General features: G+C 59.5%; 51 protein-coding genes and 2 pseudogenes (1 of these 53 running past the window's edge). 25 read left to right on the top strand and 28 right to left on the bottom strand.

Translation table 11 applies throughout. The annotated features are described in order from the left end of the window. Together D8U71_RS18820 and D8U71_RS18815 are read right to left on the bottom strand one after the other, a co-directional pair. On the bottom strand, positions 1-703 hold the beginning of the coding sequence (locus tag D8U71_RS18820; RefSeq protein ID WP_130888400.1) for a molybdopterin oxidoreductase family protein. 1403 nt of this gene lie to the left of the window's left edge; only the first 703 of its 2106 coding nucleotides appear in the window; the start codon lies at positions 701-703; its stop codon lies beyond the left edge, outside the window. 135 nt (positions 704-838) lie between these two features. Further along, entirely contained in the window at positions 839-1129 is a 291-nt protein-coding gene (locus tag D8U71_RS18815; protein WP_016773401.1) for a hypothetical protein, read from the bottom strand. A 405-nt stretch (positions 1130-1534) separates the two neighbouring features. On the opposite strand from D8U71_RS18815, the gene argF reads away from it, so the two are divergent. Continuing rightward, positions 1535-2455, top strand: coding sequence for an ornithine carbamoyltransferase (gene argF, locus D8U71_RS18810; protein WP_024014160.1), 921 nt, complete (start codon positions 1535-1537; stop codon positions 2453-2455). Then, positions 2452-3561: an ABC transporter ATP-binding protein gene (locus tag D8U71_RS18805; protein WP_130888399.1), complete on the top strand. Its 1110-nt coding sequence runs from the start codon at positions 2452-2454 to the stop codon at positions 3559-3561. Before argF ends, D8U71_RS18805 begins: the two co-directional genes overlap by 4 nt. Positions 3562-3578: 17 nt before the next feature. Here the strand turns inward: D8U71_RS18805 and D8U71_RS28635 are convergent. The 3 genes and pseudogenes from D8U71_RS28635 to ybaK all read right to left on the bottom strand — a co-directional run. Continuing rightward, a pseudogene (locus D8U71_RS28635) lies at positions 3579-3677 on the bottom strand (metal ABC transporter ATP-binding protein); the annotation flags it as partial. Between the two features lie 4 nt (positions 3678-3681). Then, on the bottom strand, positions 3682-4464 hold the full coding sequence (locus tag D8U71_RS18795) for a PhzF family phenazine biosynthesis protein (RefSeq protein WP_130888398.1): 783 nt from the start codon (positions 4462-4464) through the stop codon (positions 3682-3684). A gap of 99 nt (positions 4465-4563) precedes the next feature. Then, positions 4564-5034 carry a Cys-tRNA(Pro) deacylase gene (gene ybaK, locus D8U71_RS18790; protein ID WP_024014161.1) on the bottom strand — a complete coding sequence of 157 codons (471 nt, stop codon included), beginning with the start codon at positions 5032-5034 and terminating at the stop codon, positions 4564-4566. 350 nt (positions 5035-5384) lie between these two features. Here ybaK and D8U71_RS18785 point away from each other — a divergent pair, with 350 nt between their 5' ends. The 11 genes from D8U71_RS18785 (at position 5385) to D8U71_RS18735 (ending at position 18070) form a co-directional block, all read left to right on the top strand. Then, the gene (locus tag D8U71_RS18785; RefSeq protein WP_016773396.1) at positions 5385-6236 is read left to right on the top strand and encodes an MIP/aquaporin family protein; all 852 of its coding nucleotides are present in this window, start codon (positions 5385-5387) and stop codon (positions 6234-6236) included. 77 nt (positions 6237-6313) lie between these two features. Then, positions 6314-7816, top strand: a complete 1503-nt coding sequence (gene glpK / locus D8U71_RS18780; RefSeq protein ID WP_024014162.1) for a glycerol kinase GlpK — start codon at positions 6314-6316, stop codon at positions 7814-7816. A 95-nt stretch (positions 7817-7911) separates the two neighbouring features. After that, entirely contained in the window at positions 7912-8667 is a 756-nt protein-coding gene (locus D8U71_RS18775) for a DeoR/GlpR family transcriptional regulator (protein WP_007953179.1), read from the top strand. A 292-nt stretch (positions 8668-8959) separates the two neighbouring features. Continuing rightward, the gene (glpD, locus tag D8U71_RS18770; RefSeq protein WP_130888397.1) at positions 8960-10495 is read left to right on the top strand and encodes a glycerol-3-phosphate dehydrogenase; all 1536 of its coding nucleotides are present in this window, start codon (positions 8960-8962) and stop codon (positions 10493-10495) included. A gap of 521 nt (positions 10496-11016) precedes the next feature. After that, positions 11017-11931 (top strand): glutamate/aspartate ABC transporter substrate-binding protein, encoded by a 915-nt coding sequence (locus D8U71_RS18765; RefSeq protein WP_130888396.1) that lies wholly within the window; start codon positions 11017-11019, stop codon positions 11929-11931. A gap of 200 nt (positions 11932-12131) precedes the next feature. After that, a complete protein-coding gene (locus D8U71_RS18760) occupies positions 12132-12878 on the top strand; it encodes an amino acid ABC transporter permease (protein WP_056790046.1) in 747 nt (248 codons plus the stop codon). Then, entirely contained in the window at positions 12878-13549 is a 672-nt protein-coding gene (locus tag D8U71_RS18755) for an ABC transporter permease subunit (protein WP_016773391.1), read from the top strand. Before D8U71_RS18760 ends, D8U71_RS18755 begins: the two co-directional genes overlap by 1 nt. Then, positions 13546-14280, top strand: coding sequence for an amino acid ABC transporter ATP-binding protein (locus D8U71_RS18750; RefSeq protein ID WP_016773390.1), 735 nt, complete (start codon positions 13546-13548; stop codon positions 14278-14280). Before D8U71_RS18755 ends, D8U71_RS18750 begins: the two co-directional genes overlap by 4 nt. Before the next feature lie 228 nt (positions 14281-14508). Then, positions 14509-16410: an ATP-binding protein gene (locus D8U71_RS18745; RefSeq protein ID WP_073473185.1), complete on the top strand. Its 1902-nt coding sequence runs from the start codon at positions 14509-14511 to the stop codon at positions 16408-16410. Further along, the gene (locus D8U71_RS18740) at positions 16407-17732 is read left to right on the top strand and encodes a sigma-54 dependent transcriptional regulator (RefSeq protein ID WP_016773388.1); all 1326 of its coding nucleotides are present in this window, start codon (positions 16407-16409) and stop codon (positions 17730-17732) included. The genes D8U71_RS18745 and D8U71_RS18740 overlap by 4 nt, the downstream gene beginning before the upstream one ends. Positions 17733-17740: 8 nt before the next feature. Beyond that, a complete protein-coding gene (locus D8U71_RS18735; protein WP_177434923.1) occupies positions 17741-18070 on the top strand; it encodes a GlpM family protein in 330 nt (109 codons plus the stop codon). An 18-nt stretch (positions 18071-18088) separates the two neighbouring features. Here D8U71_RS18735 and D8U71_RS18730 read toward each other — a convergent pair whose 3' ends face one another. The 3 genes from D8U71_RS18730 to D8U71_RS18720 form a co-directional block, all read right to left on the bottom strand. Continuing rightward, positions 18089-18997 carry a hypothetical protein gene (locus D8U71_RS18730; protein WP_130888394.1) on the bottom strand — a complete coding sequence of 303 codons (909 nt, stop codon included), beginning with the start codon at positions 18995-18997 and terminating at the stop codon, positions 18089-18091. Further along, the gene (locus D8U71_RS18725; protein ID WP_024014168.1) at positions 18994-19689 is read right to left on the bottom strand and encodes a hypothetical protein; all 696 of its coding nucleotides are present in this window, start codon (positions 19687-19689) and stop codon (positions 18994-18996) included. Before D8U71_RS18725 ends, D8U71_RS18730 begins: the two co-directional genes overlap by 4 nt. 107 nt (positions 19690-19796) lie before the next feature. Beyond that, on the bottom strand, positions 19797-20831 hold the full coding sequence (locus D8U71_RS18720; RefSeq protein ID WP_130888393.1) for an alpha/beta hydrolase: 1035 nt from the start codon (positions 20829-20831) through the stop codon (positions 19797-19799). Between the two features lie 216 nt (positions 20832-21047). Between D8U71_RS18720 and metR the strand changes: the two genes are divergently transcribed. Further along, positions 21048-21965, top strand: coding sequence for a transcriptional regulator MetR (gene metR, locus D8U71_RS18715; RefSeq protein ID WP_016773382.1), 918 nt, complete (start codon positions 21048-21050; stop codon positions 21963-21965). A gap of 151 nt (positions 21966-22116) precedes the next feature. Here the strand turns inward: metR and D8U71_RS18710 are convergent, their stop codons facing one another. The 5 genes from D8U71_RS18710 to D8U71_RS18690 form a co-directional block, all read right to left on the bottom strand. Beyond that, the gene (locus D8U71_RS18710; protein ID WP_122611878.1) at positions 22117-22614 is read right to left on the bottom strand and encodes a GNAT family N-acetyltransferase; all 498 of its coding nucleotides are present in this window, start codon (positions 22612-22614) and stop codon (positions 22117-22119) included. Between the two features lies 1 nt (position 22615). Next, the gene (locus tag D8U71_RS18705) at positions 22616-23254 is read right to left on the bottom strand and encodes a LysE family translocator (RefSeq protein WP_110603276.1); all 639 of its coding nucleotides are present in this window, start codon (positions 23252-23254) and stop codon (positions 22616-22618) included. 23 nt (positions 23255-23277) lie between these two features. After that, positions 23278-23688 carry an NUDIX domain-containing protein gene (locus D8U71_RS18700; RefSeq protein ID WP_110603277.1) on the bottom strand — a complete coding sequence of 137 codons (411 nt, stop codon included), beginning with the start codon at positions 23686-23688 and terminating at the stop codon, positions 23278-23280. Between the two features lie 68 nt (positions 23689-23756). Continuing rightward, positions 23757-25082 (bottom strand): APC family permease, encoded by a 1326-nt coding sequence (locus D8U71_RS18695; RefSeq protein WP_110603279.1) that lies wholly within the window; start codon positions 25080-25082, stop codon positions 23757-23759. Between the two features lie 267 nt (positions 25083-25349). Continuing rightward, positions 25350-26171, bottom strand: a complete 822-nt coding sequence (locus D8U71_RS18690) for a carbon-nitrogen hydrolase family protein (RefSeq protein ID WP_130888392.1) — start codon at positions 26169-26171, stop codon at positions 25350-25352. Between the two features lie 124 nt (positions 26172-26295). On the opposite strand from D8U71_RS18690, the gene D8U71_RS18685 reads away from it, so the two are divergent. Both D8U71_RS18685 and D8U71_RS18680 read left to right on the top strand, forming a co-directional pair. Further along, positions 26296-27096: a LuxR C-terminal-related transcriptional regulator gene (locus D8U71_RS18685; RefSeq protein WP_016773377.1), complete on the top strand. Its 801-nt coding sequence runs from the start codon at positions 26296-26298 to the stop codon at positions 27094-27096. A gap of 158 nt (positions 27097-27254) precedes the next feature. After that, on the top strand, positions 27255-28874 hold the full coding sequence (locus D8U71_RS18680) for an FMN-binding glutamate synthase family protein (protein ID WP_125925656.1): 1620 nt from the start codon (positions 27255-27257) through the stop codon (positions 28872-28874). A 46-nt stretch (positions 28875-28920) separates the two neighbouring features. On the opposite strand, the gene D8U71_RS18675 is transcribed toward D8U71_RS18680, so the two are convergent. The 7 genes from D8U71_RS18675 to D8U71_RS18645 all read right to left on the bottom strand — a co-directional run bounded on the left by D8U71_RS18675 (position 28921) and on the right by D8U71_RS18645 (position 36857). Continuing rightward, entirely contained in the window at positions 28921-30339 is a 1419-nt protein-coding gene (locus D8U71_RS18675) for a glycosyltransferase family 39 protein (protein WP_177434922.1), read from the bottom strand. A gap of 21 nt (positions 30340-30360) precedes the next feature. Then, a complete protein-coding gene (locus D8U71_RS18670) occupies positions 30361-31308 on the bottom strand; it encodes a lysylphosphatidylglycerol synthase transmembrane domain-containing protein (RefSeq protein ID WP_312023556.1) in 948 nt (315 codons plus the stop codon). A gap of 11 nt (positions 31309-31319) precedes the next feature. After that, positions 31320-32060: an SDR family oxidoreductase gene (locus D8U71_RS18665; RefSeq protein WP_130888391.1), complete on the bottom strand. Its 741-nt coding sequence runs from the start codon at positions 32058-32060 to the stop codon at positions 31320-31322. Further along, positions 32057-33373, bottom strand: a complete 1317-nt coding sequence (locus D8U71_RS18660) for an FAD-binding oxidoreductase (protein ID WP_130888390.1) — start codon at positions 33371-33373, stop codon at positions 32057-32059. The genes D8U71_RS18665 and D8U71_RS18660 overlap by 4 nt, the downstream gene beginning before the upstream one ends. After that, the gene (locus D8U71_RS18655) at positions 33370-34839 is read right to left on the bottom strand and encodes a UbiA family prenyltransferase (RefSeq protein ID WP_241664241.1); all 1470 of its coding nucleotides are present in this window, start codon (positions 34837-34839) and stop codon (positions 33370-33372) included. The genes D8U71_RS18660 and D8U71_RS18655 overlap by 4 nt, the downstream gene beginning before the upstream one ends. Next, positions 34836-35198 carry a GtrA family protein gene (locus tag D8U71_RS18650; RefSeq protein ID WP_110603291.1) on the bottom strand — a complete coding sequence of 121 codons (363 nt, stop codon included), beginning with the start codon at positions 35196-35198 and terminating at the stop codon, positions 34836-34838. Before D8U71_RS18650 ends, D8U71_RS18655 begins: the two co-directional genes overlap by 4 nt. A gap of 237 nt (positions 35199-35435) precedes the next feature. Beyond that, entirely contained in the window at positions 35436-36857 is a 1422-nt protein-coding gene (locus D8U71_RS18645) for an amino acid permease (protein WP_125925657.1), read from the bottom strand. A 601-nt stretch (positions 36858-37458) separates the two neighbouring features. Here D8U71_RS18645 and D8U71_RS18640 point away from each other — a divergent pair. Then, the gene (locus D8U71_RS18640) at positions 37459-37788 is read left to right on the top strand and encodes a transposase (protein WP_241664242.1); all 330 of its coding nucleotides are present in this window, start codon (positions 37459-37461) and stop codon (positions 37786-37788) included. 673 nt (positions 37789-38461) lie between these two features. Continuing rightward, on the top strand, positions 38462-41605 hold the full coding sequence (locus tag D8U71_RS18635; RefSeq protein WP_130888389.1) for a transglycosylase domain-containing protein: 3144 nt from the start codon (positions 38462-38464) through the stop codon (positions 41603-41605). A 144-nt stretch (positions 41606-41749) separates the two neighbouring features. Here D8U71_RS18635 and D8U71_RS18630 read toward each other — a convergent pair whose 3' ends face one another. From D8U71_RS18630 to D8U71_RS18610, 5 genes are all read right to left on the bottom strand, one after another. Beyond that, entirely contained in the window at positions 41750-42994 is a 1245-nt protein-coding gene (locus tag D8U71_RS18630; RefSeq protein WP_130888388.1) for a hypothetical protein, read from the bottom strand. Positions 42995-43041: 47 nt separating this feature from the next. Next, entirely contained in the window at positions 43042-43542 is a 501-nt protein-coding gene (locus D8U71_RS18625) for a CS1 type fimbrial major subunit (RefSeq protein ID WP_073473236.1), read from the bottom strand. Between the two features lie 33 nt (positions 43543-43575). Continuing rightward, on the bottom strand, positions 43576-44319 hold the full coding sequence (locus tag D8U71_RS18620) for a molecular chaperone (RefSeq protein WP_122611907.1): 744 nt from the start codon (positions 44317-44319) through the stop codon (positions 43576-43578). Positions 44320-44437: 118 nt separating this feature from the next. Then, the gene (locus D8U71_RS18615) at positions 44438-46960 is read right to left on the bottom strand and encodes a CS1-pili formation C-terminal domain-containing protein (protein ID WP_024014182.1); all 2523 of its coding nucleotides are present in this window, start codon (positions 46958-46960) and stop codon (positions 44438-44440) included. Positions 46961-47071: 111 nt separating this feature from the next. Further along, positions 47072-47563, bottom strand: coding sequence for a CS1 type fimbrial major subunit (locus D8U71_RS18610; RefSeq protein WP_125925662.1), 492 nt, complete (start codon positions 47561-47563; stop codon positions 47072-47074). Positions 47564-48058: 495 nt separating this feature from the next. On the opposite strand from D8U71_RS18610, the gene D8U71_RS18605 reads away from it, so the two are divergent. The 3 genes and pseudogenes from D8U71_RS18605 to D8U71_RS28630 form a co-directional block, all read left to right on the top strand. Next, a complete protein-coding gene (locus D8U71_RS18605; protein WP_016773362.1) occupies positions 48059-48634 on the top strand; it encodes a PadR family transcriptional regulator in 576 nt (191 codons plus the stop codon). Next, a complete protein-coding gene (locus D8U71_RS18600) occupies positions 48631-49416 on the top strand; it encodes a siderophore-interacting protein (protein WP_125925663.1) in 786 nt (261 codons plus the stop codon). The genes D8U71_RS18605 and D8U71_RS18600 overlap by 4 nt, the downstream gene beginning before the upstream one ends. A gap of 24 nt (positions 49417-49440) precedes the next feature. Further along, positions 49441-49527: pseudogene (locus D8U71_RS28630) on the top strand (metal ABC transporter ATP-binding protein); the annotation flags it as partial. Positions 49528-49536: 9 nt separating this feature from the next. Here the strand turns inward: D8U71_RS28630 and D8U71_RS18590 are convergent. Next, positions 49537-50175: a Pr6Pr family membrane protein gene (locus D8U71_RS18590; protein ID WP_130888387.1), complete on the bottom strand. Its 639-nt coding sequence runs from the start codon at positions 50173-50175 to the stop codon at positions 49537-49539. A gap of 1 nt (position 50176) precedes the next feature. Further along, positions 50177-50407, bottom strand: a complete 231-nt coding sequence (locus D8U71_RS18585) for a VF530 family protein (RefSeq protein WP_016773359.1) — start codon at positions 50405-50407, stop codon at positions 50177-50179. Between the two features lie 299 nt (positions 50408-50706). Between D8U71_RS18585 and D8U71_RS18580 the strand changes: the two genes are divergently transcribed. The 4 genes from D8U71_RS18580 (at position 50707) to D8U71_RS18565 (ending at position 55819) form a co-directional block, all read left to right on the top strand. Further along, the gene (locus D8U71_RS18580; RefSeq protein WP_122507783.1) at positions 50707-52068 is read left to right on the top strand and encodes a carbohydrate porin; all 1362 of its coding nucleotides are present in this window, start codon (positions 50707-50709) and stop codon (positions 52066-52068) included. A gap of 217 nt (positions 52069-52285) precedes the next feature. Continuing rightward, positions 52286-54697, top strand: coding sequence for a glucose/quinate/shikimate family membrane-bound PQQ-dependent dehydrogenase (locus D8U71_RS18575; protein ID WP_073473247.1), 2412 nt, complete (start codon positions 52286-52288; stop codon positions 54695-54697). 301 nt (positions 54698-54998) lie between these two features. Next, entirely contained in the window at positions 54999-55454 is a 456-nt protein-coding gene (locus tag D8U71_RS18570) for a hypothetical protein (RefSeq protein WP_071173469.1), read from the top strand. Continuing rightward, the gene (locus D8U71_RS18565) at positions 55442-55819 is read left to right on the top strand and encodes a hypothetical protein (RefSeq protein WP_130888386.1); all 378 of its coding nucleotides are present in this window, start codon (positions 55442-55444) and stop codon (positions 55817-55819) included. Before D8U71_RS18570 ends, D8U71_RS18565 begins: the two co-directional genes overlap by 13 nt. A 475-nt stretch (positions 55820-56294) precedes the next feature. Here the strand turns inward: D8U71_RS18565 and D8U71_RS18560 are convergent, their stop codons facing one another. Beyond that, positions 56295-57464, bottom strand: coding sequence for an ATP-binding protein (locus tag D8U71_RS18560; protein WP_130888385.1), 1170 nt, complete (start codon positions 57462-57464; stop codon positions 56295-56297). Between the last annotated feature and the right edge of the window lie 207 nt (positions 57465-57671).

The following is a 57671-nucleotide window of genomic DNA, read 5'->3' as shown; positions in this document are numbered from 1 at the left end:
CGAACAACAGCGCCGCATCGCCGCCCGGGCGGACGAAAACGTGTTGATCGGCCATCGCTGCGGTTTCGCTGCGGCGCGGATCGACTACCACCACTTTGCCGCCGCGCGCCTGAATCGCCCTCAGGCGCTTCTCGACGTCCGGCACGGTCATGATGCTGCCGTTGGACGCCAGCGGATTGCCGCCGAGGATCAGCATGAAGTCGGTGTGATCGATATCGGGAATCGGTAACAGCAAACCGTGGCCGTACATCAGGTAGCTGCTGAGGTGGTGCGGCAGTTGATCGACCGACGTTGCCGAGTAGCGATTGCGGGTTTTCAGCAACCCCAGGAAGTAATTGCTGTGAGTCATCAGGCCGTAGTTGTGCACGCTCGGATTGCCCTGATACACCGCAACGGCGTTCTGCCCGTGACGTTCCTGAATCGCCGCGAGTTTCTCGGCCACCAGCGCAAACGCCTCGTCCCACTCGATCGGCAGCCATTCGCTGCCGACGCGGCGCATCGGCTGACGCAGGCGATCGGGATCGTTTTGAATGTCTTGCAGAGCCACGGCTTTCGGGCAGATATGGCCGCGGCTGAAGGTGTCGAGGGCATCACCCTTGATCGAGGTGATCGCGACGTTGCCATCGGTTTCCGTGGTTTCGATGGTCAGCCCGCAAATGGCTTCGCACAGGTGGCATGCACGGTGGTGAAGAGTCTTGGTCATGGCCAGTCTCTGTCTTGTTCGGGAGCAGGCAATCACGCCCGCGGGAACAAAACTATGGCCCGTGCGCAGAGACGGCGCCAGCGACGTTCGTCTTGTGAATCGACGGTTATCAGGACAGCCGATAAATCGCCGCGATCAGTTCGGCGGCAACTGCGGCGGTGCCGCCAGCTGGATTTCCTGGATGGTTTCGATCTGCTCATGGGCGACGTGCACGCCGGTGAGCTCGCCGATCAATCGCCAGTGCTCATCGAGCCCGGCGCTGATGGTGGCCATGCGATCGATCATGTGCCGACCGGCGGATTTGACCACTTCGTCGTCACTGCGCAGCAACTCGAAAGACATCGAGGTGACGGACGCGGTGAGATGGGTCAGGGAGCGAGCCGTGTGGCCCAGCAGCTCCATTAACAGTTGTTCTTTCGATTCCATGCGGAGGCTTCCTGCGTCGCTCGAAACTTATTTATAACCCAGCACTTTGCTTTAGCAAATGTTTCAGTCTGAACATCCGACCAAGCGAATCGGTGGCGCCGCGTTCGTAAACCGACCAGGACCGCTGCGTTGCCGTCGCGGCGCATTGCCAAGCCCGGCGGCGCCAGTGTACAAAGAGGCTCACCGCTGTACTGAATCCGGCTTCAACATGCGTGATCGAAATGCTCGGTCCGCGCTCCGAATCCCGCTGAAAAAGTACCCTATTGGAAAAACGCGACATTTAGTGTCAATATCGCGCCTCCCCCTATTTCGTCGCCCCGTGCGGCTTACGCCGCAGGTCTCGCCCGTTGTTCCGTTAAACAAGGCTTTGAGCATCTGCGGTCTGTAGCAAAAAGGTAGTCAATGATGAGCGCAAGGCACTTTCTCTCCCTGATGGATTGCACGCCCGAAGAGCTGGTCAGCGTGATCCGTCGAGGCGTTGAGCTCAAGGACCTGCGTAACCGCGGCGTACTGTTCGAGCCTCTGAAAAACCGCGTGCTGGGGATGATCTTCGAAAAATCCTCGACCCGTACCCGGATCTCCTTCGAGGCCGGCATGATCCAGCTCGGCGGCCAGGCGATTTTCCTGTCCCCGCGCGATACCCAACTGGGCCGTGGCGAGCCGATCAGCGATTGCGCCATCGTCATGTCGAGCATGCTCGATGCGGTGATGATCCGCACCTTCGCCCATAGCACCCTCACCGAATTCGCCGCCAACTCGCGGGTGCCGGTGATCAACGGCCTGTCCGATGATCTGCACCCGTGCCAGTTGCTCGCCGACATGCAGACCTTCCTCGAACACCGTGGCTCGATCCAGGGCAAGACCGTGGCCTGGATCGGTGACGGCAACAACATGTGCAACAGCTATATAGAAGCGGCGATCCAGTTCGACTTCCAATTGCGCGTTGCCTGCCCGGAAGGCTACGAGCCGAACCCGGAGTTCGTCGCCCAGGCTGGTGATCGCGTGACCATCGTCCGCGATCCGCAAGACGCCGTGCGTGGCGCGCATCTGGTCAGCACCGACGTCTGGACTTCCATGGGTCAGGAAGAGGAAACTGCCAAGCGCCTCAAGCTGTTCGCGCCGTTTCAGGTCAACCGTGCCCTGCTCGACCTCGCTGCCGAGGACGTGCTGTTCATGCACTGCCTGCCGGCGCACCGTGGCGAAGAAATCAGTCTCGACCTGCTCGATGACCCGCGCTCAGTCGCCTGGGATCAGGCAGAAAACCGTCTCCACGCACAGAAGGCCCTGCTCGAGTTCCTCGTCGAACCGGCATATCACCACGCATGAGCCATGAATTACTGCTGAACCTGCGCAACCTCGCTTGCGGCTACCAAGATCAACGCGTGGTGCAGAACCTCAATCTGCACCTCAACGCCGGCGACATCGGCTGCCTGCTCGGCTCGTCCGGCTGCGGCAAGACCACCACCCTGCGCGCCATCGCCGGTTTCGAACCGGTGCACGAAGGCGAAATCACCCTCGGTGGCGAAACCCTCTCCAGTGCCGGTTTCACCCTGGCGCCGGAGAAACGCCGGATCGGCATGGTGTTTCAGGACTACGCGCTGTTCCCGCACCTGAGCGTGGCCGACAACATCGCCTTCGGCATCCGCAAGCACCCGAACAAGGCGCGCGTGGTCGAAGAGCTGCTGGAACTGGTCAACCTGAAAATCCTCGGCAAGCGCTTTCCGCACGAGCTGTCCGGCGGCCAACAACAGCGGGTCGCCCTCGCCCGCGCCCTGGCGCCGGAGCCGCAGTTGCTGCTGCTCGACGAGCCGTTCTCCAACCTCGATGGCGAACTGCGCCGCAAGCTCAGCCATGAGGTGCGCGACATCCTCAAGGCCCGTGGCACCAGTGCGATTCTGGTCACCCACGATCAGGAAGAAGCCTTTGCCGTCAGCGATCACGTTGGCGTATTCAAGGAAGGTCGGCTGGAACAGTGGGACACGCCCTACAACCTCTACCACGAACCGGCGACGCCTTATGTCGCCAGTTTCATCGGTCAGGGTTATTTCATTCGCGGCCAACTCGTCAGTCCGGAGTCGGTGCAGACCGAACTCGGTGAACTGCGCGGCAACCGTGCTTACACCTGGCCGATTGGCGGCGCGGTGGATGTGCTGTTGCGTCCGGATGACATTGTTTACGCGCCGGACAGCGCGTTGCAGGCGCAGATTGTCGGCAAGACATTCCTCGGCGCGGCGACCTTGTATCGCCTGCAACTGCCGACCGGCGCGCAGCTGGAATCGATCTTCCCCAGCCATGCCGATCATCTGGTTGGCGCGCAGGTCGGGATTCGCGTAGCGGCGGATCACCTGGTGCTGTTCCAGGCTTCGGGGAGCACTGCGGCACAGATTCCGGCGGTGGAAAACGGCGTCCGTCGATTCAGCACCAGCCTCTGATCTGCACTGGATAAAAATTGTGGGAGCGAGCCTGCTCGCGAATGCGGTGTTTCAGTCGCCGAAGATGTTGACTGAAAGAGCGCTTTCGCGAGCAGGCTCGCTCCCACAGTTGGTATTGCCTCAGCCTAAAAACAGGGTACCGCTGGCCACCAGCGTCGCATTGCCGCCAATCTTCACTCGCTCACCTTCCAGCCGACAGAACAACTCCCCGCCCCGCGCCGAGCGCTGGCACGCGGTCAGGTTCGATTTGCCCAGACGTTTGGCCCAGTACGGAATCAGGCTGCAATGGGTCGAGCCGGTCACCGGGTCTTCATTGATACCGATGGCCGGGGCGAAATAGCGCGAGACGAAGTCATGCTGGTTGCCACGCGCAGTGACAATCGCCCCCAGCCACGGCAGTTTCGCCAGCGCTGCCATGTCCGGTTTACAGTCGAGCACCGCCTGTTCCGAGTCCAGCACGACGAACAGTTCGTTGGAGCCGAGAACGTCGACAGCCTCAACGCCCAGCGCCCGCTCGACATCCAGCGTCACGCCGATTTCCGATGGCACGATGGTCGGAAAATCCAGCCACAAGCGGTCGCCTTCGCGGCTGACACTCAACGGCCCGGACTTGCAGGTGAAGTCGATGCGCTCGGCACTTTCCTTATAGATTTCGAACAGTACAAACGCGCTGGCCAGGGTCGCATGCCCGCACAGCGGCACTTCGGTGGTCGGGGTGAACCAGCGGATATGCCAGGCCTGGCCTTCGCGCACCAGAAACGCAGTCTCCGCCAGGTTGTGTTCGGCGGCGATCTTCTGCATCAAGTCATCGGCCAGCCAGCTGTCGAGCCGATAGACCATCGCCGGGTTGCCACTGAACGGCCGATCACTGAACGCGTCGACCTGATGAAACGCAAGCTGCATGATTTTCTCCCTGAATTGGTCGACCGAGCATGCAACGGCGGGCCGGATCACTGCCAGTGACAGAAGCGCAATTTTTTCTTCATACAGCCGGCGCGACTATTACGCGCGGCCGATATCGGCGAACTGCGCCTGGGTGTGCTCAGCCAATACTGCTGGCGCCAGCTCCACTTCAAGTCCTCGCCGCCCGGCACTCACATAGATAGTCGCAAACTCCTGAGCGGAATTGTCGATGAAGGTGCGCAGGCGTTTCTTCTGCCCGAGCGGGCTGATGCCGCCCAACAGGTAGCCGGTGGAGCGTTGCGCGGCGGCGGGATCAGCCATTTCGGCTTTTTTCACTCCGGCGGCGTGTGCCAGTCCCTTGAGGTCGAGCGTTCCGACGACCGGCACTACGGCCACCAGCAGTTCGCCTTTTTCACTGGCGGCCAGCAGGGTTTTGAACACTTGCGCCGGTGCGAGCCCGAGCTTCTCCGCTGCCTCCAGCCCGTAGGACGCGGCCTTCGGATCATGTTCGTAACTGTGCACGCGATGTTCGGCACGAACTTTTTTCAACAAGTCCAACGCTGGTGTCATGGCAGCTCCGGGTTCGGCAGTCTTTGAAAAACCTGCGGCGGATTCTAGGTCATCGTTGGGCAAAAGGCTCTATTCCAAGCCGCGAATCCCGTGGCTTCGCGCTGCATTCAAGCCGTTCGCGGCGCTGATCATTCACACGGCGAATAGTTTTATTGTGACCGGCGGTTCACTTTCGACCTTTGACAGGTTTGTTTCTTGTCTATATTTTTTCGAATCTGAATAATGTAAGAATCGTGCTTCGCGCAGTACCCAGCAGTAACCCGGGAACCGAATGGGGATTCCGACCCGGTGAAGATCGCGCCCTGCTCCGTTGGCAAGGCGCCACACAAGAAAAAGAACCGAGGTTTTCAATGACAGCTGCTTTACCGCAACCATCGCTTTCCGGCCAATGCATGGCCGAATTCCTGGGCACCGCCCTTCTGATCTTCTTCGGCACCGGTTGTGTCGCCGCGCTCAAAGTCGCGGGCGCCAGCTTCGGCCTGTGGGAGATCAGCATCATCTGGGGCGTCGGCGTGAGCATGGCGATCTACCTCACCGCCGGGGTTTCCGGCGCGCACCTGAACCCGGCCGTGAGCATCGCTCTGGCAATCTTCGCTGACTTCGAAAAGCGCAAATTGCCGTTCTACATCCTTTCGCAGATTGCCGGCGCCTTCTGCGGCGCATTGCTGGTCTACACGCTCTACAGCAATCTGTTCTTCGATTACGAACAAACCCACCAGATGGTTCGTGGCTCGGCTGCCAGCCTGGAATTGGCCTCGGTGTTCTCTACCTACCCGAACCCGGTGCTGTCGACGGCCCAGGCGTTTCTGGTCGAGATGATCATCACCGCGATCCTGATGGGCGTGATCATGGCCCTGACCGATGACAACAACGGCCTGCCACGCGGCCCGATGGCGCCGCTGCTGATCGGTTTGCTGATTGCCGTGATCGGCAGTGCGATGGGTCCGCTGACCGGTTTCGCGATGAACCCTGCGCGTGACTTCGGTCCGAAACTGATGACTTTCTTTACCGGTTGGGGTGAAATTTCCTTCACCGGTGGTCGTGATATTCCGTACTTCCTGATTCCGATTTTTGCACCGATTGTCGGTGCCTGCCTCGGCGCTGCCGGGTATCGCGGGCTGATTGCCCGTCACCTGACCGGCGCCACACCTGCTACAAAGGATGCAGAACCGGCCATTGACGGCAAACCAAGAACTTCTTGAAACAGTCGGCGCCGGCTCCTGCCCATCCGAGCCTGCGCCACGGCCCACTCTCGTTTTTTTCGTCCAAGGCAATCGACATGACCGACATTCAGAACAAGAACTACATCATTGCCCTTGATCAGGGTACGACCAGCTCGCGCGCGATCATCTTCGACCGCGACGCGAACGTGGTCTGCACCGCGCAGCGCGAATTCGTTCAGCATTACCCGCAAGCCGGTTGGGTCGAGCATGACCCGATGGAAATTTTCGCCACCCAGAGCGCTGTGATGGTTGAGGCGCTGGCCCAGGCCGGCCTGCATCACGACCAGGTCGCCGCCATCGGTATCACCAACCAGCGTGAAACCACCGTGGTCTGGGACAAGACCACCGGCCGTCCGGTCTATAACGCGATCGTCTGGCAGTGCCGCCGCAGCACCGAGATCTGCCAGCAGCTCAAGCGCGATGGTCACGAAGACTACATCCGCGACACCACCGGCCTGGTCACCGACCCGTACTTCTCCGGCACCAAACTGAAGTGGATCCTCGACAACGTCGAAGGCAGCCGCGAGCGTGCGCGCAACGGCGAGCTGCTGTTCGGCACCGTCGATAGCTGGCTGATCTGGAAATTCACCGGCGGCAAGGTGCACGTCACCGACTACACCAACGCCTCGCGCACCATGCTCTTCAACATTCACTCGCTGGAGTGGGATTCGAAGATGCTGGAGATCCTCGACATCCCGCGCGAGATGCTCCCGGAAGTCAAAGCCTCCTCGGAAATCTACGGTCGCACCAAGAGCGGCATCGCCATCGGCGGTATCGCCGGCGACCAGCAGGCAGCACTGTTCGGCCAGATGTGTGTGGAGCCGGGCCAAGCGAAAAACACCTACGGCACCGGTTGCTTCCTGCTGATGAACACCGGCGACAAAGCAGTGAAATCCCAGCACGGCATGCTCACCACCATCGCCTGCGGCCCACGCGGCGAAGTGGCTTATGCTCTGGAAGGCGCCGTGTTCAACGGCGGTTCGACCGTGCAATGGCTGCGCGATGAACTGAAAATCGTCAACGACGCCCACGACACCGAATACTTTGCCAACAAGGTCAAGGACAGCAACGGCGTGTATCTGGTGCCGGCGTTTACCGGTCTCGGCGCACCGTACTGGGACCCGTATGCCCGTGGCGCGCTGTTCGGCCTGACGCGCGGCGTACGCGTGGATCACATCATCCGCGCCGCGCTGGAATCGATCGCCTACCAGACCCGCGACGTACTCGACGCCATGCAACAGGACTCCGGCGAACGCCTCAAGGCCCTGCGTGTGGACGGCGGCGCGGTGGCGAACAACTTCCTCATGCAGTTCCAGGCCGACATCCTCGGCACTCAGGTGGAGCGCCCGCAAATGCGCGAAACCACCGCACTCGGCGCTGCCTATCTGGCCGGTCTGGCCTGCGGTTTCTGGGGCAGCCTGGAAGAACTGCGCGGCAAAGCAGTGATCGAGCGCGAGTTCGAACCGAGCCTTGACGAAACCGAGAAAGAGAAACTCTACAAAGGCTGGAAGAAAGCCGTCAGCCGCACCCGTGACTGGGCGCGTGAGGACGCCGAATAAGCCAACGTGCAGTTCCAGAAGGGTATCTAACTGGTAGGGAGCAGATTCCTGCGGCATCATGGGCAAATTTTGCACGGCAGCCCAAAGGAAGCCCCATGAATCTGCCTCCCCGTCAGCAACAAATCCTCGAGCTGGTCCGCGAACGCGGCTATGTGAGCATCGAGGAAATGGCCACGCTGTTCGTTGTCACCCCGCAAACCATCCGCCGCGACATCAATCAGCTCGCGGAAGCCAATCTGCTGCGTCGCTACCACGGTGGCGCCGCGTACGATTCCAGTGTCGAAAACACCGCGTATGCGATGCGCGCCGATCAGATGCGCGACGAAAAACAACGCATCGGCGAAGCCATCGCCGCACAGATCCCCGATCACGCCTCGCTGTTCATCAATATCGGTACCACCACCGAATCGATCGCCCGCGCCCTGCTCAATCACAGTCACCTGAAAATCATCACCAACAACCTGCACGTCGCCTCGATGCTCAGCGCCAAGGATGATTTCGATGTGCTGCTGACCGGCGGCAATGTAAGGCGGGACGGCGGTGTGGTCGGTCAGGCGAGTGTGGATTTCATCAATCAGTTCAAGGTCGATTTCGCCTTGGTCGGGATCAGCGGCATCGATGAGGACGGCAGCCTGCTCGACTTCGATTATCAGGAAGTTCGCGTTTCCCAAGCGATCATTGCCAATGCGCGGCAGGTGATTCTGGCGGCGGACTCGAGCAAGTTCGGGCGTAACGCGATGATTCGACTGGGGCCGATCAGCCTGATCGATTGCCTGGTTACCGATCAGCAACCGGTGCCGGCGCTGGCGCAGTTGCTGAGTCAGCACAAGATTCGGCTGGAAGTCGTCTGATTCCTCTCCCTCGCTGACCGAACCGACGCTTTCGCGAGCAGGCTCGCTCCCACTCTTGGAATGCATTGCAAAATGTGGGAGCGAGCCTGCTCGCGAAAACAATCGATCAAACAACACATCTTCTGCGCCCTTGCGCGCGTTCATGTTCGAAAATTTTCTTTTAATCGCCCTTCGATGAGTTTTTTCAATCGAACGCGACTGGCTGTGCGCGTGTTTATGGGCTACCATTTTCGCAAATGAACATTAATGTTCGATTTCCAAGACATAAAACCAAAAGAACCGAGGCCAGCCGATGTCCACCTCTACCTTGCGTACGCCCCCTCTCTCCGAGATCTATGACGTTGCCGTGATTGGCGGCGGGATCAACGGCGTAGGGATCGCAGCGGATGCCGCCGGTCGCGGTCTTTCGGTGTTCCTTTGCGAAAAAGACGACCTGGCCAGCCACACCTCGTCGGCCAGCAGCAAGCTGATCCACGGTGGCCTGCGCTATCTGGAGCATTACGAATTCCGTCTGGTGCGTGAAGCGCTGGCTGAGCGCGAAGTGCTGCTGGCCAAGGCGCCGCACATCGTCAAACCGATGCGTTTCGTCCTGCCACACCGCCCGCACCTGCGGCCGGCGTGGATGATTCGTGCCGGCCTGTTCCTTTACGACAACCTCGGCAAGCGCGAAAAATTGCCGAGTTCGAAAAGCCTGAAGTTTGGCGCCGACAGCGCGCTGAAAAGCGAAATCAAGAAAGGCTTCGAATACTCCGACTGCTGGGTCGATGACGCCCGCCTCGTGGTCCTGAACGCTATGGCCGCCCGCGAAAAAGGCGCCCACGTTCATACCCAGACCCGCTGTGTCAGTGCCCGCCGCAGCAAAGGTTTGTGGCATCTGCATCTGGAGCGCGCCGACGGCAGCCTGTTTTCGATCACCGCCAAAGCCCTGGTCAACGCCGCCGGTCCGTGGGTGGCGAAGTTCATTCGTGACGACCTGAAGATGGAATCGCCGTACGGCATTCGCCTGATCCAGGGCAGCCACATCATCGTGCCGAAACTGTACGAAGGCGAGCACGCGCACATTCTGCAAAACGAAGACCAGCGCATCGTTTTCACCATTCCGTACCTGAACCACTTCACCCTGATCGGCACCACCGACCGCGAGTACACCGGCGACCCGGCGAAAGTGGCGATCACCGAAGGCGAAACCGATTACGTGCTGAAAGTGGTCAACGCCCACTTCAAGAAGCAGCTCAGCCGCGAAGACATTGTGCACAGCTACTCGGGCGTCCGTCCTTTGTGCAACGACGAATCCGACAATCCGTCGGCAGTGACCCGCGATTACACCTTGGCGCTGTCGGGCAGTACCGAAGAAGCGCCGTTGCTGTCGGTGTTCGGTGGCAAGCTGACCACCTACCGCAAACTCGCCGAGTCGGCGATGGCGCAATTGATGCCGTTCTTCACCCAAATGCGCCCGAGCTGGACTGCCACCGCCACCCTGCCCGGCGGCGAAGACATGACCACGCCAGAGGCGCTGAGCGCGCGAATTCGCGACAAGTTGGATTTCGTCCCGACCGAAATCGCCCGGCGCTGGGCCGTCACCTACGGCAGCCGCACCTGGCGCATGCTCGAAGGCGTGGAAAGCCTGGCCGACATGGGTGAGCACATCGGCGGCGGGCTCTACACCCGCGAAGTCGATTATTTGTGCAGCGAAGAGTGGGCGACCACGGCGCACGACATCCTGTGGCGCCGTACCAAGCTAGGCTTGTTCACCACAGCGGAGGAGCAGCAGAAGCTCGCGACGTATCTGGGCAAGGTTGAGCAGAATCGGAAGATCGAAGCGGCTTGATCTCACCGTTCAAATGAAAGCCCCTGAATCGAGAGATTCAGGGGCTTTTTGTTATGTGGACTTTGTTGAACCTGATTGGGGCAGTTAGATCTTTTCCCCCTCACCCCAGCCCTCTCCCCCAAAGGGTAGAGGGGGAAAGGGAGCCGATCTCCGTGGGTTCCAAAGTCCGAGGTCGACTCGGTATCTCACGTCGCCGTAACTCGACCATCCACCGCAGTCAGTCCCCTCTCCCTCCGGGAGAGGGTTAGGGTGAGGGGCTTTTGATCGTTCGGTTTTCCGAACGCGACTCCACAGTCGATTCGGTTAACCGGATCTCACCCTCAAAAAATTACCGCCACAAAACTTTAATAACGTTATAAAACAACTGGTTAACCGACTGTGGCTGGTCTGGCACGAGTCATGCTCTACACTCTCTCGACGAATGCCTGCTGTGCCGACACTTCAGGAGCCGTCAGGCATTCGAAGCACAAAAAGGGCCGACAAACTGGCTCCATAAAAAAAACAATGTCGAGGAAAATTTGATGCGCATCGTTCCCCATATCCTGGGCGCAGCCATTGCTGCCGCTCTGATCAGCACGCCAGTTTTCGCCGCCGAGCTCACCGGCACCCTGAAGAAGATCAAAGAGTCCGGTGTCATCACCCTGGGCCACCGTGACGCCTCCATTCCGTTCTCCTACATCGCTGATGCGTCCGGCAAGCCGGTTGGCTACTCGCACGACATCCAGCTGGCAATCGTCGACGCGATCAAGAAAGACCTCGATTTGCCGAACCTGCAAGTCAAATACAATCTCGTCACCTCGCAGACCCGTATCCCGCTGGTGCAGAACGGCACCGTGGACGTCGAGTGCGGTTCGACCACCAACAACGTCGAGCGTCAGCAGCAGGTCGACTTCTCCGTCGGCATCTTCGAAATCGGTACCCGTCTGCTGTCCAAGAAAGACTCCAAGTACAAGGATTTCGACGATCTGAAAGGCAAGAACGTCGTGACCACCGCCGGTACCACTTCCGAGCGCATCCTCAAGGCGATGAACGCCGACAAGCAGATGGGCATGAACGTCATCTCCGCCAAAGACCACGGCGAGTCCTTCCAGATGCTGGAATCGGGCCGGGCCGTTGCCTTCATGATGGATGACGCGCTGCTGGCCGGCGAAGCCGCCAAGGCCAAGAAAGCTGCCGATTGGGAAGTGACCGGCACGCCACAGTCGTATGAAATCTACGGCTGCATGATGCGCAAAGGCGACGAGCCGTTCAAAAAGGCTGTGGATGACGCGATCAAGGCCACTTACGCTTCGGGCGACATCAACAAGATCTACGACAAGTGGTTCATGCAGCCGATTCCGCCAAAAGGCCTGAACCTGAACTTCCCGATGAGCGACGAGCTCAAGACCCTGATCGCCAATCCGACCGACAAAGCGGCTGACGACAAGAAGTCCTGATTTTCTGACTAACCTTATCCCCTGAGGAGGCGCCTGCCTTTTCAGGGGATGGTCATTCCCTGCTGGCATTTTTCTGGAAACACTCGAACCGGTGGCTGTCGAGCCGATCGCGTGTGCCCGGTCTTTGAAAAAAGACTGGGGAGGGAACGGAGTTCCCCAGGCGGGCACTTGTACATCGATCGAATCGAGGGGAGACCCTAATGAATTACAACTGGGACTGGGGCGTGTTCTTCAAGTCCACCGGCGTGGGCAGCGAGACCTATCTCGACTGGTTCATCTCCGGTCTGGGCTGGACCATCGCCATCGCCGTCGTGGCGTGGATCATCGCCCTGCTGCTCGGCTCGCTGCTGGGCATCATGCGCACCGTGCCGAACCGCATCGTATCGGGCATCGCGACCTGCTACGTCGAGCTGTTCCGTAACGTGCCGCTGCTGGTGCAGCTGTTCATCTGGTACTTCCTGGTGCCCGATCTGCTGCCGCCGGATCTGCAGGAGTGGTACAAGCAGGACCTCAACCCGACTACTTCGGCCTATCTGAGCGTTGTCGTCTGCCTCGGTCTGTTCACCGCCGCCCGTGTCTGCGAGCAAGTGCGTACCGGTATCCAGGCGTTGCCTCGTGGCCAGGAATCCGCCGCCCGCGCGATGGGTTTCAAACTGCCGCAGATCTACTGGAACGTGCTGCTGCCCCAGGCCTACCGGATCATCATTCCGCCGCTCACCTCGGAATTCCTCAACGTGTTCAAGAACTCCTCCGTGGCGTCCCTGATCGGTTTGATGGAATTGCTGGCGCAGACCAAACAGACCGCCGAGTTCTCGGCCAACCTGTTCGAAGCGTTCACCCTGGCAACCCTGATCTATTTCACCCTCAACATGAGCCTGATGCTGCTGATGCGCCTGGTCGAGAAGAAAGTCGCGGTGCCCGGCCTGATCTCCGTGGGGGGTAAATAATGGAATTCGATTTCAGTGGCATCGTCCCGGCCATTCCCGGTTTGTGGAACGGCATGGTGATGACCCTCAAGCTGATGGCCATGGGCGTGATCGGCGGGATGATTCTCGGCACGATCCTCGCGCTGTGCCGTCTGTCGCACAACAAGCTGCTGTCGAGCATCGCTGGCGCCTACGTCAACTATTTCCGCTCGATTCCGCTGCTGCTGGTGATCACCTGGTTCTACCTGGCAGTGCCGTTCGTGCTGCGCTGGATCACCGGCGAAGACACGCCGATCGGTGCGTTCACCTCGTGCGTCGTGGCGTTCATGATGTTCGAAGCGGCGTACTTCTGCGAAATCGTCCGGGCCGGTGTGCAGTCGATTTCCAAGGGCCAGATGGGTGCCGCACAAGCGCTGGGCATGAACTACGGGCAGATGATGCGCCTGATCATCCTGCCGCAGGCGTTCCGCAAGATGACCCCGCTGTTGCTGCAGCAGAGCATCATCCTGTTCCAGGACACCTCGCTGGTCTACACCGTGGGCCTGGTGGACTTCCTCAACGCCTCGCGCGCCAGCGGCGACATCATCGGCCGCTCCAATGAGTTCCTGATTTTCGCCGGTCTCGTGTACTTCATCATCAGCTTCGCCGCCTCGCGGTTGGTCAAGCGTCTGCAAAAAAGGTTCGCCGTATGATCTCTATCAAAAACATCAACAAGTGGTATGGGGACTTCCAGGTGCTGACTGATTGCAGCACCGAGGTCAAAAAAGGCGAAGTGATTGTGGTCTGCGGCCCGTCGGGTTCCGGCAAGTCGACGCTGATCAAGTGCGTCAACGCCCTGGAGCCGTTCCAGAAAGGCGACGTGGTGGTTGACGGTACGTCGATCGCTGACCCGAAAACCAACCTGCCGAAACTGCGTTCGCGGGTGGGCATGGTGTTCCAGCATTTCGAGCTGTTCCCGCACCTGACCATCACCGAAAACCTGACCATCGCGCAGATCAAGGTGCTCGGTCGCAGCAAGGAAGAGGCGACCAAAAAAGGTCTGCAACTGCTCGAGCGCGTAGGTTTGTCGGCGCACGCCCACAAGCATCCGGGGCAACTGTCCGGTGGTCAGCAACAGCGTGTGGCGATTGCCCGTGCGCTGGCGATGGACCCGATCGTCATGCTGTTCGACGAACCGACCTCGGCGCTCGACCCGGAAATGGTCAACGAAGTGCTCGACGTCATGGTGCAACTGGCTCACGAAGGCATGACCATGATGTGCGTGACCCACGAAATGGGCTTCGCCCGTAAAGTGGCCGACCGGGTGATCTTCATGGACCAGGGCAAGATCATCGAAGACTGCCCGAAAGAGGAATTCTTCGGCGACATCAGCGCCCGCTCCGAACGCGCGCAGCACTTCCTCGAGAAAATTCTGCAGCACTAAAAGCAACACACCCGCACCCTGTCTGTGGGGTGCGGGCAGCCTGACAATGAGATCCCCTGTGGCGAGGGGATTTATCCCCGTCCGGCTGCGCAGCAGTCGTAAAACCTGTGCATGCGGTCTTTCAGTTAAACCGCAGTGATGGTTTTGGGGCCGCTTCGCGGCCCAACGGGGATAAATCCCCTCGCCACAGGCACAAACAAGTGTTGTGGTTGACCCAAGGCATCTGTGATGAAATGCGACCCCACTCTTTATCGCGCTGCAGAGCCATCACTTGCCGTGAAGCCCCGTCTGATCCGTCATCTGTTCCTGCCGCCACTGATCATCGCCCTGATGGTCGGGCTGGGTTTTATCGGCTTCTGGACCAGTGAACACTTCGGCATCCGCAGCCTCGGCGAGAACGGCCAGCGTCAGCTGGAACTGCACGCCCGCGCGGTCGAAAGCGAGATCAGCAAATACACCTACCTGCCCAGTCTGCTGGAACTCGAAACGAGTGTGCCGCAGTTGCTGGCCGACCCGACCCCGGAGCACCGGCAGACGGTCAACGATTACCTCGAAGGCCTGAACCGCCGCAGCCGCAGCCGGGCCATCTACGTGATGGACACCACCGGCCGGGTCATGGCCACCAGCAACTGGCGCGATGTCGACAGTTATCTCGGTGAAGACTTGTCCTTCCGCGCCTATTTCAAAGACGCCGTGCGCGGCCAGCCCGGGCGCTTCTATGGCATCGGCAGCACCAATGGTGAACCCGGTTACTACCTTGCCCACGGCCTCGAAGAGCACGGCAAGATCATCGGTGTCGCGGTGGTCAAGGTGCGTCTGGAAGCCATGGAAGAGCGCTGGCAACGGGCGCGTCTGGAAGCGTTCGTCAGCGATGAGAACGGCATCATCATTCTCTCCAGCGATCCCGCCAGGCGGCTGAAATCGGTGATCCCGCTCAGCGATGAGGTCAAGGAAAAACTCGCCCGCAGCCTGCAGTACTACTGGTTCCCGCTCAACGAACTGCAACCGCTGGCCCGCGAGACACTGGCCGAGGGCGTGGAGAAACTGACTTTCCCGGCCAACAGCGAATTACAGCCCGACGAAGACGACATCAGTTATCTGGCGCAAACCCGACTGCTGAGCGACACGCCGTGGAATTTCACCCTGCTCACGCCGTTGCAGGACCTGCGCCGCGAAGCGATCAACCAAGGCATCCTGGTGGCGGTGGCGTTTGCCCTGTTCGCCTTCCTGCTGATTGCCTGGAACGAGCGACGCAAAGTCCTCGCCACCCGTCTCGCCGCCCGCGAAGCGTTGCAGGAAGCCAACAGCCAACTCGAACGTCGGATTACCGAACGCACCGCCGATCTGCGCGCCAGCAACGAACGCCTGAAGAGTCAGATCCGCGAGCGCCGCCAGGCCGAAGAGACGTTGCGCCGCGCCCAGGATGAACTTGTGCAGGCCGGCAAACTCGCGGCTATCGGCCAGATGTCGACCAGTATTGCCCATGAACTGAACCAGCCGCTGGCGGCGATGCGCACGCTGTCGGGCAACACCGTGCGCTTTCTCGAGCGCGGCCAGCTCGACGTCGCCAGCACCAACCTCAAGACCATCAATGACCTGATCGACCGCATGGGCCGGATCACCGCCAGCCTGCGTTCGTTTGCCCGGCGCGGCGACAACAAGGGTCAGGCCAGTCTCGGCAAAGCCGTCGACGCCGCCTTGCAAGTGCTCGGCGCGCGTGTGGAAAACACCGCGCTGCAAATTCACCGGCAGTTTGCCGATGTGCAGCTGCTGATCGATCAGACCCGCCTCGAACAGATCCTCGTCAACCTGATCGGCAACGCCCTCGACGCCATGCACGCGCAACCACAGCCGCAACTGTGGCTGGAGGGGGAAGAATTCAACGGCAAGTACCGCTTGCGGGTGCGCGACAACGGCCACGGTATCGACGCCGAAGCGCGCAAGCATCTGTTCGAACCGTTCTTCACCACCAAACCCGGCGAGCAAGGCCTGGGACTGGGCCTGACCCTGTCCGCCAGCCTCGCCGCCGCTACCGGCGGGCACCTGGGTGTCGAACACCCGGCCGGCGGTGGCACCACTTTCGTCCTCAGTTTACCGTTGGTAAGCCCTACTCCTGCCGAGCCAATATGAACCACGAACTCAGTGTGTTGATTGTCGAAGACGACCCCCATGTGCTGCTCGGCTGCCAACAGGCGCTGACCCTCGAAGACATTCCGTGCATCGGCGTCGGCAGTGCCGAAGAAGCACTGGCGCAGGTCGGCGACAACTTTGCCGGCATCGTCATCAGCGACATCCGCCTGCCGGGCATCGATGGCCTGGAATTGCTCACCCGTCTCAAGCAACGTGACCGCAGCCTGCCGGTGGTGCTGATCACCGGCCACGGCGACATTTCCATGGCCGTCGGCGCGATGCAGAAAGGCGCCTACGATTTCATGGAAAAACCGTTCTCGCCGGAGCGCCTGGTCGATGTCGCGCGACGGGCGCTGGAGCAACGCAGCCTCGCCCGCGAGGTTTCCTCGTTGCGTCGGCAACTGGCTGAACGCGACTCCCTTGAAGGGCGGATCATCGGCCGTTCACCAGCGATGCAGAATCTGCGCGAACTGATCGCCAACGTCGCCGACACTTCGGCCAACGTCTTGATCGAAGGCGAGACCGGCACCGGCAAGGAGCTGGTCGCCCGTTGCCTGCACGATTTCAGTCGGCGCCACAGCAAACAGTTCGTCGCGCTGAACTGCGGCGGCCTGCCGGAAAACCTTTTTGAAAGCGAGATCTTCGGCCACGAAGCCAACGCCTTCACCGGCGCCGGCAAACGCCGCATCGGCAAGATCGAGCATGCCGACGGCGGTACGCTGTTCCTCGACGAAGTGGAAAGCATGCCGCTGCCATTGCAGATCAAGTTGCTGCGCGTATTGCAGGAACGCACCCTCGAACGGCTCGGCTCGAACCAGAGTGTGGCGGTGGATTGCCGGGTGATTGCGGCGACCAAATCCGACCTCGATGAGTCAAGCAAGGCCGGCGAGTTTCGCAGCGACTTGTACTACCGCCTCAACGTCGTGACCCTGGAATTGCCACCGCTGCGCGAACGCCGCGAAGACATCCTGCAACTGTTCGAACACTTCACCCAGCAATCGGCGCTGCGCTTCGACCGCGCGCTGCCGGAGCTGGACAACCAGACCCTGTCGAACCTGATGAGCCACGACTGGCCGGGCAACGTGCGCGAACTGCGCAACGTCGCCGAACGCTTCGCCCTCGGCCTGCCGGCCTTCAAGAAGTCCGGGGCCAGCGCCGGCCAGGGCCTGGCGTTTGCCGAAGCGGTGGAAGCGTTCGAGCGCAATCTGCTGGTCGACGCCTTGCAACGCAGCGGCGGCAACCTGACCCAGGCCAGCCAGGAACTGGGCATGGCCAAGACCACGCTGTTCGACAAAGTCAAAAAGTACGGGCTGAGCCACTGATGGATCTGATTCTCAAAGCCGCTATCGGCGCCGCAGTGGTGCTGATCCTCGCGGCACTGTCCAAGACCAGAAACTATTACATCGCCGGCCTGGTGCCGCTGTTTCCGACCTTTGCCCTGATTGCGCACTACATCGTTGGCAAGGGGCGTTCGGTCGACGACCTGAAGACCACGATCGTGTTTGGGATGTGGTCGATCATTCCCTACTTCGTGTATCTGGCGACGTTGTATGTGATGGTCGACCGCTTGCGCCTGGAAGCGTCACTGGCGGTGGCGGCGGTAGCCTGGTTGATAGCGGCGACGGTGCTGGTGAGCGTGTGGGTCAGGCTGCATGCCTGAACCCACGCGCATCTGCCTCTAGCGACCGTAGACTCGGGCCAGTTGCGCGGACGACAAGGCATCCTCGAACGGCACCGGCACTGACTTCACCGCACCGTAGAGATTGCGGTAGCGCCAGTAGTTGCCGTTCTGCGCCAGTTGATAACCGCGCTCGACCACGCGCTGGCCGTCGAGCACGTAACGCAGGGTTTCCTGCGCGGCGGGCGGTGGCGTCGGTTGCATCAGGTCGGCGCTCAACACGCGCATGGATTCATCAATGCATTCATCCAGCACGGCGGTGACCTTGGCCAGGTCAAGGGCGCCATCATCAATGCATTGCTTGCCGCAACGACGAATCGGCTGACTGGCCACTTCGATGCGCATGCGGTACAGCGGCGAGCCGGCGATATCCTGCAATTGCACCTGATTGACCAGCACGAAACTGCCGCGATCGGGCGTCAGCATCAGCTTCGGTTCGATCAGCAAGCGTGCCGTCACCGCACCTGCCCCCTGCTTGAATCCGGACACCTGCGACGCCGCCTGAAAACGCTGTTGCAAGCGCTCCTGCAACGGCACGCCAGCAAGCAGGTCGGCCAGCGGCCGCGATTCGTTCAGCGCGGCTTTTTCGGCATCGCGCTGTAACGTACCGGAACCCATTTGCGTGTTGATCAGGCTGGCCACCAGAATCCCCGCCAGCCCAGCGCCCGCGCCGGAGCTCGACACCAGCGTGTAGCTGGAATTGGCCGCGTTCACTGCCGCCTTGCTGTCGATCACCGTGCTGGCGCCGACGAATTCCGCCGGCAGTTGCACGTCGACCTTCAGCCCGTGTGCCTGCACATAGCTCATCGCCGCCTGATCCTTGAAACCGGCCTCAGGTGCCGGTTTCTGCGCACAGCCAGGCAACGCCAGCAGCGAGATCGCCGCGAAGGTCAGCGCCAGACGTTTCATTGCGCGAACGGGGCGATCATTTGCTGCCGGCTGTTATCCATCGCCTGATAAAACGCGTTGGACAGGTTGGTGTAGGACGGCTCGTCCCACTCGCCTTGCGCGGCTTGCACAGCGGCGAATGGCTGGTACCACAAGAGTTTGTTGTCCGACAGATCAATCACCATGCCCTGGCCGCCGACCTGGGCCATCGGCACGCTGGTGGGCACGATGCTGTAGTAGCTGCGGGTGGCACCGGTGGCATAAATCGACACCAGCAGCAGACGGTCGATGCCGTGGGCGGCTTTCATCGGCGACAGGTCCTTGGTCATGTAGCCCTCGCGGAAATCGACTTCCTTGAAGGTCTTCAGATCGACCTTTTCATCAATGCGCTTGGCCTTGTAGCCCTTGGCCTGCAGCTTGGCGACGATGGCGTCGGGCAGGGTTTCCAGATCGCGCACTTGCCAGGTTTCGACGTTGGCGCTGAGCTTGCTGTTGACGCCGGCATTAATGGCGTAATCGAGGATGCCCTGATTGCCGGTCAGCGCCAGCACTGGCGACGGTACGACGGTAATGGCCACACCGATGGTCGGCTCTTTGGCATCCCAGAACTGTTTGTCCAGGGCCACGGGCGGTTGCACATGGGCGCAGCCGGTGAGAGTCAGTACGGCGAGCAGAGCCAGCGCGGCCCATTGACGTGTAGCGCGAAAAATCATGGATCAAGTCCCTATGTCTGAAAACGTTCCTGCGCCTTATCGGCAACAACGCGGCAAACAATAGTGGCACATTGATATTTTTTTGGCGACAGGATGCTGGCGCACTCTTACAGCAGATTGTTCGGCGCCGCCGGATCGACCTGCGCCCAATGCGAAGTATCCTCGCGATGCGCCTGCAGATACGGCAGCACCGCCGCCAGCAACGGTTCCTTGAACGCCTCCTGAAAGCGATGCGCCAGCCCCGGAATCAGTTTCAACTGACTGCCCTGAATGTGCGCCGCCAGATGCACGCCGTGCATCACCGGCAGCAGCGGATCGGCAGTGCCATGCACCACCAGGGTCGGCACGCGCAGTTGATTGAGCAGTGCCACCCGGCTCGGCTCGGCAAGTATCGCCATGATCTGCCGTTTGACGCCTTCGGGGTTGAACGCGCGGTCGTAGGACGCCGCCGCCTGTTGCAGCAAGGCCTGACGATCATCCGTCACCGCCGGGCTACCGAGTGCCGCGAGCAGATCGGCCTGTTGCTCCAGCGCCACTTCGCGGTTCGGCGCGCCCCGCCGCGAGAGCAACTGCACCAGCGCCGCACTCGGCGCCGGCAGGCCTTCAGCGCCGGAAGTGGTCATGATCAGCGTCAGGCTTTCCACCCGCTGCGGCGCCATCGCCGCCATGTGCTGGGCGATCATTCCGCCCATGCTCGCGCCGAGCACGTGGAATTGCTCAACCTTCAGCGCGGTCATCAAGCCCAGCGCATCGTCGGCCATGTCAGTCAGGCTGTAAGGGGCCGAGACCGGCAGACCGAGTTTGTAACGCAGCACTTCGAAGGTCAGATTGGCCTCGACCGGCGCCTGCCGCCAGGTCGACAATCCGACGTCGCGGTTGTCATAGCGGATCACCCGGAAACCCTGCTGGCACAAAGCGACAACCACTTCATCCGGCCAGTGAATCAACTGCCCACCCAGGCCCATGACCAGCAACAGCGCCGGGTCCGATGCGCGGCCGATACTTTGATAGGCAAGACTGACCTGCGCCAGCTCGGCGTGCTCGGTCGGCACGTTGACGTCACAGCGTCCGGCTGCAAACGAGCCGGCCCCGAACAAAAGCGCGGCCAACGCGGCCGCGACTGAAAACAATCTCTTGAACATGAAAAACACCAAAACGCAGCACCCCAGTAGAGCGCGAGTCTGATGAAGTTCGTGCGAGCGCGCTGCCACACTTGCATGACAGTTTGATGAAGAGTGCCGAGCGGTCGTCTGTCGAGTGCTCCGCCGGATCCTGGCCTGCAGATCGACAAAGCGTGCTCCATGAGACAAACTCACCTTCTACGCATTCGTCACAAGTTTTCTTCATGGAGCCCGCCGGTGCTTGAAATCCGACATCTGAAAACCCTGCACGCCCTGCGCGAAGCCGACAGCCTGGTCGATGCCGCTGACCGCCTGCATCTGACGCAGTCAGCCTTGTCGCACCAGTTCAAAGAGCTGGAAGAGCGCATGGGCATGCAGTTGTTCGTGCGCAAGACCAAACCGGTGCGCTTCACCAGCGCCGGTTTGCGCCTGCTGCAACTGGCCGACGCCACCCTGCCGCTGTTGCGCGCCGCTGAACGGGACATTGGTCGGCTGGCCGGTGGCACCGCCGGGCGTCTGCACATGGCGATCGAATGCCACAGCTGCTTCCAGTGGCTGATGCCGACCATCGACCAGTTCCGCGATGCCTGGCCGGAAGTCGAGCTGGACCTGGCTTCGGGTTTTGCTTTCGCCCCGCTGCCAGCACTGGCCCGTGGCGATCTGGATCTGGTGGTGACCTCCGATCCGCTGGAAATCGCCGGCATCACTTACGTGCCGCTGTTCACCTACGAAGCCATGCTCGCCGTGGCCAACCAGCATGCGCTGGCGAGCAAGCCGTACATCGTTCCTGAAGACTTGTTGACGGAAACGCTGATCACCTACCCGGTGGAACGCGATCGCCTGGACATCTTCACCCGCTTCCTCGAACCGGCCGACATCGAACCTGCGCAGGTGCGCACTTCGGAACTGACGGTGATGATGATGCAACTGGTCGCCAGCGGCCGTGGCGTCTGCGGGATGCCGCACTGGGCGCTGCATGAATACAGCTCGCGCGGTTATGTGAAGGGCAAGCGCTTGGGTGAAAAGGGCTTGTTTGCGACACTGTACGCGGCGATTCGCACCGACATGCTCGACGCGCCGTACATGCGCGATTTCCTGCTGACCGCCAAGGACACCTCGTTTTCGACCCTCGATGGGGTCAGCGCCGTACGCTGATCTGCTGTGCAGGAGATGATCGTTCCCACGCTCTGCGTGGGAATGCCTCAACGGACGCTCTGCGTTCGGCTTTGGATGGGACGCAGAGCGTCCCGGGCTGCATTCCCACGCAGAGCGTGGGAACGATCAGTAGGCGGAAATTATCGCTGGGTCAGAGCTGGCGCCACATGTGGATCTTGTCGAAATACTCTTCGCCCACCCGCACCGCCAGCGGTTCGAGGCCGTACTGAATGAAGCCGCAACGCTGATACAACTGAAAAGCCGCGTCGTTGCCGGCGGTGACGGTGAGCTGCAGCAGTTTCAGCGCCGGATGCTTTTGCGCTTCGGCCAATGCCGCCTGCACCAGATCAAAGCCCAGACCCCGGCGACGAAAATCTGCCGAAACATACATGCCGAACAGCGTGGCCTTGTGGCGCGCCTTCTCGCGGGGTTCGAAGGCCAGGCCGACAATTCCGGCCAACGTCCCGGCATCGAATGCCCCCAGCACCACATCGAGCTTGCTGGTCAGGCGCCCTTCCCACCAACTCAACGGCATCACCGCGCGTTCGCGCACGCTGGAAGTGAACGCCTGCGGATGCCGGTCATAGGCTTCAAGCATCAGTTCGCGGTAAGCCAGGGCATGGCTGGCGTCCAGCCGCTCGATCCACATGTCAGGCGGCCCGGCGTTGTTCGAGCATCAGTTTTACGGCGAGGCCGCCGAGCACCAGGCCCATGAAATAACGCTGCATCGCCAACCACGTCGGATTGCGCACAAACCACGAGGCAATGCCTGCGGCGAACAGCGCGATCAACAGATTGACGCTGAAGCTGACGCTGATCTGCGTCAGGCCGAGGATGATGCTTTGGGTGAACACCGAGCCGTGCTCAGGGCTGATGAATTGCGGAAACACCGACAGATAGAACACGGCGATTTTCGGGTTCAGCGCGCTGGTGAGAAAACCCATGGTGATCAGCTTGCGCGTCGAGTCCGGCGGCAATTGCTGCGCTTGGAAGGGCGAACGCGCGCCGGGTTTCAGCGCTTGCCAGGCCAGCCACAGCAGGTACAGCGCACCGGCCCATTTCAACACTTCATAAGCCATCGGCACGGCGAGAAATACCGCCGTCAAACCGGCCGCCGCGGCGAACATATGCACAAAAAAACCTCCGACCACACCAAGCAGCGAGGTCACCCCCGCGCGGCGTCCCTGACAGATCGAACGCGAGATCAGGTAGATCATGTTCGGCCCCGGCGTCAGCACCATCAGCAGCGCGGCGGCGGCGAAGATCAGCAGGTCTTGCAACGGGATCATGGCAACGTCCTTTGCGGGAATGATCAGGCGAGTGCCGTCAGTGAACGGCGATAAAACGGCAGGATGTGCTCGCGTGTCAATGGCGCCAGCTCGAGCGCCGGATCAGTGGCCGGATCGACCCAGATGACCTCTTCGATTTCCGCCGCCGGGCAGACGTCAGTATCGATCGTCAGTTGATAAATTTCCGCATGGACGATGAAGCCCGGCTCGTTGGCGGCGGGGGCGGAAAAGCTGTTGAGGAAAATCGCCTGCGCCGGGTCGATCTGCAGCCCGAGTTCTTCTTCCAGCTCACGGGCCAATGCGTGTACTGGCAACTCGTGGGCTTCAATCTTGCCACCCGGTTGCATGAAGGCCGTGGTGCCGCGCTTGCGCACCAGCAGAGTCTGGCCTTGCGGGTTGAGCAGCAGCGCAGCGGCGATATGAATGGTCGACATAAAGGACTCCCTTGGCGCAAAAGCGCCAAGGATCCCATGCCCGTCAGAGGGAAGCCAAGCCACGAAGCTCAGGTCGCTTCCTGAAAATCCAGTTCCGGCGGCTGACGGCGGAAACCACCGGTCAGCACGGCGAGATACACCACACCAATCGCCAGCCAGCTCAGCCCCAGCCACACCGCCAGATGATCGAGGCTGACCATCAGCCAGAGGTCGGCGACCAGACCGATCAGCGGGCAGAGCAAAAACAGCAGCAACTCGCGCGGGCCTTTTTTCTCGCCGCCGATCCAGTAGTGGAAGATCACCGACAGGTTGACCAGGCTGAACGCCAGGAACGCGCCGAAGTTGATGAACGAGGTCGAGGTGGTAACGTCGAGTCTCAGCGCCAGCAACGCCACCGCCGCGCACAACAGAATGCTGTTGACCGGGGTGCCGAAACGCGCGTGCAAGGTGCCGAAAAACGACTTCGGCAAGACGCCGTCGCGGCCCATGGCGAACAACAGTCGCGAACCACTTGCCTGGGCCGACAGCCCCGAGGCGAACTGGCCGACGATCAGGCCGATCAGGAAGATCGACACGAACAGGTCGCCACCGATATTGCGCGCAATTTCATAGGCTGCCGAGTCGACGCTGTCGAACTGGAACGATGGATGAGCGATCTGCACGAAGTACGAAACGCCGACGAAGATCAGGCCGCCAATCAGGGTGATCAGCATGATCGCCCGGGGAATGGTGCGGCGTGGATCGCGGGTCTCTTCGGTCAGGGTGCTCACAGCGTCAAAGCCAAGGAATGAATAGCAGGCAATCGCCGCGCCGCTCATGATCAGCGGCATCTGCATGTCGCCGTTGAAGAACGGTTTGATCGACCACAGCGGCGTGCTCGCATCGCCGCCGATGTAGTGCACGCACAGCGCAACGAAGGCAATCAATACGAGGAACTGCACCAGCATCAGCAAGGCGTTGATGCCGTTAGCCAGTTTCAGCCCGACGATGTTGATCGCACTGGTGATGCCGATGAACGCCAGCACCCAGATCCATTGCGGGATCGACGGAAATGCCGAAGCCAGATAAGCGGCGCCGATCAGCCAGATCGCCATCGGTAGAAACAGATAATCGAGCAACACCGCCCAGCCGGCAATGAAACCGAGTTTCGGACTGATCGCCTTGCGCACATAGCTGTAAGCCGAACCGGCGACCGGGAAAGCGGCGGCCATGCGTCCGTAACTCATGGCGGTGAAGAACATCGCCACCAGCGCCGCCAGATAGGCGGCCGGCACCATGCCGGCGGTGGACTGGGCGAGGATGCCGAAAGTGCCGAGGACAATGATCGGCGTCATGTAGGCGATGCCGAACAGCACCACCGACCCTAGCGAAAGGGTGCGTTGCAAACGAGCCATGGGCGACTTACTCCGAATGTTATTGGATTTATGGCAGAGCCGGGTTCGGCAAAAATTTCGGGTGTGGCTGATTATTTTTGTTCGACTGAAGATCGTTACCCCCCTCACCCCAGCCCTCTCCCCCAAAGGGGGCGAGGGGGAAAGGGAGCCGATCTATGTGGACTTCAATATCTGAGTTCGACTCGGTATCTCAGGTCGATGTATTTCGAAACTACACCTCGGTCAGTCCCCTCTCCCTCCGGGAGAGGGCTAGGGTGAGGGCAGCGGTTATGGGTGTGGAATCAATAGCTCGCGAACACCGCAAGCCTGCTCCACCACCTCCCCCGGCAACTTCAAACGCTGATCATCCAGATAGCGATAATCCTTGCGCGCAATCTCCAGTTGCGTGAAATCCAGCTCGACACTGAACCGCCCTTCTTCGCGCCCAGCCTCGAACAGCAGCGCACCCAGCGGATCGACCAGCGCGCTGCCGCCGGCAAACACCAGGCCGTCATCCCCCGCCTCGACGCGATTGACCATCAGCGCAAACGCCTGGTTTTCCTGGGCACGGGCCATGATCGCGGTGCGGTGGGTCGGGCCGTACGGGTCCATGTTGCCGTTGGTGACGATGAGCAATTCCGCACCCAGTTGCGCCAGGGCGCGGGCGGTTTCGGGGAACTCGATGTCGTAGCAGACCAACAGGCCCACGCGCACACCGTTCCACATACAGGTGGCGTAACGATCGCCGGCTTCGAACACGCCGCGATCCGAAGCCCACAGATGGGTCTTGCGGTATTTCAGGGCGATGCCTTCGGGGGTGATCAGCAGCGTGGTGTTGTAGAAGCGGCCGTTGTCGTTTTCGGCCATGCCGATCACCATAGCGATGTCACGCTCACGCGCTGCTGCGAGCACGGCGCTGACGGTCGGGCCGTCGAGCGGTTCGGCGATCTGCGCCACGGTTTCGGCGTTGGGGAAGCCCATCAGGTGGGTTTCCGGGAACACGATCATCTGCGTGTCGGCCGCGCAGGCAGCAATCGCCGCCAGTGCGCGTTGCAGGTTGTAAGCCGTGTCGTTGTCACGGCCCGCCAGTTGGGCGAGTTCGACTTTCATGGTTATCCCTTGTTATGTGGCCCGGCCCGGAAAGATTGCCCGGTGCCTGTCTGTGGGCCAGTATGCGCAGCAAGCAACCGGCCAGGGAATCACGCGGCCGGGGTAACCCGATAGGGGTAGATCGATGACACTTTCGTTGAATGACATCACTTGGCACCGCGCTGTCGGGCAACTGATCGACGCGCTCGACAAGCCGAATTTCTGGGCGCAACTGGTGCGTCTGCTTGAGCAGTACGTGGCGTTCGATAGCTGGGTGGTGCTGCTGTTCAGCGCCGATCAGCATCCGCAAGTCTTCGCCGAATGCCCCGGCGAGGACGGCAGCCCGGACCCGCTGTTCCAGGATTACCTGCGCGGGCTGTATCTGCTCGATCCGTTCTACATCGCCTGCCGCGAGCAGTCGCGCACCGGCCTGTATCGCCTTTCGGAAGTCGCGCCGGAGCATTTCGAGCTGACCGAGTATTACCAGCGATACTTTCGTCTGAATGTGGTGGCCGACGAAATCCAGTTCAATTGCCAGCTCGAAGGCGAGCGCACGCTGTGCCTGTCGCTGGGCAGTGAAAAACGTTTCACTGGCGAACAGATCGCTTTGCTGTCTTTGATTCAACCGTGGGTGCTGGGCCTGCTACGCCAGCGCCTGCCCTACGAAATCAACGAAACCGTGGCCCTCGCCGTCGCACCTGCGCAGGCAGACTGGCGGGTGCAACTGGAAGCCTCGGTGCAACAGCTCAAGGGCGCCCAATTGACCGCGCGGGAACTGGACGTCGGGCGTTTGATGCTCAGCGGTTGTTCCAGCAAAGAAATCGCCCGTAAGCTGGAAATCTCCGTGGAAACCGTGAAAGTCCATAAGAAACACATGTACAGCAAGCTGGGGATCAAATCCCAGTCCGAGCTGTTTTCGATTTTTCTGCAGGCGCAGAACGCCTGAAACAATGTGACTAACGCTTTTTGTGGGAGCGAGCCTGCTCGCGAAGAGGCCCTCATGGCCGACATCAAGGTTGGCTGGTCCGCCGTCTTCGCGAGCAGGCTCGCTCCCACAGAAATGCGTGCCGTTGCACAAAATTGAGTCCGAACCAAGGAACCCGTATGAGCCTGTCTTTGCTGAGCCGCTACGCCTTCTTTGCCGTCTGCGTGATTTTCACCCTCGCCAGCCTGCCCTTTCTCGAACATGACTGGCTGTGGCCGATCACTGCCGTCACTGGGGTGCTGAGCCTGCTCGGCGTGTTCGACCTGTTGCAGACGCGCCATGCAGTGCGCCGCAATTATCCGATTCTGGGCAACATCCGTTATCTGGTCGAAGGTATCCGCCCGGAGATTCGCCAGTATCTGCTCGAGTCCGACAGCGACGCCCTGCCCTTCTCCCGCGCCCAGCGTTCGCTAGTGTACTCGCGAGCGAAAAACGAAACCGCCGACAAACCGTTCGGCACGCTGATCGACGTCTACCAGTCCGGCTTCGAATTCATCGGCCACTCGATGCGCCCGGCGCCGTTGAGTGACCCGAACGGTTTCCGCGTCACTGTCGGTGGTCCGCAGTGCACGCAGCCGTACTCGGCGTCGATCTTCAATATTTCGGCGATGAGCTTCGGCTCGCTCAGCGCGAACGCGATCAGGGCGCTGAATCAGGGGGCGAAACTCGGCAACTTCGCCCACGACACCGGTGAAGGCAGCATCAGCCCGTATCACCGCGAACATGGTGGTGATCTGACCTGGGAGCTGGGCAGCGGCTACTTCGGCTGCCGCACCAGCGACGGCCGTTTCGACCCGGAGCGCTTCGCCGTACAGGCACAGAATCCGCAAGTGCGCATGATTGAAATCAAGATGAGCCAGGGCGCCAAACCCGGCCACGGCGGGATCCTGCCCAAGCACAAGGTCACCAAAGAGATTGCTGAAACCCGCGGCATCCTGATGGGCGAAGACTGCGTTTCGCCGTCGCGCCACAGTGCGTTTTCCACGCCGATCGAGATGATGCAGTTCATCCAGCAACTGCGCGAACTGTCCGGTGGCAAGCCGGTGGGCTTCAAGTTCTGCCTCGGCCATCCGTGGGAATTCATGGGCATTGCCAAGGCCATGCTGGAAACCGGCATTCTTCCCGACTTCATCGTCGTCGATGGCAAGGAAGGCGGCACTGGCGCAGCGCCTGTCGAGTTCACCGACCACATCGGCGTGCCGATGCGCGAAGGCTTGCTGTTCGTGCACAACACCCTGGTCGGCCTCAACCTGCGCGACAAGATCAAACTCGGTGCCAGCGGCAAGATCGTCAGCGCCTTCGACATCGCCAGCGTGCTGGCCATCGGCGCCGACTGGGCCAACTCGGCGCGCGGCTTCATGTTCGCCATCGGCTGCATCCAGTCGCAGTCGTGCCACACCAACAAATGCCCGACCGGCGTCGCCACCCAGGACGCCCTGCGCCAACGCGCTCTGGTGGTGCCGGACAAGGCCCAGCGCGTCTACAACTTCCATCGCAGCACGCTCAAAGCGCTGGCGGAGATGCTCGCTGCTGCCGGGCTTGATCATCCTTCGCAACTGTCGGCCAAGCATCTGGTGCGTCGCATGTCGGCAACCGAGATCAAACTGTTTTCGCAGCTGCACGTGTTTCTGAAACCGGGGGAATTGCTTACTGGCGAAGTGAATGGCGAGTTCTATTCGCGGATGTGGCAGATGGCACGGGCGGACAGTTTTGAGCCGGCAGAAGTCGTCGCTGCGTAACGGCTGAAAGGTGTGCATTTCCATTCGGAATGCACACCCTTACCGATCATGGTGCAAACGTACGTATCTTGAATAAACGCACATGACCTATTTCTTCCTTATCGATAATTTTTGCTTCGTATCTTTGCAAAAGTTCGACTTCCTGAGCAAAGCCAGCACCATAGTTCGTTTCCAGAACATAAAAATCTTTTGGGCGACCGGGCAACGACAAATCAGCTTTCAGCTTCTCTAAATTATTCACAAGCAGCGGAGACTCCAGCAATTTGAAATAGACGCCAAACTGAACCGCATCAAGCGAATAAATTGGCAACACCTTTGACTTACCCATTACAGAGATGACGATATCTCTCATGTGCGTTTCGCGGGAGTAGGGATTTTCAGGATCCCTTAGATAACTGACATCCTTGAATAAAGGCGTAGCAGAAAATGTCATCAAAACCACCAGCATTAACATTTTTACTGTCACATCTCTTATATTGCCAACCGCGTGCGCAGCTACCAGCAATACCGCAGGCAGAAGAAAAATAAAATTGCGTATAGTCGCCACCGGCCGTAGATAAACAGAACAGACATAGGGCACCACAATTCCTACTACCCCCCAGAACATAATTAGCCTGTAAGTACTTGCGCCTGCAGGATTTCCAGCTATCGAAACCAGCCCTGTAATCAAGATTACTGCGCACAAAGCAGCTAAAAACGAATCTCCAAAATACGACAGGAAAACCTTGAAAAAAAACACATCCTCAGGCGGTTGAATCCAGAACTCCCGCGAAAAGCTACTCTCAGCGTACGATAAAGCAGGAACCACGGTTAACGCGGCGAAAAATCCAGCGCAAGCGAACTTGTATATAACTTGGCTCTGGACTTCACTGCGCAAGATCATGCGAAGCAACACAAGCACCTGAGCAAAGACCGGCAGATAGCCGAAGTAATGAGTATTTATCAGTGCAGCGGAAATCAGCCAGTAGCAAAAAAAATCCTGCCCCCTGCCTCGACTCAAGCAACGCAAAAAGACCACAAAAGACAAAACGGTAAGCAACGTCAAAAGCGCATAAGAGCGAGTCTCTTGCGAATACTGAACCAAAAAACTGTTGACCGATGCCAACCACGCAACGATGAGCCCTATTTGCTCATCAAACAATTCGCGCCCGAGGAGGAATATAGCGGGAATCAACAGCACGCCGATTACCGCAGAGAGATACCGCCCTGTGTGCTCTCCAAATCCGACAGCATGATAATAAGCCCACAGTAAAATCTGATAAAAGGGAGGATGAACATCATTCAATGTAGTTCGATAAACGTCAAAGAATCCATTTTGCGGATCGCTTACCGATACACTGAAGGCCTCATCCAGCCACAGGCCAGTAGCATCGATGTTGCGCAACCTTACATACAGGCCAAATCCAATCGCGCCAATCAGACACAGGTGCATTGCCAACTTGTACTTTCGCGACTCAATGTCCATTTTCATCTCCTCAGTAGTTACTCAGCCATGAGCAAAACCGGCTACCGACCTCTTCCATAAAAGTGCGAGCATCCCCACCCCGACCGCCAACCACAACGTCACCAGCCGCAACAAAACCGTCGCCGCGATCGCATCTGCCAACCCGACTCCGCCTGAAACCAGCAGCGCTAGCATCACTGCTTCGGCACTGCCCAAGCCGCCCGGCATGAAACTCAACGCCCCCGCCAACATGGCCACCGCATAAATAAAGATCGCTAACGTCAGCCTCACGTCCGCGCCCATCGCCTGCAAAATCCAGTAAAACGCCAATGCTTCAAGCCCCCAGGCCAGCAGGCTCAATAGCGTTGCGCCCATGACGCGACGAGGAGAATGACAGCGGCGCGACTGACGCAATACCTGAACGGCATGCCCCAGCAACCGCGAGAATCTGTCGTGCCGTTGCTCAGTGCGACGATCAATCGCGCTGGCAAGGCTTGGGGAAAACATCATCGATGCACCGCATGCCAGGAGGACGAAACTGGCGACGATCATCGACAACCATTCCGGATGCGCGCTCAAGCCGAACAATGCCAGGCCCACCATCGCCAGCAGGTCCGCAAGCCGCTCACTGAACAGCGCGGCAAAGCTCTGTGCGTAAGGCACCTCCAAACGTTTGAGCAAAACACCGCGCAACGCCTCCCCGGCCTTGCCGGGAGTAGTCGTCAGGGCGAATCCGGCCAGGTAGATGTTCAAGCTCGGCCGCCAGGGCAACCGGTGGCCCAGGGCAGACAGATAACCCTGCCAACGCAAGAAACGCAGACCGTATCCAAGCAAAACCACGCTGACGATTTGCCCGCACTGCCACCAGCCCACTCGACTGACCGCCACGCTCACAGCCGACCACCCACCCCACAGGGAAACAGCGAGATAAGCGAGGGCGGAGCAGATTACCGAGCCAATCAAAACGCGATAGCGCCACCCGGATAACATCAGTCTCTGATTCACAGGTTCAGCCTCTTGAACAACGGCTGCGGCATCACCCGAATCAGCCACATGATCAGCCCCCAAAACCCGGGCACATACAGCACCGCCACCTGTCGATTGATCCCTCTGACTATTCGCCGGGCAACCGTATCCGGTTGCGCTACAAGCAAGGAGGGCAGCGCCAGCCCTTGCGTCATGGGCGTGTCGACTAACCCGGGCTTTATCGTGATCACATGCACACCCGCCTTGAACAAGCGTACCCGCAGGCCTTCGCAGAACGTGGACACCGCCGCCTTTGCCGCGCCGTACAGGTAATTGGAAGGTCGTCCTCGATCCCCGGCAACCGAGGAAATGACCGCCAGCGTGCCGTACTGCTGGACAGCCATGCGGTTTGCCAACAGCGTCAACAGCGCGATCATTGAACTGCCGTTATTGGCGAACTGCTCCATGGCCTGTTCAACGTGTTGTTCGCACGCCTGCTGATCTGGCAGCGAGCCATAGGCAATCAGACAGATATCCACCGTCTGCAACGTCGCGAGGCACTTCTCGTACATGACCGGATGTGCGGCGATATCACTGGCGTCCATGACGTACGTGGTCACGGCTCTGGCACCTCGAGCCTGCAGATCGACACTGGTTTGCTGGAGCTTTTGCGCATCCCTGGCGACCAGGAACAATTCGCTGCGATCAGCCGCCCACAATCGTGCGCAAGCGCAGGCAATCGCCGAGGTGGCGCCCACAATCAGTATTTTTTTCATCGAGTGACTCGCTGCCAGAAACGGGAGATCAGGGCCGGGTCGCGCATCGCTTCCAGTTGCTCCCAGGCGGGATAGGCCTGGCGAAAATCGCTGCCGCTCATGTGAGCGTCCTTGGCTGGATACAAACGACCGCCTGCTTCCCGCACGATGGCGTCGAGCCGTGGCAGAAGTTTTTTCGGCAGATCTATGTCGTGTGGAAAGTCCAGCGCCAATGAAGTACCGGGCATAGGAAAGGAAAGCCATCCCGGCGAAGAAATGTCGCCACAACGCTTGAGCACCGCGAGGAAAGAGCCACTGCCGCTACGCGCAATCGACTTGAGTAATTCGGCCAGTGCCACGGCTGCAACCGAGGCCGGCAATACGCACTGAAATTGCTGGAAACCTCTGCGTCCGTAGATGCGATTCCAGTTTTCGATACGGTCCAGCGGATAGAAGAACGAGCTGTAGCCAACCTTTTGATGTTGTCCGTTCGTTGGCTGCCGTTTCCAGTAGTGATCGTTGAACAGTTTCAAGGTGAGCGAATTGATCAGCGATACCGGAGGGCGGATCGGGACAGACAGACAACGTGGTGCAGCGACCTCAAGGGGCCCCGCCACGCAATGATCACCAGCCGTGAAGCATCCGCGCCCTAGCGCATTGCCCTTGGCCAGACAATCGATCCACGCGACGCTGTATTCATGCTGCGCATCCATGTCGGCCGACAGGGCAAAAAAATCATCCAGACAGTCAAAACGCACCCGTGTGCTGTCGATCAGGCTCGACTGGATCTTGCGCAGACGAATGCGCACCCAGGTAATCACGCCCGTCAGGCCGAGCCCGCCGATCGTTGCAGCAAACCACTGAGGATTTTCCCGCAGCGAACAGACCATCGGCGATTGCACGGATCGGTGCAGTTCAAAACACACCAGCGAATGAGCAAACGTGCCGCAGCGATGGTGATTTTTCCCGTGGACGTCATTGGCCACCGCCCCACCCAGCGTTACATGCCGCGTACCGGGCGTGACGCGTAAAAACCAGCCGCGGGGAATGGCCAATTGCAGAATCTCGCCCAGTGTCACACCCGCTTCTGCGCAGATCTCACCGTTTTCCCAATCGGCTTCGATGAAGCGGTTCAGGGGGCGTAATTGCAGCACATGATCGCTTGCGGCCATGCAGCTATCGCCATAGCTGCGGCCATTGCCAAACGGTAACGTTGTCCCGTGAGATTCGATCAAATGCTGCCACTGCGGTCTGATATCCGCTTGCCAGTGGCAGGGACGACCACTCTGCGGGGCATGGGGATAGTTTCCCCAGGAAGCCAGCGAGGCCATCATGCCGCCATCCAGAAAATCAGACAGAACGCCGTTCCCATCACCAGACTCAAGCGATCACGCAGTGCGAAAACCACCGGATCCTCATTCATGCGGCCGCGATGCGTCAGGAGCCAGATACGGGTGATCCAGAGCAGCATCAATGGGCAGGCAAACCAGAGCCATCGGGGAGATGCGTACAGCTGGGTAGTCACGCTGTCATGGATGTAAAGCGCTAACACCAGGACGGCGAGATAACCGGATGCGGCCCCCAAAGAGGAGAGCATTGCCAGGTCCGCAGGAAAGTAGTCGCGGCCGCCGGTCTTACCGGTGATGCCGCTGTGCAGCGCCAGCAACAGCTCGGCATAGCGCTTGACCAGCGCGAGGCTCAAAAACATGAACATGGAAAAAGCCAGCATCCACCCCGTCAGGTCGAGGCCAAACGCGGCGCCACCGGCAATGATGCGCAAGGTATAAAGCAGCGCCAAGGCGATCACATCCAGTGCCATCAACCGCTTCAGCGCCAGCGAATACACCAGCGTCAAGATGTAATAACAGGCGAGCACGGCAACGAATGGATGAGGCAGCCACAACAAGGCACCGATGAACGAAGCTGACAACAGCAGGGGAAAAACCACCAGACCGGACTGGATAGATAACGATCCACTGGCGAAAGGTCGGTGGCGTTTGGTCGGGTGCTTGCGGTCATCGTTCAGGTCGAGCAAGTCATTCAGGAGATAGACGCTCGATGCACACAAGCCGAAAAGTATGAAGGCCAGCATGCCGCGCCCCAACAGCAGCGGATTGGCCATTAGATGCGCCGCAAGAAGGGGAACGAAAATCAGCACATTCTTCATCCATTGATGAATGCGCAAGGCCTTGTACAAACTTCTGAAGTACGTAACCCGAGATTGAACCACCTGAACTACGTTATCCATGTGCCGGGTGGCGCGTTCGACGCCTGCTAAAGGGTTGACGATATATGCACGTCTGGCCGAGCGCCAAATCGGCAAGTCGTCCAGCGAGTTACCGATGTAATCGAACCCTTTTTCCCCATATAACGTCACCAGCACATCACGCTTGTTCGTTCCGGAAAGGTTCTGCTCAAGGGTCGTACCCAAAACGTCATCAAAGAGCTTCAGGTGCTCGGCGATACGTACCGCCAATGTGTGATGACTGGCCGTGGCCAGAACAACTTTCCGACCGGCATTGCGCTGTTCCTCAATCATCCGGAGCGCGTCGGGATCATAGGGCAAAGTCGCGACATCGATGTCCGTCGCCATTGCCAGTCGATCTTTCAGATACGCCTTGCCATGCCAGAGCCAGGGTAAAAGTTTCAGGCAGTGCAATGGTTTGCTGCGGACAAAGGACATCACACATTCGAACAGCAGATCAGATTTGACGAGGGTCCCGTCCAGATCAACCACGAAGGGCATTGAAGTAGCGCAGGACGCTGACATCGGCAGTACGTCAGGCAGCGAGACGTTCATGCCCGTCGCCCTCTAAAAAGGACAAAGCGGAAAACGCAGTACCCTGAAACAATATTCACCAGCGAAAACGAAGCGACCGTCACCAGCCCGGACAAGCGCCAGACGTCCCCGATGACACCCACGCCAAAACTGACGCCGCCCATCAGGCCGATGAACATCAGATAGGGAAATACCGGCGTTTCCCTTTCAAAGATATAAAGCATGTTCAGATAGAAAGAGAGCGCAGCAGCTACGCAGAACGCCGCAAAGTTGCTGGCTGCCTGACTCAGGGCGGCCGCCTGACAGAGCACGAAAAATATTTGCCAATGGATGAGCGCATCGGCCAGTCCGATAACGGTAGTTGCAGAGAATCCTTTCATGGTGGTTGCCAGCCGCTTCCAGAGGACGGACCTCCAAGCTAGGCCGGAGCTTGAAAACGGTCTACTGTCAGAAATTACAGGTAGAGGGCTTTATCCGACCAGCGGTCATCTTGTCGTACTCACGTGTCAATTGCTCATCGCGTGCGATTTCAATGCGTTCACCGTTAATCGCCGTGCCCATCAAACCGAAAAGCCCCGATCTCTCGATCAGGGCTTCGTTGTTTACGCACTTACGGTTCAAGAAACCGAACGCACCGAACCTTGCGACACTTGCGTCGGCTGCAACTTGAACAAGTAAAACAACACCGTCAGCAACACCAGAAACGCCGGCCCGACATACAGCGCCACGCGGGTATCCGGGAAGTACGCCATCAGGCCGACCACCAGTACCAGAAACGCCAGGGCGAAGTACGAGCTGACCGGGTACAGCCACATCTTGTACTTGAGGCCGGCACGTTCGCTGGCGCTCAGGCCTTTGCGGAATTTCAGCTGGGCGAGAAGGATCATCACCCAGGTCCAGATCGCACCGAAGGTGGCAATCGAGGTGACCCAGACGAAGACTTTTTCCGGCACCAGATAGTTGAGCACTACGCCCAGCAGCAACACCGCGATCGATAGCAGCAGCGCCCGGCGTGGCACACCGTTGTTCGAGGTCTTGGCGAAACCGGCCGGGGCCTGGCCGTTCTGCGCCAGGCTGTAGAGCATGCGCCCGGTGCTGAAGATGCCGCCGTTGCACGACGACAGCGCCGCAGTAATCACCACGAAGTTGATAATACCGGCTGCGGTCTTGATGCCCAGCCGCTCGAAGGTCATCACAAACGGGCTGCCTTGGGTGCCGATTTCGTTCCACGGGTAGATCGACAGAATCACGAACAGCGCGCCGACGTAGAACAGCAGAATCCGCCAGAACACCGAGCCGATCGCGTCGGGAATGGTCTTTTGCGGATTCTTCGCTTCACCGGCGGTCAGGCCGATCATCTCGACACCGAGGTAGGCGAACATGACCATTTGCAGCGACATCAGCACACCGGTCACGCCGTTGGGCATGAAACCGCCGTGGGCCCACAGGTTGGAAATGCCCAGCGCCACGCCGTCATTGCCGAAACCGAAGGCGATGATGCCGACGCCGCCGATGACCATGGCAATGATGGTGACAATCTTGATCAGGGCGAACCAGAATTCGAATTCGCCGAAGGCTTTCACCGCGATCAGGTTGATCGAGCCCATGCTGATCAACGCCGCCAGGGCCCAGATCCAGCGCGGCACATCCGGGAACCAGATACCCATGTACACCGCCACCGCAGTGATTTCTGCGACGCAGGTCACCAGCCACAGAAACCAGTAATTCCAACCGGTGAGAAAGCCTGCCAGCGGACCGAGATAGTCCTGCGCGTAGCGGCTGAACGAACCGGCCACCGGGTTATGCACGGCCATTTCGCCGAGTGCGCGCATGATCACCAGGATCGCCAGACCACCAAGGATGTAGGAAAGCATGATCGCCGGGCCGGCCATCTGGATGGCTTTGGCCGAACCGAGAAACAGACCGACGCCGATACAGGCACCGAGTGCCATCAGGCGGATATGCCGTTCGCCGAGTTCACGTTTGAGCGGACCGCCCGAAGCGGTGTCGCCGTGCGGCAGAGGATTGCCAACTGGCATAGGGGTACAACCTCGTCTTGTTATTGGATAGGACCACCGGGTTTCGAAGCGTCGGCCGATAGGCCTTGGCTGGGCAGGAAACCGCGTCGGCTTCGTGGGCAGACGCGTCTTGCAGGGCGGGCCTGAAAGATCAGCGGGGCGTGCAGTATAAAAAGCTCAGGGCAGGATTTTTCACTCTAAAAGTCACAACATTCAGCGACAACTCTCGGCAATAGTGGGTTCTACGGAGAGGCATTACCTGCATTACGTAGGAAAAGTCGCCACTGAAAAAGCCGCGAAGTATTGCACAGCGATGGTGCAGCGTCATGTTTCAGCCCTAGGGCATTTGATCCACTGTGTGATGTCTCGCCTCGCTTGATCACGGATAAATCGCCCTACGGATTCAGAAATTTCGCTCAACAGTTGCAGCGCCGACCGGGGCGGCCAACCACTAACCTTTGAAAAAGCCAGGAGCACAAGCAAGGAAGCTCGCACGCCAGTCCGTCCCAACTCCCACCGTCTGCGCCAAGGTCGTTTCTCGGAAAACGGTCGTGCCTATTTCATCACCTAGGTCACCCACGAACGCCAGCCCGTATTTGCAGATTGGCAGACCGGCCGATTACTGGTTGCCGAACTGCGCCGGGCTCATCAGCAAGGAGTCGCGCAGTCCATCGCCTGGGTTGTCATGCCTGACCACTTTCATTGGCTGATGCAATTGCAACGCGGCTCCCTTGGCGAAGTCATTGGCGGTGTAAAGGCTCGCTGTACGCATGCGGTTAACAGAAAAACCGGACGTCACGGACCGCTGTGGCAAACCGGCTACCACGACCGTGCGATCCGTGACGGCGAGGACCTGGAGCCCATCGCCCGCTATATCATCAATAATCCCTTGCGAGCCGGGCTGGTCGATAACCTCGGTGATTACCCGCTTTGGGATGCCTGGTGGCTCTGAGCGCAATAGTTCTATGGAATAGGTGGATTTCTTCCTCACACAGACAAACTCCCGGGATGTGAACAGCCTCTTTGTGGTGAGGGGATTTATCCCCGCTCGGCTGCGCAGCAGTCGCAACTTCCTCACATGCGGTGTGCCTGTAGAAACTGTGGTGGCAGGTTTTGGGGCTGCTACGCAGCCCAACGGGGATGAATCCCCTCGCCACAGGGAATCCCCGCTCGGCTGCGCAGCAGGCGCAACTTGCTGACACGCGGTGGGCATGTAGAAACTGTGGTGGCAGGTTTTGGGGCTGCTTCGCAGCCCAACGGGGATAAATCCCCTCACCACAGGGAATCCCTGCATGACTGATAAATCTGCCAGCCACAGGGAGTCCTTTCCTCACACAGACAACATCCCGGGATGTGAACAGTATCTTTATGGTGAGGGGATTTATCCCCGCTCGGCTGCGCAGCAGTCGCAATTTCCTCACACGCGGTGTGCCTGTAGAAACCGTGTTGGCAGGTTTTGGGGCTGCTTTGCAGCCCAACGGGGATGAATCCCCTCGCCACAGTGTTTGTTCCAGTTTTATTCAGATAAAGCGCCGGCTCCGCTCTTCACATTTTTTTCACCGGCTTCAACCACCGTCTAAGCTTCAGACAAGTCCGATCAATCTGCGTGAATGGATCAGTCGACTATGGGCGCTTTGTGGCAAACCGATTCGAGTAAAACCGTGGTTCAGACTGAACGTGTGAATGAAGCGCCTGTCCCTGAAAAACCCCGTCGCAACCGGCACGGGTGGAAGGCTTTCTGGTTGCTGTTTTTGATCATTGCGGTGGTGGTGGGACTCGCTGCGTCCAAGGAAATGCGCACCTCGCGTTTCCAGGCGCGGGAGCTGAGCCAGTACGCCGCTTCGCTGACCTACAAACTTGAACCCGGCCCCAGCGAAGCGATTCGTTATCCGGGCAACGGGCCGTTCGATCTGCGCCTGGGTTACAGCTCTCTGGACGAATTCCTGCCGCGCCTGCTCAAGCGCAATTACGTGATCACCGAGCAGACACGCTTTTCCCCTGCCCTGCTCGGTTACACCGACAAAGGCCTGTTCGTGCCGTATTCGGAAAAGATCCAGGCCGGATTGTCGATCACCGATTGCCGAGGCGCGCCGCTGTATCGATACAACTATCCGCAGCAACTGTATGCCGACTTCGCGGCGATTCCGCCGGTGGTGGTCAGCAGTTTGCTGTTCATCGAAAACCGCTTTCTCCTCGACCCGAAACAACCGCTGGCCAACCCGGCGGTCGACTGGCCGCGCTTCGGCATGGCCGCGTGGTCGCAAGTGGCGAAACTGCTGCGCCTGCCCGGGCAATCGGCCGGCGGCAGCACTCTGGCGACGCAACTGGAAAAGTATCGCCACTCGCCCGATGGCCTGACCGTGTCCGGCGCGGAGAAGATCCGCCAGATGATTTCCGCCAGCGTGCGCGCCTACCAGGATGGCCCAGAGACTCTAGGTTCGCGGCAGAACATCGTGCGTGACTATCTCAACAGCGTGCCGCTCTCGGCGGTACCTGGCCACGGTGAAGTGCACGGCATGGCCGAAGGTTTGCGGGTCTGGTACGGCAGTGATTTCAACAAGGCCAACGAGCAACTGAACAGCCCGAAGACCGATCCGCAGACCATGGCCGCCAAAGGCCTGGCATTGCGTGAAATGCTCTCGCTGATGATCGCCCAGCGCCGTCCTTCGCATTACCTGACCAAGGGCCGCGAGGAATTGGCCAGCCTCACCGACAGCCACCTGCGCCTGCTCAAGCAGAACGGTGTGATCGACAGCGCTCTGGCCGACGCCGCGCTGGCAAGCACCGTGTCCTACCGCGACTGGCAGACCCAGCCAACGATGCAGCCGATTGAAACCAACAAGGGCATCAGTGTTGCCCGCAGCCGCCTGGCGAGCATGCTCAACCGGCCGCTTTACGACCTCGATCGTCTCGACCTGTCGGCCACCAGCACCCTGCAGGGCGACCTGCAAACGCAGGCCACGGCTTATCTGAAAAAACTCGCCGATCCGGTCTACGCTGCAGAAATCGGCCTGCTCGGTGAACGCCTGCTGACGCCGACCAGCACCACGCAAGTGCGCTACAGCTTCACCCTCTTCGAACTGACCCCGGACGGCTCGCGCGTGCGCGTGCAGACCGACAGCACCGATCAGCCGTTCGACATCAACGAAGGCAGCAAGCTCGAACTCGGCTCCACGGCGAAAATGCGTGTGCTGACCACGTACCTGCAAATCGTCGCCGAGCTGCACGACAAATACGGCGCGATGAGCGGGCCGGAATTGAAAAAAGTCGAAGTGCCGGATCAGGACCGCCTCAGCCGCTGGGTCATCGACTACCTGATCCAGAACAAGGATCACGATCTGTCGAAGCTGCTCGGCGCCGCGCTGGATCGCAAATACTCGGCCAGCCCGGGCGAGTCGTTTTTCACCGGCGGCGGCCTGCACAGATTCAACAATTTCCGCAAAGAGGACAACGGTCGCCTGCCGACTCTGCGCGATTCGCTGCGCGAGTCGATCAACCTGCCGTTCATTCGGCTGATGCGCGACATCGTCCGTTACACCACCTACTCAGGCCCCAACGGCGAATTGCTCAAGGATGACCGCGACCCCCGCCGCCAGGAATACCTGGCCAGTTTCGCCGACCGCGAAGGCACCTCATTCCTGCTCAAGTTCTGGAAGAAGTACAAGAACAAGGACACCCAGGCGCGCCTGGAAACTTTCCTCGACAGCATCCGCCCGACGCCGATTCGCATGGCGGCGGTGCACCGTTATCTGTTGCCGGATGCCAGCCAGGAAGACTTCAACAGCTTTGTTCGCGCCCACCTCAAAGGCGCCAAGCTCAAGGAGAAACTCACCGATGACCGCCTGATCCGCCTCTACGATGCCTATGGGCCCGGCAGTTACGATTTGCCTGATCAGGGCTTCATCGCCAAGGTGCATCCACTGGATCTGTGGATGATGGGTTATCTGTTGCATCACCCGGAAGCGACCTTCAGCGAGATCGTCAAGGCCAGCCATTTCGAGCGCCAGGAAGTCTACAGCTGGCTGTTCAAGAGCCGGCACAAAGGCGCGCGCGACAGCCGCATTCGCACCATGCTCGAGATCGAAGCGTTCCTCGACATTCATCAGCGCTGGCAAAAAGTCGGCTACCCGTTCGATCACTTGGTGCCGTCACTGGCCACCGCCATCGGCAGTTCCGGCGACCGTCCCGCCGCGCTCGCCGAGCTGATCGGCACCATTCTCAATGACGGCGTGCGCATGCCGACGTTGCGCATCGACAGCCTGCATTTCGCCGCCGACACGCCGTACGAAACCAGACTGGTCAACGACCCGCACGTGGGTAAACGCGTGATGCCGGTGGAAGTGGCCAGAGCCATGCGCGAGGCGTTGTCGCAAGTGGTCGATGCCGGCACCGCCAAACGGTTGTCGGGCAGTTTCAAATTGCCCGACGGCACGCCGCTGGCCATGGGCGGCAAGACCGGCACCGGTGACAACCGCATTGCGGCGATCGGCTCCGGCGGGCGGATCATCAGTTCGAAGTCGATCAACCGCACGGCGACCTTCGTGTTCTACATTGGCGATCACCATTTCGGCACGCTTACCGCATTCGTCCCGGGGCGCTCGGCGGAGAACTTCAAGTTCACCTCGGCCCTGCCCACGCAGGTGCTCAAGGGCATGGCGCCGATTCTCACGCCGTATCTGCAACCGGGCAGTGACTCGCAATGTCGTCCGGCGGAAAATCCACCCGTGGTTACCACCGGGCCGGCGCAGTTGGCAATCCTGTCCGGATGACAGCGCATTACTGCTCTTGCTTCTGTCGCAAAGACCGCGAGGAGTTCTGCCAGGCTGGCCCCGTGCAGCCGCGCAAGACGCTGGGGCCCGATCAAGCGTCTGAACGCAGCCAGACTCGCATGGGCTGCTTGACCGGAATCGCGCTTAACCTACCTCTGAATCCCAGATCACCGTGACATTGCCCGAATAGGTGCGCGCTTCCCCTTCCCTGATCATTCTTTCCACCGCATCGCGGGCCACTTCGAAATGCAGCGTGCCCACCTTGCGGTCCAGATAAAAGCTCGGCTGAAACAACTCGGTGCCCGTGCCATCGCGCAGCAATCGCCGGCGATTGACCGCTTGTCCGGCGCCATCGGTCAGCCCGTTGGGCAGGCTGACGCTGACTTCCAGTGGTACCGCAAGGCCGGTGCCCGATTCCCGTATCAAGCAGTCGTTGACGAAGAAGTACTGGCACTCGATGTTCATCTTGAAGCGGCTCGAGGCCGAGATATTGAACGTCTGGTCACGCATCAGCCGGGTCGGCTTGCGGCCCTCGTTCAGCCACGACTGCCAACCGCCCACCGGTTGCAGCGCCACGCGGTTGCCGCCGGGAGGAATATCGACCTTCATGGTGTGCGTAACCCTCAGATTGAAATTGAGGGTCAGAATCGAGTCGTTCGGGATCATCACATCGCCCATGTCGAAATCCATGTTCGGACCGACGGTGTAGGTAATGGCACCGGTGTAGTCGCCAGCGTCCATTTTCAGCGGATCCGGCGTGCGCAGTTCGTAGGCAAAGACGAAATATTGATAGCTCATGCCAAGCGGTATATCGAACTGAGCTTTCTTGGCGCAGGCCCCCGCCCCTTCCGGAACTCTCCAGAAGCTGTTGTAACCATGATATCCCGCTGTATGGGTACCGACACTCAGACACGGTGGCGGAGCGTAGACCCAGCCGCCGCCCTCCCACAAGTCATCCCACCAGCCGCCTCCGGTCAGCTCGACGACCGACAACGGGAAGCCCGCCTCGTGACCAACACCGGCGATTCTCACCTCGACAACGTGGCTATCACCGGCAGCGTTGGTCACCGAAACAGTCCTCCAGTCGGACGGCACTTTGGCCATGCCACCCTGGCGCGGATCGGCGTGGTTGGCCTGAATCGGTGCATTGGCGGCGAACGGAATTTGCGCGATCAGGCTGAACAGCCCCAAAGACTCGCACGTTGCCGGTACCTGACGGCAGAAACCCTGGGATGGGGTCTGATTCTTGAACTGATTTTTTTGCGGATTGGCAAAGTCCGGCTCGAAGGTGGCATCAATGTTGTGCACTTCGGCCACTGCCGCAGCGCTGAACAACGTCAACAGCAATCCGATCCATGGGCGGATGCCCGGGGCGCTAGAAAAAATCATGGGTGGTCTCCAGAAAATACTTCGATACCAGCATTGCGCGAGCCATCTCACTCGCCAGGCGCTCGGGCACTGAACAGCAACAGCACGTTGCCGGCGTAATCCCCGGGGCGGTAGCCGCCCTCCGGGCTGATCGGGTCGATCTGCAACAGCACCCGTGTCCCCGCAGCGGCCTCGGCCTGCGACACCACCTCGCGCGGCGCCATCTCGGCGCTCAGCTCCACCTTGTTAAAGGTCACGCGCAGACTGATATCGTCTGCCGGCCGACCGTTCGAAAGGTAGGGTGCGGATTCCAGCCGCGCTTCAATCGCACTGGTGTCATGACGCACATCAAAGTACTTGCGCACACTGCTCAGGCTTGAGGTCGAGTGATTCCAGTCGAGCCGCTGCGGTCGGTGAATCCAGTCCGGCACCGCGGGAATGATGTAGAACGAACGGTTTGGCACTTCCACTGTCACTTCGAACGTGTGTGCTTCCCGAGCCGCCCAGGCCGCATCGCTGGCCAGGGCCGCCGCGGCTATCAGCGCGACGACGGAGCATTGCTTGATCATGTTGGTTACCCGTTGCGTCAATGAAAAGCAGACCTAGCGGCTGCTGACCGTCAGGTTCTTCTTCTCGCTGCCTTCGATCAGGAAGAAGCGGTACCCACGGCCCTTCTCCTTGTCGAAAGCGAACGTCTTGCCCGCCAGCACATGGTGTTTGGTGGTCACACCGCAGTCGGTTTCGTCGCTCAACGAGCAGTCTCTGAACTCGTCGACAATCACCACGGTGTTGCCGTCGTTGCGCAGTTCGTAGCGGCTGTCGGTTTCATTGATCGTCGTGGCAAACCGTGTTTCCCTGGGCCGCACGAAGAACACCGTGCCGAAACCGGTCATCACGTTGACCCCGGCCGTCAGTGCCTTTTTGTAGTCTTCCCGTTCTTCCTGGCTGACAGCGAACTCGTCTTCCTTTTCCGGCACCACCGGCACGAAGCGCACGCGGAAGTAACGCTCGCGATCGCGTTCACCCATGTACAGCAAGCGGGTGCCCTGCATGCCCTCGGCCGGGACGATCAGCCGCGCCGGGCTGGCCATCAGGCCGTTGCGCGAAGCGCCGTCGGCAGCGTTCTCAACCGGGATTTCCTTCGGCGTGCCGTCGGCATCGTAGACAATCTCCAGAACGTTTACCTTGACGAACGCGGTGGCATCGCCGCTGTTGAACACCCGTTTCAGATAGGTGCTCTTGTCGCCATCCATATAGTCGTACACCGTACCGACATTGATCTGCGGCCCGGCCTGCGCCGTCAGGCAAAACACGCTGAGCACGCCCAGCAAAAAACCACGGTTCATCACTTCAACTCCATGAAAAAGGAACAAGGCACCGGCGCGCACGTTCATACGTCGGCTTCCCGGATAACGCTGATATTTCCGCTGCGCGTGTCGCCCGAATGTGGACTTGATCATCGGTTCAGCCCGCCTTCTGCGCGGTGACACCGACGTCGGCCACGGTGTCTGGCGTGCAGCGCAGATCGCCTATCATCAGGACGTTGTTTTCACTGCGGTACTGGTTGGCATCGAGGCGGAACTGACACAGCAAGCGATTATCGCGACGGATTTCGAGGGTCGGCGAACCGGCGTTCATCTCCATTGAAAAGAACCCGTCGACCTCGGTGACGCCACGGCTGGCATGGTTGATCACATGATGGCCCTTGAGCGGCCGCCCTGCTTCATCGATCAGGCGACCGAGCACTGTCAGGGTTTTCATCACACGGATCTTGCGATACTCCACCCCGCCCTTGTTCAGGTGATAGCGAGTGCGCGCCGGCTCGATGGTCGCTGCGGGCACGTTGTTGCCCTCGAAGTCGAAGCTCACGGAGCTGTTCTGATAGGCCGTTATCGGGATGAAATTGCGCCCCGGCTTCAAGGCAGCGCTGCTCCCGCTATAGTCGTCCGCGCGCAGGACGATGTCGTCGATGTCCGATTCGACATCGACGATCATCCCGGCGCCGCGCACTTCGCTGTGATTGGTCATGAGCATCTGCTCGCCACCGACCACCAGCGTGCTGTCGAGGTTGAGGCCGCCGGTGAAATTGCCGTTGTAGGACGAGCGTTGAATAAAGCCATCGCCGTTGACCGCATCGGTGCGGAAATTGGCCAGGCTCGACATGCCCAGGCCGTAGGTATCGGTGAGCGCCGTGACCGAGACGCTTTGCAGCACGTGATCCTTGAAATCCTTGCGCCAGCCGAGCGAGGCGTTGTTGTCACGTTCGCCATCACGGGCGGTGCGTGAGCCGATGCTGCCGGTGAGCTGTTGACCGGGCGCGCCGAGCGCCAGATTGATGCTCAGATCGATCCCGCGGTTGCGCGCATCGCCGCTGCTGAAACTGCCCGGACGATCAAAGACCGACAGGCGCCAACTGGCATCACTGCCCAGCAGCACCGTGCGCTGGGTCCAACCCAGATCCAGGCCCATGCCTTCGACATTGCCTTCGCTGTGCGAAACCCGGGCATTGACCGAACTCTTGCTGCTCACCCGATGATTGAGCGCCAGCGATGAATTGCTGGTCTGGCCGACGAACACGTTACGCGGACGAACGCGTGTGCCGTCGGGCAGCGTTTCGTAGGTGTTGGTGGTGTCGAGCCAGCTGCGGTTGTGGCTGATCACCAGACTGCCCGCGCCGTAGTTGTAAAGGCTTTGCAGATCCAGACCGGTGCCGTAATCCTCGGTCTTGTAGACATTGGCATACAGGCTGAGGTGGTTGGCCAGCGTCCAGTCGATGGATGTGCCGTACTGCAGCTTTTCGCGAATCTGCCGCGCCGAAGCGCCGAGAATCACCCGCGGATGCAACAGATAGTTGAGCGATGCACCGGCGGTCGGGCTGCCACTGCTTTGCTTGTCCCAGTTACTCAACAGTTTGCTTTCTTCGCCGGCAAATACGTTGTAGCGCCAGCGCTCATCGAGGTTGCGCCAGTTGCTCGGCTTGTAGACCAGTTCCTGCGTGGTGGAGGTGATCTGGCCGTCCTCGATCAGGCGAACCTCCACCTCGTAAATGCCACCCGGCAGCGGCCGCGTATCGAGCGACTGCAGACCGGCGGGCACCGATTGCGTGTTGATCAGCAAACCATTGCGCCAGATTTCCACCGCCCCCTGACGATTGGCGGTCACGTAGATCGGATACACGCTCGGCATCGGCGTGTTGATCGCCAGGCTGTCGGAGCTGCCATACATGAGGCCTACAGCGGTGTCGGGGCTGGTGCCGAACGTGCGCGGCTGACGCATCAGCCCTTCGGAATTGGGGGTGAAATAGCCCAGGCGAAAGAAACTGCCTTGCAGTTCGCGCTGGGTGTGCAGTTCATGCACGGCGTGATACAGCTTGGTATCAGGACCGCCGAGCCGGGCCATTTGCAGGTTGAGGGTCTGGCTCCAGTTGCCCAGACTGGAACTGGCTTCCAGGCCGAAGCGCCCACCCAGATCCTGATCCTGGCCGCCATTGAGATTGAGTTGATTGCGCACCATCAGGCCACGACTGCCGCCGTCGGGTTGCTCGTAATAACGCTTGGCCTGAACATCGCGCTCGGCATTTTCAGTGAGGATCGAAACCAGCGAACTTTGCAGGTTGTAGTGCACCGCCAGAAACTGATCGGGACATGAACCGCGGCACGCGCCCAGAGGCACACCGGGTTTGAGGTAGCTCGCCCACTTTTCCCGCTCGGCCGGGCCAAAGCGGTTTTCGCTGGTATCGGTGAATTCGAGAAGCGTGATGCGGTCATCTCGCGACAGCACCACCATGGCTTCGCCCAGCGGCTGCTGATCGACTTCGACCCGCACCGCCAGCGGTACATCGAAAAAATGCTCCTCGAAATCCGCCGGCAAGCCTTTGGCCTGCGCCAGCAAACTGCGTGGCGTGGTACCGGTGGCGTCGGAAGCCATGACTGCGCTGGCACAGAACAACAGCGCAAGCGCAGCCGCGATGGGTGTCATCGGGAACATGAACTCGTACTCTGATTTTCAGACAATGAAAGTCCGTCGGGGCAAACACGGATGTTTGCCCCGTCGGTCAAACCCACGGCGAAGGTGGGCGTCTAGCAGGCGATCATGCGATCAGCGCGAACCGACCGGAGGTACCGCATCGAAAACCATTGCAATAGTTCCGGTGTAATCACCCGGCGCGTATGTGGAGCTGGCACGCGGAGCGATTTTCAGCAATGCGCGGTAGCTACTGTCGGATTCATCTTCACCCACAACCATTTGTGGCACTTGGGTAAGAATCTTGCCGTTGAATTCAACGTCCAGGGCAATCTGATCGACACCCGATTGCAGCATAGGGATGCCATTGAGGCTGGCGTGAACGGAGCCGTCAGTGTTACGTACGTCGAAGTAACCTTTGACCTCGGTCATTTTGCCGGTGGCAGGGTTGTAGCTCATGTCCTGGTCCTTGTTGACCAGATCAGGGTCGACCGGCACCACAAAGAAGCTGGTGGTTGGCACTGTGGCGACAAGACTGATGGAGTGCGACGCCTCGCCCGCAGCGAAGGCAGTGGAGGACATTGCCAGAAGAGCCAGTGGAGCAGCGATTGCGAATTTCTTGAACATCGTTCAGTACCTGTTTGCTTTATATAAGGGGGTGTCATTGAAAGTTCATAACCTTTTGCTCGTCGACCGCTGAAGCAACTTGAACTTTCAATGCCGGGCATCATCGACTGTTACCTCTGGAATGTAAGCAGGCAACTTCCGACAAACTCGTAGTTAAACAACCCCACACCCCGCCAGAAAAAAGAACAAAAAACAGATACTTGCAACATCCGCTGTAAGTTGCGCCCTACACACAGTTACAGGCAAAAAACCATACAGCAACTTAGCCGCTTTAACGCGGCAACTTGCGAGAAATTAGAATATATACTCAAGCACAACTAGAGCGATAACTTTAACTTTGAGGTCACCCCTTTTTATTTTTTGATCGGGAAGAGTTTTGTGGCTTTTTTCACGCTGACCGCTCGTCCGTCGAGCGTCGCCAGAGGCTAAAAACGTCTTGCACAGCGCTTAAGATATATCTTAAGTTGTATCTAAATACGACGAGAGAGAAGCGAAATGAGAGACCATCATTCCCCCCACCGCGAGCATGGCGATGGCCGCGACGGCTTCGAGAAGCGCCCCGGTCGCGAACGCGGCGGCCGCGGCCCGCGAGTCTTCGCCCCCGGCGACTTGAAATTGCTGTTGCTGGCGCTGATCGCCGAGCAGCCCTGCCACGGTTACGACCTGATCCGCCAGATCGAAGGCATGTTCGACGGCGCCTACAGCCCCAGCCCCGGGGTGATCTACCCGACCCTGACCTTTCTGGAAGAGAGCGATCTGATCGCCGGTGATGCCGAGGCCGGCAAAAAGCGTTACAGCGTCACCGACGCCGGTCGTTTGTCTTTAAGTGAACAAGCGGTGGCGCTCGACGGTGTACGCATGCGCATCGACGTCAGCAAGCGCTCGCTGCGCGGCCATGATCGCCCGCCGGAAATCCACGAAGCGGTGCACAACCTGCGCCATGCCTTGCAGCTGCACCACGGGCGCTGGAGCGCCGAGGAAATCCTGCGCGTGCGCGACCTGCTCAACGACACCGCCAAAGCCATCGTCGACGGCCCTGCCGTTCAACCTGCCACGGAGAAAGCCGAATGACTGCAGTCGATACTCAAACCATTCACCGCGTGATGCACGAAATCAAACGGCGCAAGCTTGAAGTGCTGCGCGTCGCCGACCTGACCCCGCGCATGCGCCGCATCACCCTCGGCGGGCCGGAACTGGCCGGGTTCATCAGCCTGGGCACGGACGATCACGTCAAACTGCTGTTCCCGCAGAACGCCGAACAGGCCGCCGCGCTGGAAACCCTGCAACTCGGCGCCGGCAAGGACAACGGACCGATGCCCGAGATGCGCGACTACACGCCGCGTCGTTACGATCTGGAAAAAATGGAGCTGGACATCGATTTCGTCCTGCACGGCGACGGCCCTGCCTCGACTTGGGCGGAGCAGGCGCAACCGGGGCAGTTCCTGCATATCGGCGGGCCGCGCGGTTCGATGATCGTGCCGGACATCTTCGACAGCTACCTGCTGATCGGCGACGAAACCGCCCTCCCCGCCATCGCCCGCCGCCTCGAAGGTCTGGCGGCAAATCGCCGGGCGCTGGTGGTGATCGAAGTGGAAAACGGTGCCGAGCAGCAAGTGCTGCAAAGCGCGGCGCAGTTCAATGTGATCTGGGTGCTGCGCGAAGGCGGCAAGGACAACCTGCTGGCTACCGTCAAGCAATTGCAGGTGCCCAAGGGCAATCTGTACGCGTGGGTGGCGACCGAAACCAAGGTCTCACGGCAGATCCGCCGGGTGCTGATCGATGAGCATGGGCTCGATGAACAGTTCATCAAGGCTGTCGGCTACTGGCGCGCCGAGGGCTCTGACGAGGAGTGATTTTCCTCTGACCACAATTCCCCTGTGGGAGCGAGCTTGCTCGCGAAAGCGGTGTGTCAGTCAACATCCATGCAAACTGATACACCGCATTCGCGAGCAAGCTCGCTCCCACATTGAATATCAACTTCGTGCGGACAATCTGCGGTCGAGACCGATAATCAGCAACCCCACCAACACAAACCCCACCAATATCCCCCCGGCATTCGCCAGCACCTGTGGATATCCCAACACCGCCACATCAATGAACGGATACGCATAGGCGCCGAGCAGATGCCCGCGCAGCAAGGCGTAGATGAAATACACCAGCGGATAGGTCAGCCACAGCGGCAAGTGCCAGAGGCGCAACGTGCCTTTGGGGACGCAGCACCACCAATAGCCGAGAAACAGCAATGGCATGACGTCGTGGAGCAATTCGTCGGCAACAAACTGCCAGCCTTCGGGGTGCCACAAGTGCCGCAGCAGGATGCTGTAGGCCAGACCGACGACGGCGATGCTCACCGCGATCCCGCTGCTGACCCACGGTTGCAGAAACCAGCGCCGCGCGGCGGATTCGCGCTCGGTGACCGCGCAGGTCAGCACCGTCGCCACCAGGGTGTTGGTCAATATGGTGAAGTAGCTGAAGAAACTCACCAGCCCGCCCAGCAGGCTGGCGCCGATGCTCAATCGTGCGAAGAAGATCAGGTACAGCTGAATTGCCAGCCCCGCCCAGCCCAACACGGCCAGGCCGGTGATCAGGCGTCGGCGCCTCACGCTGTCCATCTCAGAGCGGTCGCTTGGTGCGCATCAGCTTCACGTACAGGCGCTCGACCTTTTCCCGCGCCCATGGGGTTTTACGCAGGAAGGTCAGGCTCGACTTGATGCTCGGATCGCTCTTGAAACAACGGATGTCGATACGCTCGGCCAGCCCCGACCATTCGTAGTGAGTCACCAGTGCATTGAGGATCTGTTCGAGGGTCACGCCGTGCAGCGGATCGGGGGATTGTTCGTTCATGCCGGGCCTTTGGGCGAAGTGATATGCAGAAGCCGCGCACCTTAGCCGAGGGGCAGAGCAGGTGGAAGGCCTTCCTGCAAATGTAGGCCAACCCGGGAAGATCGCAGGCTGTGGCCCGGCTCACAATGCGCCCGTTTGCCGCACTGTTACCGAATCCGAAACGCTGCATGTCTGCAAAAGCGCTTTCTCAATTTGTTACAGATCATTATCCTGCCGCCCTTCCGCTGAAACGCTTAACTGCCTGCGACAATCTGAAGCGCTCGGCCTGCACTCGAAAAACATCAAAAAAAGACTTCTTCATGCCTGACTTTTCCTTCTCCCGAGACAGCGCTATCTCTGCCCTGCGCACCCTTGGCGGCTGCACCGCCCTTGGCTTGGCGACCTGTGCCCACGCGGCGCCGGCCTTCGACAGTGAATCACCGTACATGCTCGGTGACTGGAACGGCACGCGCACAGAACTTGCGGAAAAAGGCTACGACTTCAAACTCGATTACACCGGCGAAATGGGCAGCAACCTGCACGGCGGTTACGATCACGACCGCACTGCCCGCTACAGCGACCAGTTCGGCCTCGGCACCCATCTGGATCTGCAGAAGATCCTCGGTTGGAACGACGCCGAATTTCAACTGACCATCACCAAACGCAGCGGCAACAACATCAGCAACGACCGCATCAACGATCCACGCGTTGGCGGCTTCACTTCCGCCCAGGAAGTCTGGGGCCGTGGCCAGACCACGCGCCTGACGCAGATGTGGTACCAGCAGAAATTCTTCGATCAGAAACTCGACATCAAGGTCGGCCGCTTCGGCGAAGGCGAAGACTTCAACAGCTTCCCTTGTGACTTCCAGAACCTCGCTTTCTGCGGCTCGCAGGTCGGCAACTGGGTCGGCGGCATCTGGTACAACTGGCCGGTCAGCCAGTGGGCGCTGCGGGTCAAATATCACCTGACGCCCGAGCTGTATGCGCAGATCGGCGCCTACGAGCAGAACCCGTCGAACCTCGATCGCGGCAACGGTTTCAAACTCAGCGGCAGCGGCACCCAGGGCGCGATCCTGCCGGTCGAACTGGTGTGGACGCCGAAGCTCAACGGCCTGCCGGGCGAATACCGCGCCGGTTACTACTACAGCAATGCCAAGGCTTCTGACGTATATAAAGACCGCAATGACCAACCGGCAGCGCTGAGCGGCGAAGCCTACCGCAGCGCGTCGAGCAAGCACGGCGTATGGCTGGGCGTGCAGCAGCAGGTCACCAGCATCGCCAGCGACCACTCGCGCGGTTTGAGCCTGTTCGCCAACGCGACGATGCATGACAAGAAAACCAACGCCATCGACAACTACGTGCAGGCCGGCCTGACCTACAAAGGTCCGTTCGATGCCCGCGCCAAGGACGACATCGGTTTTGCCCTCGCTCGTGTGCACGTCAACCCGGCCTATCGCAAGAACGCCGAAATGACCAACCGCGCCAACGCCGTCTACGACTACGACAATCCGGCGTTCCTGCCACCGCAGGACACCGAATACAGCGCCGAGCTGTATTACGGCGTGCACGTGACCAACTGGCTGACCGTACGCCCGAACCTGCAATACATCCGCCACCCCGGTGGCGTGAACGACGTCGACGACGCCCTGATCGGCGGAATCAAGATCCAGTCGTCGTTCTAAAGATCACAGCTAATCCCTGTGGGAGCGAGCCTGCTCGCGAAGGCGGCCTGTCAGTCGCTGCAGTGTTGCCTGATACACCGCTTTCGCGAGCAGGCTCGCTCCCACAGGAATGCATTTCGTTAGCCGAACAAGTTTTTATCTGAACCATGCCTGCGCCAAATCGTCATCTAAAGTGACTACAGCGCGGGACTACATAAACGTCACGGAGAATCACACTATGAGCACCGAAAGTGCTTCGAGTCGGGGCCGTCTGCTACCGGGCCTGCTCGGCATCCTGCTTCTACTGATGGGCCTGGCCATGCTGGCCGGGGGAGTCAAGCTGAGCATGCTCGGCGGCTCGCTTTACTATCTGCTGGCCGGTATCGGCATCGCGCTGAGCGGCATCCTGCTGCTGATGCGCCGCCGCGCGGCGCTGGGCCTGTACGCCATCGTGCTGTTTGCCAGCACGGTGTGGGCATTGTGGGAAGTCGGTCTGGACTGGTGGCAACTGGTGCCGCGTCTGGCGCTGTGGTTTGTCCTCGGTTTCGTGATGCTGCTGCCGTGGTTCCGTCGTCCGCTGCTGCTCAACGGCCCGGCGAAAATCGGCACTGGCGGTCTGACCGTCGCAGTGATCCTGGCCGGCGTTACCGCTCTGGCCAGCCTCTTCACCCACCCGGGCGAGACCTTCGGCGAACTGGGCCGCGACAGCGCGGACATGACCAGCACCGCACCGGCCATGCCGGACGGCGACTGGCAGGCGTACGGTCGCACCGAGTTCGGTGACCGTTACTCGCCGCTCAAGCAGATCACCCCGGAAAACGTCGGCAAGCTGCAGGAAGCCTGGCGGATCCAGACCGGCGACCTGCCAACTGCCGATGACCCGGTCGAGCTGACCAACGAAAACACCCCGCTCAAAGCCAACGGCATGGTCTACGCCTGCACCGCGCACAGCAAAGTGCTGGCGCTGGACCCGGACACCGGCAAGGAAATCTGGCGCTTCGATCCACAGATCAAGAGCCCGGTCGGCTTCAAGGGCTTCGCCCACATGACTTGCCGTGGCGTTTCGTATTACGACGAAGCCGCCTATGCCAAGTCTGAAAACGCCGGTTCCGCTGTCATCTCCGAAGCCGGCCAGGCCGTTGCTCAGGCCTGCCCGCGTCGTCTGTACCTGCCAACCGCTGATGCCCGCCTGATTGCGTTGAACGCCGACACCGGCAAGATCTGCGAAGGCTTCGGCACCAACGGCGTGGTTGACCTGACCCAAGGCATCGGCCCGTTCACCGCTGGTGGCTACTACTCCACCTCGCCAGCGGCGATTACCCGTGATCTGGTGATCATGGGCGGTCACGTCACCGACAACGAATCGACCAACGAGCCATCGGGCGTGATCCGCGCCTTCGACGTGCGCGACGGTCACCTGGTGTGGAACTGGGACAGCGACAAGCCGGACGCCACCGAGCCTCTGGCCCCGGGCGAAACCTACAGCCGCAACTCGGCGAACATGTGGTCGCTGGCCAGCGTCGATGAAAAACTCGGCATGGTCTACCTGCCACTGGGCAACCAGACCCCGGACCAATGGGGCGGCAACCGCACCCCGGGCGCCGAGAAATTCAGCGCCGGCCTCGTTGCCCTGGACCTGGCCACCGGTAAAGTGCGCTGGAACTACCAGTTCACCCACCATGACCTGTGGGATATGGACGTCGGCAGCCAGCCTACCCTGCTCGACATGAAAACCGCCGACGGCGTGAAACCTGCGCTGATCGCCCCGACCAAACAGGGCAGCCTGTACGTCCTCGACCGTCGTGACGGCACGCCGATCATTCCGATCAAGGAAATCCCGGTACCGCAAGGCGCTGTCAAAGGCGACCACACCGCACCGACCCAGGCCCGTTCGGACCTCAACCTGCTGGCCCCGGAACTGACCGAAAAAGCCATGTGGGGCGCCAGCCCGTTCGACCAGATGCTGTGCCGTATCCAATTCAAGGAACTGCGTTACGAAGGCCAATACACCCCGCCATCGGAACAGGGCAGCCTGATCTATCCGGGTAACGTCGGCGTGTTCAACTGGGGCGGCGTCTCGGTCGATCCGGTTCGCCAGCTGCTGTTCACCAGCCCGAACTACATGGCCTTCGTCTCGAAAATGGTCCCACGCGAGCAAGTCGAAGCCGGCAGCAAGCGCGAGAGCGAAACCTCGGGCGTGCAGCCGAACACCGGCGCGCCATACGCGGTGATCATGCACCCGTTCATGTCGCCACTGGGCGTACCGTGCCAGGCCCCGGCCTGGGGCTACGTCGCCGGTATCGACCTGACCACCGGCAAAGTCGTGTGGAAACGCAAGAACGGCACCAGCCGCGACAGCTCGCCAATCCCGATCGGCTTCACCCTCGGCGTACCGAGCATGGGCGGCTCGATGGTTACCGCCGGCGGCGTCGGCTTCCTCAGCGGCACCCTCGACCAGTACCTGCGCGCCTATGACGTGAATACCGGTAAAGAGCTGTGGAAATCGCGCCTGCCAGCAGGCGGCCAAGCGACTCCGATGACCTACACCGGCAAGGACGGCAAGCAATACGTGCTGCTCGTTGTTGGCGGTCACGGCTCGCTGGGCACCAAGATGGGTGACTACATCATTGCGTACAAGCTGCCGGAATAAGCGTTAGCTGGCGGTAATGAAAAGGCGATGTTCCGTGAGGGACATCGCCTTTTTTTGTGAGCGCAACCTGGCAGGCAATGAATAAACCTGTGGAAGCGGTTGTGAACAGGTTCGTCCTGCAGGCGCTGATCAATGCGCCGGAGTTTTCCGACAGGCGGGTCGGTAGCGTTCGGAAAATGCGCTGTGCCTGAATAACTATCGCGAACAAGAATAAAAAACTGTCAGGTATTACAGTTCACAGCGTTCACGCTTTTACCCAGACTTGCCTCTTCATTATTCGGATCATACAGAGGCAGCTCTCATGGCAAACCCAAACGTACCCAACGCCGTCTTCGCGTTCGGCTCTATTGAAACTGATGTCAAAGGCACCATCAGCGGTAATTATCTGGACTTGACCAGCTACAGCACTTCAAGCACATCCATTTCCATCAACGCATTAGGGGGATACGACTTTTCTTTTCGCCACAACGACGGCTTGTCGGGCGCGCGAATCATCTCCATCTCGCTTCGCTACCCGCAGGATCCTTCCCCTTTGCGCTATTCAGAAACGATTGTCATAGACCGAGCCGATCCTCGTCCCTATGAATTTGAAACGACAACGTCTTCAATTATCGCGGTAACCCAAATCAGTAACTTCGTGTACCGATACGACCTCAAAGATTACAAATTTTCCGGCAAAGCACAGCACACGAATGACACGCGGGAACTCACCTGTAATGGATTCTTTGTGGTTCAGGGACTGACGTGGCCGATCTGACAACGCTGGTTGTGGGGACCTTCTGTATGAGCCTTTATTCGAAACTGCGTATCGCCCTGCCGGCTGCCATATTCGCACTCAGTGCCTGGCTCCCTGCGCAGGCTGACAATAACGCAGAGCAGGCAAACGACTGTAGTGCAGCGCTCAATGAATTGAAATCCATGAACATCACGCCTGCCGCATCCAATTGTCAGACAGGCCAAACACTACAGTGGCGCGTCGAGGCAACTGCCGAGCAATTTGAGCAGGTCATGGATGTTTGCGAAAAATCCAGACTGGCCGCCTTGTATCGATACAGCGAGTCAAGAATCGTCAGTTGCCAATACACCTCAGGCACGAGGAACACTCCGAGCGGAGCGTATTGATAGAGGAGTGACTTCTGCCACGGGTTGCAATACATCGAGGCTGCAGGATATCTACTACATACGCAGGTCAAAGCTCCCGAGAATGTCTATGTCGCCGGCAACTGGATCATTAACAACCGCATGGAAAGACATCTTGTAATGATCAGCTTGCGTATCAAAATCGATAGTGAAATTACCGTCCCGGGTATGAGCTTTCTCGAATCCGAATCCTGATCGGGCTATATACGACATCAATACAACCGTTGGTCAGAACCTACATTCACTCCAGGAACCTAGTCAAATTCAGGCCGCCTTCGCGAGCAGGCTCGCTCCCACAGAAAATCAAAATCAAAAGATCGCAGCCTTCGGCAGCTCCACAATGAGCGCAAGATCGAGTACTGCCCATGCTCTTGATCCATGCGTACCGGCAGGTAAGCGGGGCAGAACTTTCGGAAAGAATTCGGCGGCTGACTACATAAGGCGCTACCACTGATTTTCATTCGCCACGACGACGAAGGTATTCCGCGAAAAGAGGAACGGTGAAATCAAGGTAACCATGGTCGGTGCTGTAGATCATACCTTTGGAAATGATATTGGCCCGGGCCGGGCCCAGCGATGATTGATCACGGTCCATCACCTTGGCGATACCTGCCATAGGATAGGGGCCATCACCAAGGGCGGCCATCGCCATCACAAACTGGATCTCGGCTTTGGTAAGCCGGTCATAACGAACCTTGAAGAAGCCGGCATCGAGTCCGGCGATAGTCTCTGGATAAGCGCGTTCGACATCAGCGAGCGTGATCATGGGGCCGGCAGCAACATCCCATGAAGTTGAACCCCATTCCTGCAGAAAAAACGGATAACCCCTCGTTCGCGCGACAATGACTTGGAGGGCAGCGTCTTCGATCGTCTGCTCCTCCTCCTCGACGGGTTTTCGAACAGCAAGTTTTGCTGCTTCTTCGTCCAGCGCGCCTACAGGCGGGTAGAGGAAAAGTCGCTCTGCATAGGACTTCGCCTCACCAGCCAATTTGGCAACCTGTGGTAGTCCTGCCCCAACCAAAACCACAGGCAACCCGCGCTGGGCCATTCGATGCATCGCAACGATAAGTGCCGACAGATCGCCTTCCGAGAGGTACTGAACCTCGTCGATGAGCAGCACCCATCCCTTGCCAGCGGCTTTAGCGCCCTCGCCAATCACACCGAACAGGTCTGGAAGATCATGTTGCAGATCGCCGCTATCAGCGAGCCCAGGTTCTTCACCCTCAACGCCTACCTCAACGCCACCGATGTCGATTTTAAATATCGAGGCAAAATTGCGCAGGGCGCTCATACCCCGGCTGGCAATTTGCTTTGCTCCTTCGAATCCCGACAGTGAACGCAATACGCGTCGCAGTTCAGGGTAAAGAAGAGTGGAAAGTGTATTTTTCTCCGGAGCTTCGAGCTGGGAAACGAGCATTCCCTCTTGTCTGGCGATATTGCCGATCTCATTCAGGAGTACCGTCTTGCCCACTCCACGAAGGCCAAGGAGCATCAGCGACCGTGCAGGTTTGCCCCTCACTGCTCGGCCGCAGGAAATCCGAGCCATTTCGAGAACAGGGTCTCGGCCAGCAAGCTCCGGTGGTGGAAAACCAGCCCCGGGGGCGAACGGATTACGATAGGGATCCATCAAAACTCCATTTAATAGTTAAAGCTAACCAACACTAGCGTTTTTTGCTATTTATGCACAGACATTGTTAGATTCCAATAGGCACCCGTGCCGACCTGAAGGATCTCGCCACCGCCCAAAGCCCGCCAAGGTTAACAAGGTCAAAAACTTTGCAAACCTGAACACACACGCAGAAACACAACCGCCCCATTGAAACCACCCCACCCC

Source organism: Pseudomonas sp. Sample_21 (genome assembly GCF_004307525.1).
In the GTDB taxonomy this organism is placed as follows: domain Bacteria; phylum Pseudomonadota; class Gammaproteobacteria; order Pseudomonadales; family Pseudomonadaceae; genus Aquipseudomonas; species Aquipseudomonas atacamensis.
This window is presented reverse-complemented; position numbering and strand designations above follow the sequence as displayed.

What these genes read in the sequence shown, in the direction of transcription:
- D8U71_RS18815 (WP_016773401.1), bottom strand. Translation starts at nt 1,129, where the DNA reads ATGGAATCGAAAGAACAACTGTTAATGGAGCTGCTGGGCCACACGGCT.
- argF (WP_024014160.1), top strand. Translation starts at nt 1,535, where the DNA reads ATGAGCGCAAGGCACTTTCTCTCCCTGATGGATTGCACGCCCGAAGAG.
- D8U71_RS18805 (WP_130888399.1), top strand. Translation starts at nt 2,452, where the DNA reads ATGAGCCATGAATTACTGCTGAACCTGCGCAACCTCGCTTGCGGCTAC.
- D8U71_RS18795 (WP_130888398.1), bottom strand. Translation starts at nt 4,464, where the DNA reads ATGCAGCTTGCGTTTCATCAGGTCGACGCGTTCAGTGATCGGCCGTTC.
- ybaK (WP_024014161.1), bottom strand. Translation starts at nt 5,034, where the DNA reads ATGACACCAGCGTTGGACTTGTTGAAAAAAGTTCGTGCCGAACATCGC.
- D8U71_RS18785 (WP_016773396.1), top strand. Translation starts at nt 5,385, where the DNA reads ATGACAGCTGCTTTACCGCAACCATCGCTTTCCGGCCAATGCATGGCC.
- glpK (WP_024014162.1), top strand. Translation starts at nt 6,314, where the DNA reads ATGACCGACATTCAGAACAAGAACTACATCATTGCCCTTGATCAGGGT.
- D8U71_RS18775 (WP_007953179.1), top strand. Translation starts at nt 7,912, where the DNA reads ATGAATCTGCCTCCCCGTCAGCAACAAATCCTCGAGCTGGTCCGCGAA.
- glpD (WP_130888397.1), top strand. Translation starts at nt 8,960, where the DNA reads ATGTCCACCTCTACCTTGCGTACGCCCCCTCTCTCCGAGATCTATGAC.
- D8U71_RS18765 (WP_130888396.1), top strand. Translation starts at nt 11,017, where the DNA reads ATGCGCATCGTTCCCCATATCCTGGGCGCAGCCATTGCTGCCGCTCTG.
- D8U71_RS18760 (WP_056790046.1), top strand. Translation starts at nt 12,132, where the DNA reads ATGAATTACAACTGGGACTGGGGCGTGTTCTTCAAGTCCACCGGCGTG.
- D8U71_RS18755 (WP_016773391.1), top strand. Translation starts at nt 12,878, where the DNA reads ATGGAATTCGATTTCAGTGGCATCGTCCCGGCCATTCCCGGTTTGTGG.
- D8U71_RS18750 (WP_016773390.1), top strand. Translation starts at nt 13,546, where the DNA reads ATGATCTCTATCAAAAACATCAACAAGTGGTATGGGGACTTCCAGGTG.
- D8U71_RS18745 (WP_073473185.1), top strand. Translation starts at nt 14,509, where the DNA reads ATGAAATGCGACCCCACTCTTTATCGCGCTGCAGAGCCATCACTTGCC.
- D8U71_RS18740 (WP_016773388.1), top strand. Translation starts at nt 16,407, where the DNA reads ATGAACCACGAACTCAGTGTGTTGATTGTCGAAGACGACCCCCATGTG.
- D8U71_RS18730 (WP_130888394.1), bottom strand. Translation starts at nt 18,997, where the DNA reads ATGAAACGTCTGGCGCTGACCTTCGCGGCGATCTCGCTGCTGGCGTTG.
- D8U71_RS18725 (WP_024014168.1), bottom strand. Translation starts at nt 19,689, where the DNA reads ATGATTTTTCGCGCTACACGTCAATGGGCCGCGCTGGCTCTGCTCGCC.
- D8U71_RS18720 (WP_130888393.1), bottom strand. Translation starts at nt 20,831, where the DNA reads ATGTTCAAGAGATTGTTTTCAGTCGCGGCCGCGTTGGCCGCGCTTTTG.
- D8U71_RS18710 (WP_122611878.1), bottom strand. Translation starts at nt 22,614, where the DNA reads ATGTGGATCGAGCGGCTGGACGCCAGCCATGCCCTGGCTTACCGCGAA.
- D8U71_RS18705 (WP_110603276.1), bottom strand. Translation starts at nt 23,254, where the DNA reads ATGATCCCGTTGCAAGACCTGCTGATCTTCGCCGCCGCCGCGCTGCTG.
- D8U71_RS18700 (WP_110603277.1), bottom strand. Translation starts at nt 23,688, where the DNA reads ATGTCGACCATTCATATCGCCGCTGCGCTGCTGCTCAACCCGCAAGGC.
- D8U71_RS18695 (WP_110603279.1), bottom strand. Translation starts at nt 25,082, where the DNA reads ATGGCTCGTTTGCAACGCACCCTTTCGCTAGGGTCGGTGGTGCTGTTC.
- D8U71_RS18690 (WP_130888392.1), bottom strand. Translation starts at nt 26,171, where the DNA reads ATGAAAGTCGAACTCGCCCAACTGGCGGGCCGTGACAACGACACGGCT.
- D8U71_RS18685 (WP_016773377.1), top strand. Translation starts at nt 26,296, where the DNA reads ATGACACTTTCGTTGAATGACATCACTTGGCACCGCGCTGTCGGGCAA.
- D8U71_RS18680 (WP_125925656.1), top strand. Translation starts at nt 27,255, where the DNA reads ATGAGCCTGTCTTTGCTGAGCCGCTACGCCTTCTTTGCCGTCTGCGTG.
- D8U71_RS18675 (WP_177434922.1), bottom strand. Translation starts at nt 30,339, where the DNA reads ATGGACATTGAGTCGCGAAAGTACAAGTTGGCAATGCACCTGTGTCTG.
- D8U71_RS18670 (WP_312023556.1), bottom strand. Translation starts at nt 31,308, where the DNA reads ATGTTATCCGGGTGGCGCTATCGCGTTTTGATTGGCTCGGTAATCTGC.
- D8U71_RS18665 (WP_130888391.1), bottom strand. Translation starts at nt 32,060, where the DNA reads ATGAAAAAAATACTGATTGTGGGCGCCACCTCGGCGATTGCCTGCGCT.
- D8U71_RS18660 (WP_130888390.1), bottom strand. Translation starts at nt 33,373, where the DNA reads ATGATGGCCTCGCTGGCTTCCTGGGGAAACTATCCCCATGCCCCGCAG.
- D8U71_RS18655 (WP_241664241.1), bottom strand. Translation starts at nt 34,839, where the DNA reads ATGAACGTCTCGCTGCCTGACGTACTGCCGATGTCAGCGTCCTGCGCT.
- D8U71_RS18650 (WP_110603291.1), bottom strand. Translation starts at nt 35,198, where the DNA reads ATGAAAGGATTCTCTGCAACTACCGTTATCGGACTGGCCGATGCGCTC.
- D8U71_RS18645 (WP_125925657.1), bottom strand. Translation starts at nt 36,857, where the DNA reads ATGCCAGTTGGCAATCCTCTGCCGCACGGCGACACCGCTTCGGGCGGT.
- D8U71_RS18635 (WP_130888389.1), top strand. Translation starts at nt 38,462, where the DNA reads ATGGGCGCTTTGTGGCAAACCGATTCGAGTAAAACCGTGGTTCAGACT.
- D8U71_RS18630 (WP_130888388.1), bottom strand. Translation starts at nt 42,994, where the DNA reads ATGATTTTTTCTAGCGCCCCGGGCATCCGCCCATGGATCGGATTGCTG.
- D8U71_RS18625 (WP_073473236.1), bottom strand. Translation starts at nt 43,542, where the DNA reads ATGATCAAGCAATGCTCCGTCGTCGCGCTGATAGCCGCGGCGGCCCTG.
- D8U71_RS18620 (WP_122611907.1), bottom strand. Translation starts at nt 44,319, where the DNA reads ATGAACCGTGGTTTTTTGCTGGGCGTGCTCAGCGTGTTTTGCCTGACG.
- D8U71_RS18615 (WP_024014182.1), bottom strand. Translation starts at nt 46,960, where the DNA reads ATGTTCCCGATGACACCCATCGCGGCTGCGCTTGCGCTGTTGTTCTGT.
- D8U71_RS18610 (WP_125925662.1), bottom strand. Translation starts at nt 47,563, where the DNA reads ATGTTCAAGAAATTCGCAATCGCTGCTCCACTGGCTCTTCTGGCAATG.
- D8U71_RS18605 (WP_016773362.1), top strand. Translation starts at nt 48,059, where the DNA reads ATGAGAGACCATCATTCCCCCCACCGCGAGCATGGCGATGGCCGCGAC.
- D8U71_RS18600 (WP_125925663.1), top strand. Translation starts at nt 48,631, where the DNA reads ATGACTGCAGTCGATACTCAAACCATTCACCGCGTGATGCACGAAATC.
- D8U71_RS18590 (WP_130888387.1), bottom strand. Translation starts at nt 50,175, where the DNA reads ATGGACAGCGTGAGGCGCCGACGCCTGATCACCGGCCTGGCCGTGTTG.
- D8U71_RS18585 (WP_016773359.1), bottom strand. Translation starts at nt 50,407, where the DNA reads ATGAACGAACAATCCCCCGATCCGCTGCACGGCGTGACCCTCGAACAG.
- D8U71_RS18580 (WP_122507783.1), top strand. Translation starts at nt 50,707, where the DNA reads ATGCCTGACTTTTCCTTCTCCCGAGACAGCGCTATCTCTGCCCTGCGC.
- D8U71_RS18575 (WP_073473247.1), top strand. Translation starts at nt 52,286, where the DNA reads ATGAGCACCGAAAGTGCTTCGAGTCGGGGCCGTCTGCTACCGGGCCTG.
- D8U71_RS18570 (WP_071173469.1), top strand. Translation starts at nt 54,999, where the DNA reads ATGGCAAACCCAAACGTACCCAACGCCGTCTTCGCGTTCGGCTCTATT.
- D8U71_RS18560 (WP_130888385.1), bottom strand. Translation starts at nt 57,464, where the DNA reads ATGGATCCCTATCGTAATCCGTTCGCCCCCGGGGCTGGTTTTCCACCA.